This window comes from Nocardioides daejeonensis, assembly GCF_003194585.1.
GTDB classification, from domain to species: domain Bacteria; phylum Actinomycetota; class Actinomycetes; order Propionibacteriales; family Nocardioidaceae; genus Nocardioides; species Nocardioides daejeonensis.
This window is the reverse complement of the sequence record NZ_QHKZ01000003.1, coordinates 1-55,195: the sequence shown is the minus strand read 5'-3', so window position 1 is coordinate 55,195 and position 55,195 is coordinate 1. Positions and strand designations below refer to the sequence as shown.

The following is a 55,195-nucleotide window of genomic DNA, read 5'->3' as shown; positions in this document are numbered from 1 at the left end:
CCTCGACCTCGGAGCCCGTACGCCGGAGGAGACGGCGGTGAGCGTGGCTGCCGAGATCATCGCCGGACAGTGGGGCGGGAGCGGGGAGCCGCTGGCCACGCGCGCGGGTCGCATCCACGGGTAGTGTGAGGAGCGTCACCCGCTGGCGGAAGGAGGGTCATGGCCGACCCGTTGGACCTGAGGAGCCGTCGCGGTGATGCGGTGCGTGCCTGGAGCGCCTTCGTCGAGCACGGAGACGCCGTGCAGCAGGCCGTCCGCCCGGAGATCCTGCGCAGCTGGCAGCGCTCCCAGGCAGCGGGCACCGCGCACGCCACCGAGGCGCCGCTCTCCGACGAGGCCGAGACGCTTGCCTACTGGCAGGGCTCGGCGCTCCAGGTGGCGGTGGAGCGGGTGCAGGCGGAGCTGCGCCGCACTGCCGAGGACGGCGACCTGGTCCTGGCGGTGACCGATCCGGAGTCGCGGATCCTGTGGACCTACGGGGGCCGGGTGATGCGCCGCAAGGCCGAGTCGGTCAACTTCGTGGCAGGTGGTCGCTGGGACGACGAGTCGATCGGTACCAACGCGCTCGACCTCGCCAACCGTCATGCCGCACCCAGCATGGTCTTCTCTGCGGAGCACTACTCGGCGGCGGTGCACAACTGGGTCTGCTGGGCGGCGCCGCTGCACGATCCCACGACCGGCGAGCACCTCGGAGTGGTCGACCTCTCCACGACCTGGGACCGCACCCACCCCATCGGCCTCGCCACCGCGCGCGTGCTGGCGAGACTCATCGAGACCGCGCTTCCGCTCCGCGGTCACGCGGCGCCGTACGACCCGTTCGAGACGGCGACCCCCGGACTCGAGCTGAAGCTCCTCGGCAAGGTCGACGCCCGGCTCGACGGCGCCCGCCTGCTGCTCAGCCGGCGCCAGACCGAGATCCTCGCGCTCCTCGCACTCCACCCCGAGGGCCTCAGCGTCGACCAGCTCCACGCGATGCTGTACGGCGACGCGCAGGTCACTCTCTCCACCCTCAAGGCCGAGGTCTCCCACCTGCGCAGTGCGCTCGCGGGCCAGCTCGCCTCGCGGCCCTACCGGTTGACGATGCCGGTGCGCACCGACGTCGAAGCGGTGCTCGAGCTACTGCGTCGCGGCCAGGTCGGCCAGGCCGTCGAGGAGTACGGCGGCGACCTGCTGCCCGGCACCGACTCGCCGGCGCTGATCGAGCTCGCCGACTACGTGGCGGTCGCCGTCCGCGAGGCGTTGTTGGCCAACCCGCTGCCGTCGGCGGTGGCTCGCTACAGCGAGCTGGCGCCGTACGACGTGGAGGTGATGGAGGTGTGCCTGGCCAGTCTTGCCGGGGAACCGCACCCCGTCGCGCCGTTGCTCAAGGGCAGGTTGGCCGCCGCCGGACGGGCCTGAGGGTGCCCTTGCCTGGGCGACCAACCTGATCCCAACCTGCGGATCACTAGCGTGACCAACGTCACGTTCCCGTCCCAGGAGTCGTCCATGACCAGGATCAAGCTGACCGTCGACGGGGCCTCCGTCGCCGATGACGTCGAACCCCGCATGCTGCTTGTGCAGTACCTCCGAGAGAAGCTCGGCAAGACCGGCACCGTCATCGGGTGCGACACCAGCAACTGTGGCGCCTGCACCGTTCATGTGAACGGCCGGAGCGTGAAGAGCTGCAACATGCTCGCCGTCCAGGCCGACGGCGCCGAGGTCACCACGATCGAGGGCCTCGCGAAGGACGGTGAGCTGCACCCGGTCCAAGAGGCGTTCCGGGAGTGCCACGGTCTGCAGTGCGGCTTCTGCACACCGGGGATGATCATGCGGTCGGTCGACCTGCTGCAGGAGAACCCCAAGCCGACCGAGGAAGAGATCCGGATCGGCTTGGAGGGCAACCTCTGCCGGTGCACCGGCTACCACAACATCGTGCGTGCCGTGCAGCACGCGGCTGGTGGGGAGGTGACGGCATGACCGCGACGCAGGACGAGGTCTCGACAGGCTCGACCACCGAAGCGACAGGCTCGACCACCGAAGCGACAGGCTCGACCACCGGGCGGGAGATCGGTCGCGAGCGGCGCCGCAAGGAGGACGCTCGGCTGATCACCGGCCGGACCCGGTGGACCGACAACATCGTGCTTCCGGGGATGCTGCACATGGCGATGGTGCGCAGTCCCTTCGCGCACGCCAAGATCACCCGCATCGACACCAGCGAGGCCAAGGCGGCGACCAACGTGGTCGCGGTGTTCACGGGGGCCGACCTGGCCGACGAGCAGGGTGCTCTGCCCAACGCGTGGCCGATCACCCCCGACCAGGTGGCGCCTGCGCATCCGCCGATGCCGGCCGACCGGGTCACCTTCGCCGGCGAGATCGTCGCGGTGATCGTCGCCCGGAGCGCTGCCGAGGCACGCGACGCGGCCGAGCTCGTCGACGTGGACTACGAAGAGCTGCCCGCCGCACTCGATCTGAAGGAGGCTGCTGAAGACAAGGTGCTCGCCCACCCGGAGCTCGGCACCAACAAGTCGGCGCTCTGGGTCTTCGACTCGGCCGAGGCCGGCACCGGCGGCAACGTGGAGGAGGCCATCGCCGCCGCGCGCACCGATGGCATCGTGATCGAGCGTGAGTTCCGCCAGCAGCGACTCATCCCGGCGTTCATGGAGCCGCGCTCCGTCGTGGTGGACCCGACCGGCGAGCAGATCACCATGTGGTCGGCCACCCAGATCCCGCACATCCTGCGGTTCCTGCTGGCCGCCGTGCTCGGCGTGCCGGAGTCGAAGGTCCGGGTCATCGCGCCCGATGTCGGAGGTGGCTTCGGTGGCAAGCTGCAGACCACCCCGGAGGAGTTCCTGGCGATGGTCATCGCCCGCAGGCTGGGCAAGCCGGTCAAGTACACCGAGACCCGCTCGGAGTCCCTGATGGCCGGGCACCACGGCCGTGACCAGTGGCAGCGGCTCACCCTGTCGGCGACCAAGGAGGGCGTCGTCACCGGGTTCAAGGTCGACCTGCTGGCCGACCTCGGCTCCTACGTCTCCCTGATCGGCGGCGGCGTGCCGGTGCTCGGCGCCTTCATGTTCAACGCGATCTACAAGTTCCCCGCCTACCACTTCCAGGTGCAGACGGTGCTCACCAACAAGACCTGGACCGACGCCTACCGCGGCGCCGGCAGGCCGGAGGCGACCTTCGGCATCGAGCGCATGATGGACGAGCTCGCCGCGGAGCTGGGCGAGGACCCGATCAAGGTGAGGGAGAGGAACTGGATCAAGCACGAGGAGTTCCCGTTCACCACCGTTGCCGGGCTGGAGTACGACTCCGGCAACTACGAGGCGGCGACGGCGCAGGCGATGGCCAGCTTCGGGTACGACGAGCTGCGGGCCGAGCAGGCCCGCCGCCGTGACTCCGGGGACCGGGTGCAGCTCGGCATCGGGGTCTCGACCTTCACGGAGATGTGCGGTCTCGCGCCGTCGCGGGTGCTCGGTTCGCTCGACTACGGGGCGGGCGGCTGGGAGCACGCGTCGGTGCGGATGCTCCCGACCGGCAAGGTGGAGGTGATCACCGGAGCCTCGGCCCACGGCCAGGGCCACGAGACGGCGTTCAGCCAGATCGTCGCCGACCGGCTGGGCATCGCCTTCGAGGACGTGGAGGTGCTGCACGGTGACACGGCGATCTCCCACAAGGGTCTGGACACCTACGGATCACGCTCGCTGGTCGTCGGGGGCGAGGCGCTGGTGCGCGCTGTCGACAAGGTGATCGAGAAGGCCAAGCCGATCGCGGCACACCTGATGGAGGCGTCGGTCGACGACCTCGAGTTCTCCGGCGGCCGCTTCACGGTGCGTGGCACCGACCAGGGCCTGGCGATCGGCGAGATCGCCTTGGCCACGTTCGCGGCCCACAACCTGCCCGACGGGGTGGAGCCGTCGCTGGACTCCGACGCCACCTACGACCCGGTGAACTTCAACTACCCCCACGGCACCCACTTGTGTGCCGTGGAGATCGACACGGAGACCGGCGCGATCAAGATGCGCAAGTACACCTGTGTCGATGACATCGGCAACGTGATCAACCCGCTGATCGCTGCCGGTCAGGTGCACGGTGGCCTGGTGCAGGGCATCGCCCAAGCGCTGTGGGAGGAGGCGGTGTACGACGACGCCGGCACCCTGGTCTCGGCGTCCTTCGTCGACTACCTGGTGCCGACCTCGGCCGACACGATCTCCTTCGACGTCGGCCACACCACGACCCCGGCACTCACCAACACCCTGGGCACGAAGGGGGTCGGTGAGGCGGGCACCATCGCCTCGACTCCCGCGGTCGTCAACGCCGTGGTCGATGCGCTGCGTCCCTTCGGCGTCACCGACATCCAGATGCCCTGCACCCCCGAGCGGGTGTGGAAGGCGATCCAGGGCGCCGGAGCAGCGTCCACCGAAGGGGCTGCCGCCCCGCACTTCTCGGCGGAGACCGGCATGTCCGGCACTGCCGACCGCACGGAAGGAGCCGGCCAGTGATCCCCGCACAGTTCGACTACGTCGCCCCGACCAGCGTGGAGGAGGCGCTCGCACTGCTTGCCCAGCACGGCGACGACGCCAAGATCATCGCCGGTGGCCAGAGCCTGCTGCCGGTGCTGCGGATGCGTCTGAACGCGCCGGAGCTGGTCGTCGATCTCGGGCGCATCGACACGCTGCGCGGCGTACGCGATGACGGTGACGCCCTCGTGATCGGCGCCATGACCACGCACGACGACGTCAGCAAGGACCCGATGGTCGCCGAGCATGCGGCGTTGGTCAGCCGAGCCATGGAGCACCTCGCGGACGCGCAGGTGCGGCACCGTGGCACCTTCGGCGGTGCGTTGGCGCACGCTGACCCGGCCGGCGACCTCGGCGCTCCGGCCATGGCGCTGGGTGCGGAGTTCGTCATCAGCGGGGCTGGGGGCGAGCGGCGCGTGGGCGCCGACGACTTCTTCGAGGACCTCTTCACCACCGCGATCGGCGACGACGAGATCCTCACCGCGGTGCGCATCCCCAAGCACACCGGTTGGGGAGCGCACTACGAGAAGTTCGTGCGGGTCGCCCACCAGTGGCCGATCGTCGCGGTCGCGGCGACGGTCCGCACCGAGGGAGGAGCCATTGCGGAGGCGCGCATCGGCCTGACCAACATGGGCTCGACGCCGTTGCGCGCCCGGGCTGTCGAAGCCGCGCTCGTCGGGCAACCGGCGACCGAGGAGGCGGTGGCCGCGGCTGCTGCGGCAGCCGCGGAGGGCACCAACCCGCCGTCGGACCTCAACGGCGACGCCGACTATCGCCGTCACCTCGCGACGGTGCTGACTCGGCGAGCGGTGCTCGCCGCGGCTGGAGTGTGAGCCCGTGGACCTGACCCATGAGTTCACCGTCCCCGCCGGTGTCGCGGAGACGTGGGATGCCATCACCGACATCGCCTCCGTCGCCCAGTGTTTCCCGGGTGCGGTGGTGACCGGTGTCGAGGGCGACTCGTTCGAGGGATCGGTCAAGGTCAAGCTCGGCCCGATCGCGCTCGTCTACAACGGTGCGGGTCACTTCACCGAGAAGGACGAGGCGTCTCGGACGATGAAGATCGAGGCGAAGGGCAAAGACAAGCGCGGCAACGGGACCGCGGGGGCCAACGTCGACCTCACCATGACCGAGGTCGAGGGCGGCACCACGGTGCGTGTGGTCACCGACCTGGCGATCACCGGCAAGCCGGCGCAGTTCGGTCGCGGAGTGATCCAGGACGTCAGCGACAAGCTGCTGGGCCAGTTCGTCGACTGCCTGCGTCAGCGGATGACCGCGCCCGTCCAGGTGGAGACCGCCGACTCCACGACGGAGCCGGTGGCGGAGGCCGCCGGGGCGATCGCCCCGGTGGTGACCGGCTCTGCCGCCGGCGACGCGGGTCCGACCCCGGCGCCGCCGCGTGCGACCCCTGCGCCCGCGCCCGCGCCCGCGGACGACAGCCTCGATCTCGGCGCGACCGTCCTGCCGATCCTGCTGAAGACCTACGGCAAGCAGGTGGCTGCGGGCCTGGGCGTCCTCGCGCTCCTCCTCTGGATCCTCCGCCGCAGGCGTTCCTAGCGCGCGGGCCTGGATCCAGGTCACCGGCGAGCCGGCGGGGAGCCTTCTCCCCGCCGGGTCGTCGGAGTCTGGGCGTCGTCGTACGCCGGGGCTACCGTAGGAGCATGAGCATCCCGGTGGCCCCCGCCGACCTCCGCGCCGCCTGCGCCGACTTCGGCTCCGCCTACCTCCTCAGTACGTCGTCCCCGCGGGTCAAGGTCGTCACTGTCGATCCCGAGGTGGCTGAGGATGGCTCGGTTCGCGTTGTCGGCCCAGGCCGCGGCACGCTGGCGAACCTCGCCGTCAACGCAGCCGTGACGCTGGTCTTCCCGCCGCACGAGCACCACGGCTACAGCCTGCTCGTAGACGGCCAGGCCGACGTCGAAGGCGACGATGTGGTGATCACCGTCGAGCACGCCGTCCTGCACCGGCCGGCGGCCCATGCGGAAGGGCCGGTGGGCGGCGACGGCTGCGGTCAGGACTGCGCGCCGGTCGGCTAGGGCCCGCAGAGCGCCGTACGCCGAAGTCGGCAGGTGGCCGGCGCGTACGGTGCTGTCGGTGTGGGCCGGTCGCCGACCGGGTCAGAAGACGTGGAGCGGGCGGAACTGGACCGAGATCCGTTGTCCAGCACCGGCCGCCTTCGGGACGGCATGCTCCCAGGTGCGTTGGCAGGACCCGCCCATCACCAGCAGGTCGCCGTGACCCATCGTGAAGCCGATCGAAGCGCCGCCACCGCGGGGCCGGAGGGCGAGCCGGCGTGGATTGCCGAAGCTGACGATCGCCACCATCGTGTCGTGATGGCGACCTCGGCCGAGCGTGTCGCCGTGCCAGGCGACGGAGTCGTTGCCGTCGCGGTAGTTGCAGCATCCTGCGCTCACGAACGGCTCGCCGAGCTCGGGCAGGTAGTGGCGGCTGAGCGCGTCCCGGGCCTCGGCCAGTGCGGGGTGGGGGAGCGCGTCGCCCGGATGGTAGGTGTGCACGAGCCGCGGCACGTCGACCTCGCGCTCCCACATCGTGCGTCGCTCGGCCCGCCACGGCACGTCCCGGACCAGTGCCGAGAGCAGCTCGTCGGCGCCACCCAGCCAGTTGGGTCGGACATCGACCCAGGCTCCCGAGCCGAGCTCGGTCCGTCGCGTGGGCGTCAGGTCGCCCACCGTCGGGGCATCGGCCTGGTCGAAGAGGGACGCCTGGAGGTCGAGGGCCATACGGCCATGCTAGCGAACGAATCGAACAGGTGTTCGTATCCCGCGGCGCGGCGCGTCAGGCCGTCGGCGCGGCGGATCGCGGGCAGTGGGCACGAGTCAGGGGCGCGCCAGGGGGAACCCGGGTGTGGGTGTCGCAGGGCACGGCTAGCGTGAGCCCATGACGAGCGAAGCAGCCGCCCGGGTGGTCCACCTGACGAAGACCTACGGTGCCGGCAACGCCCAGGTCCGTGCCCTCGACGACGTCACCGTCGAGTTCGCGGCGGGCGAGTTCACGGCGGTGATGGGCCCGAGTGGTTCGGGGAAGTCGACGTTGATGCACTGCTGTGCGGCGCTCGACACTGCCGACAGCGGGGAGGTCCGGCTCGGCAGCACGGTGCTCAACGGTCTGTCCGACAACGAGCTGACCCGGCTCCGCCGTGACGAGATCGGTTTCATCTTCCAGTCGTTCAACCTGGTGCCGACCCTGACGGCACGGGAGAACATCCTGCTGCCGCTCAGCATCGCCGGCCGGAGCCCGGAGAAGGCGTGGTTCGACTCGGTGATCGAGACCGTGGGCCTCGGGGACCGACTGCATCACAAGCCCAAGGAGCTCTCCGGCGGCCAACAGCAGCGGGTAGCGGTGGCCCGGGCGCTGGTCAGCCGCCCCTCGATCGTCTTCGCCGACGAGCCCACGGGCAACCTCGACTCGCAGTCCGGGGCAGAGGTGCTCAACCTGCTGCGCCGGAGCGTCGACCAGCATGGGCAGACGATCGTCATGGTGACCCATGACCCCGTGGCGGCAGCCCATACCGACCGGGTGCTCTTCCTTGCTGACGGCACGGTGGTCGACGAGCTGCGACATCCCGACCGCGAGCAGGTGCTCGAGGTGATGACGGCGATGACCGCCGCCCAGGTGGCGCGTGCCGCGGAGTCCGACTGATGTTGAGGGCCGCTCTCAAGTCGCTGCTGGGACGCAAGCTGCGTCTGTTGATGAGCACGTTCGCGATCGTTCTCGGCGTCGGTTTCGTCAGCGGCTCACTCATCTTCGGCGACACGCTGAACCGTTCGTTCACGGCTCTCTTCGCCAGCACCGTCGGCGATGTCGTGGTGCGTCCGGCCGGCTCCGGTGATGCCATGGCACCGTCCACGGTCACGATCCCGGCCAGCCTGCAGGAGGAGCTGGCGGCCGTCGACGGTGCGGCCCGGGCCGACGGCAACATCACCACGGTCGGCGTCTACGTCATCGGTGAGAACGGGCAGCCGGTCGGCGGCAGCGGGCCACCCGCGCTCGGTGGCAACTACTCGGATGCCCCGGCCGGTCATGGCCTCGAAGGGCTCGAGCTCCTCGAGGGAAGGATGCCGGAGAAGGCGGGCGAGGTCGCGCTGGACGATCTCACCGCAGAGAAGGCGGGCTACTCCATCGGCGACACCGTCCCGCTGGTCACCACCACGAAGACCCCCGAGCTCGAGGTCACGGTGGTCGGAATCCTGGGCTTCGGGCATGGCGGCTCGCTCAACGGGGCCACCTTCACCGCCTTCGACACCCGCACCGCCCAGGAGCTCTTCCTCGACGGCAAGGACGCCTACAACGACTATTGGGTGACCGCGGAGCCGGGGGTCACCCAGGAGGAGCTGCGCGAGCGGGTCGCGGAGGTGCTCCCGCCAGGTCTGGAGGCGGTGACCGGTGACGTCGCGGCCGACGAGGCCGCCTCCGCGCTCCTCGACCAACTCAGCTTCATCACGACCTTCCTGCTGATCTTCGCGGTGATCGCGCTCGTGGTGGGCTCCTTCCTCATCGTCAACACCTTCTCGATCCTCGTCGCCCAGCGCAGCCGCGAGCTGGCGCTGTTGCGCGCGCTCGGTGCCTCACGCCGCCAGGTGAAGTGGATGGTGCTCGTGGAGGCCGCGGTCCTCGGCCTCGTCGGAGCCGGACTCGGCCTGGGGCTCGGTGTGCTGCTCTTCCTGGGGATCCGGCTCGTCTTCGCGCAGTTCGGGCTCGATCTCTCCACCACCCCGATGGTCTTCGACCTGACCACGGTCCTCGCTGCCCTCGCCATCGGGGTGGGCGTCACGATGGTCGCGGCGTGGCTTCCGGCGCGTCGTACCGGCAAGATCCCGCCGGTCGCGGCCCTGCGCGACGACATCGCCCTGCCTGAGACGACCCTGCGGCGACGCTTCCTGATCGGCACGCTCGCGGTGGTGCTGGGTGGGGTCGGGATCGGCCTCGCGCTCTTCGGGAGCCCGCCGTTCGCCGGCTACCTGCTCGGGGTCGGCGCACTGGCCGTCCTGCTTGGCGTGGCTGCGGCGAGTCCCGTGCTGGCGCGACCGGTGCTGGGTGGAGCCCACGCGCTCTTCCGGCGCACCCACGGGATGGTCGGCCAGTTGGCTGGTCAGAACCTGCAGCGGAACCCCCGGCGTACGGCGGCCACCGCGTCCGCGCTGATGATCGGCTTGGCGCTGTGCACGACGATGGCGATCGTCGGGTCGTCGGCGAAGGCAAGTGTCGATCGCGCGGTATCGGAGAACTTCGTCGGCGACTACGTGATCTCCAATGTCTTCGCGCTGGGGTTCTCGCCGAGCATCGCCGACCGCGCTGCGGAGCTCGACGGCGTCGACTCGGTCACGCGGATCCGGTTCCAGTACGCCGAGCGAGGCGGCGACCTGCTGCTGGTGCAGGGAGTCGACCCGGCGACCCTGACCGACACTCTCGACGTCCAGTTGAAGCAGGGCGAGCTGTCTTCGCTGACGACCAAGCGCAACCTCCTGATCTCCGAGAGCGTCGCCGACGACGAGGGTCTCGCGCTCGGCGACCGGGTGCGGATCGACGTGCCGGCCGGCACGGTCGCCTTCACGGTGTCGGGGATCTATGCAGACAACCCGCTGCTCGACGGCGGGTACCTCATGGGGATGGAGACGTTCGCGAAGGCCGGCTACCAGCCGGTCGACAACTTCGTCTTCGTCGGCCTCGCCGACGGCGCGGATCGGCAGGCGGTGCGCTCCGGCCTCGACCGGCTGGTGGAGAAGCAGAAGATGCTCTCGGTCAAGGACCAGGAGGGGCTGGCCGAGGAGGCCCGTGGGCCCATCGACCAACTGCTCACGCTCATCTACGGCCTGCTCGCCCTCGCACTGGTGATCGCCGTGCTCGGGATCGTCAACACCCTGGCGCTCTCGGTGATCGAGCGGACCCGGGAGATCGGGCTGCTCCGGGCGATCGGGCTCTCGCGCCGGCAGCTGCGTCGGATGATCCGTCTGGAGTCGATGGTCATCTCCTTCCTCGGGGCGCTCCTGGGAGTGGTGCTCGGCCTGGTCTTCGGCTGGGTCCTGCTCACCGATCTCGCCGACGAGGGGCTCGAGGTCATCTCGATCCCGGTCGTGCAGCTCGGCGGCTTCTTGGTGGTCTCCCTGCTGGTCGGGGTCTTGGCCGCGGTGCTTCCGGCGCGTCGCGCTGCGAAGCTCGACGTGCTGCAGGCCATCGCTGACGAGTAGCGGCCGACGCACGGGGCGGCCATATGGGTCGGGACGTCCCTAGGCCGTGTTGCTCAACGCCGTGGCCTGCTGCGCGCGGCCCCACGGGCGCCTGGACTGCGTTGTCGTCACTCAACGATGCTGGCGCATCGCCTCCCTCCTCCGCCTTGCCAGCCACGCCGTGGATGCCGCGCTCGCGACGGCCGAGCGTTGACTAGCGGCATAGCCTCCCCGTGCGCAAGGACCCGATGGTCCGGACCGGTCTAGTCAGGTTGGGCCATATCTGGAACTGCGGCATGTGTGTCCCTCTTGTCCTCCCTACACTCGGCGAGGTGGACGATGCGGGGGTGTTGACACACGTGGGCGGTCTCAAACACGTGGCCGTGCGCGAGTATGTGCGCGAGCTGATCATGGATGCCGAGCCGGGCGCTCCGGCTCCGTCCGAGCGGGAGCTCGTGCAGCGCTTCGGCGTTGCTCGGATGACGGTGCGTCAGGCGATCGACGCGCTGGTCGCCGAGGGACTGTTGCAGCGCATCCCTGGCAAGGGGACCTTCGTCACCCAGCCGCGCAGCCGCGTCGGGGCGCTCGTCGGCTTCTCCGAGGAGATGCGGGCTCGCGGGTGGCTGCCCGAGTCGCAGACGCTGCTGGCCCGTATCGAACGCGCGGGTCCCGGCATCGCCCGGGTGCTCAACTTGACCGAGGGTGACCCGGTCATCCACTGGAAGCGCCTGCGGCGCGCGGATGGCACTCCCATCTGCGTCGAAGACGCCTACCTGGCCGAGGTGCTGCTTCCCGGGTTCCTCCAGGGGGGTACGCCGACCAGCCTGTACGAGGCGCTCCGCTCCCGGGGTCTGCGTCCGACCTGGGCCGAGGACTCGATCCAGGCCGATCTGGCTTCACGCGAGGAGGCGGACCTGCTCGACGTCTCGGCCGGCTCGGCCGTGCTCCGGGTCGCCCGGAGGGCGACCTGCGGAGACAAGATCGTCGAGGTCTCGCGCTCCACCTACCGTGCCGACCGCTACACGCTCTGGGTCCAGTTCGCAACGGAACAGCGCGACCGGTAGGCGCGACGCAGCACGACCTGCAGTCCGGCGCATCGCGATCGGCGGGCCGAAAGCCTCTAGGGTGTCGGCATGCTCCTGGAGATCGAGGTGCTGCAACCGCGCGACGTCGCCGGCGCGCTCGAGGGCGGAGCCGATCGGCTCTACCTGACCACCGCCAGCGGCCTCTCGCCCGACCTGCGCGAGGCTTCCGCCGTGCTTCGTGAGGCCGAGGTGGCGGTCCGGGTGCAGCTACGGCTCAACGACGGCCGCACGACCACGGGCGGCGAGTTCGCCCGGTTGGTCGGACTCGCCGAGGAGTACGTCGCCCTGGGAGCGGAGGGCGTGGTCTTCGGCTTCCTCGACGCCGACACCCGGGTCGACGTGGAGCTCTCGCGCGCCTTGGCCGACGGTCTTCGCGGCGTGCCCTGGACCTTCAGCGACGCCATCGACGAGTGCCTCGAGCCGGCTCGGGCGTGGCGTGCGGTCGAGAGCCTGCCCGGGTGTGACGCCGTCCTCGCCGCCGGCTCGCCCCGGGGGATGGCTTCGGGCTACGAGGAGCTGCTGGCTCAGGCCGAGACGCGTTCCGAGTCAGCGGAGCTGATGCTGCCCGGGCCCGGGCTCCTCGCCGAGCATGTTCCGTGGCTCAAGCGTGCCGGGGTCCGCCAGTTCCATGTCGGGCGCCAGGTCCGGCCAGGCGGCTCGTTGAAGGCGTACGTCGATGCCGGGCTCGTCCGGTCGTGGCGCTTGCTGCTCGACTCCTGAGCCGCCGGCTCCGGCCGGTGCGCCGATCAGCCCATGCAGCCGGTCATCATCTTGATCATGCGCGCCTGGAGATCGGCCGCTGCATCCGCCTCCACCGAGGTCAGCTCCTCCAGAGTGAACTCCTCGATGGCAGCCGAACCGACGCACTGAGCTGCCTCGACGGGCATGCCTGGCTGGGTCGCCAGCATCGCGCCGAGCGCGGCACGGGTCGCGACCAGGGTCAGCGCCTCCTCGGAGGAGTCCGAGCCGGCGTCGGCCTTCGCACCGGGGTCGCAGGCACGAAGGTGCACGCCGTCCTTCTCGATCCGCACCTGGGCCGACGCTGGACTGCTCTTCGCCCAAGTGGTGAGCGCCTCGCCGAGCTCGACGGTGTCGCTCGCGGTGTCACCCACGAAGGTTGCCTTCATGCAGCTGGTGCCGCCGCTCTCGTAGGCGACGTACTGGTCTCCACCCCAGCCGTCCGCGGCGGCCAGCGCCGCCTTCGGGCCGAGTCGCTCGGCAAGCACGAGGAAGAGCGTGAGCGCGCCGAACTCCCCGGAGTCGAACTCCTTCTCGCCCTTCTCCAGCTCCGGCTGCTCGACGTCCCGGACCTCCCCTGCGGACGTACCCCAGACGAAGGGGTCCAGCAGCACCTCCTCGCTCCGTGGCGCGGAGCGGAGAAGTCGGTCGACGGCGTCGTTCCCTCCCGCAGCGACCAAGCTGACCAGCGGCTCCCCCAAGGCGTAGGGCGCGCTCATCTGGGTGACCAGGATCGAGGGAATGCCGGTCAGGTCCTTGCGACCCTGCTCGGCTTCCTCGAGCTGGGCGCGCTGGAGCTCCTGCTGCTCAGCAGCCGGGAGCTCCTGGGCCCAGGAGGTGGCGATGCGCGAGGCGTCGCCCTCGACGACCGCGCGGAAGACCATCGCTGCGGTGCCTTCATCGTCATCGAACGCGTCCAGCTTCTGCTCCAGGCCGAAGTGCTGGTCCTGAAGGGCGTGGGTCAGCTCGTGCACGAGGGTGGACGTGATGGCCGGGGTGAGTTCCTTGCCCCGGATCCGAATGCGTTCCTTCTCGGGCGTGTAGTAGGCCAGGGTGCCGCCGGAGGAGAGGTCCTGGAGGGTCGCGAAGAGATCGAGGTCGCCCGTGATCAGGCCGAGGGCCCGGAGCAGCTCGACGCCCTGTTCCAGCTCCTCCCGGTCCTCGTCGGTGAGGTCGTCCTGCTCGACGCGAACGTCCTTCTTGAACTCCTTGACGGAGAGGAAGTCGACGTAGACGGGCTCCTTGAACGTGAGGCCGCGGAGCTTCTCGACGCTCTTCACCAACGGGAGGACGCGCTCGTCCCACGCGTCAGGGTGCGGAGGCCCGTCGTCGGCTGGGTCGACCAGGACCTTGACACCGACAGCGGTGCCGAGAAGCGCAAGGAGGGTAAGTACGGCGACGCGCGCCAGCCACCGGCCGGCTGTAGGGCTGCTCACCGCAGTGAGCGTAGCGACTGTGCCCAGCCCTCCCTTCCCCGGCCGTTCTCGGCTAGCCTGCTCCAAACTAGAACGTGTTCTCACTTGAGGAGTGAAGATGGCGAAGTCGGTGGCGGAGCGTCACGAGATCGTGGAGCGCTACCTGGGCCTGGTGGCGAGCGGCACCGCGGCACAGATCATGGAGCTCTATGCGGCCGAGCCCACGTTGGAGGACCCGGTGGGCAGCGCCCCGCGGGTCGGCCGGGCGGCTGTCGAGGAGTTCTACGAGAGCATCCAGGACCTCGAGACCGAGACGACCCTGCGCGAGTTCCACGGCTCCGGCGACAACGCCGCTGCCTTCGCCTTCGACGTGGTCACCAAGACCGGCGACCTGTCCGTCGCCGTCTCGGCCATCGAGGTCATGGAGTTCGACGACGCCGGCAAGATCACCCACATGCGCGCCTACTGGCACGCCGACACCGACATGACCATGAGCTGACCCTCGCCGAAGCGCCAGCTTCAGCACGTCGAGACGCCAGCTTCGACACGTCGAGACGCCAGCTTCAGCACGTTGAGGCGCCAGCTTCAGCACGTTGGCGGCTCGCACCTGGCCATCTCGTGAGGACGAGGCCGGCACCTCGACGGCCTAGGCGTCGTCGGCGTCGATGATCCGGTAGGCGTAGCCTTGCTCGGCGAGGAAACGCTGCCGATTCTGGGCGAAGTCGGCGTCCACGGTGTCGCGGGAGACGATCGTGTAGAAGTGGGCGATCTTGCGCTCGCCGTCCGGGCCCGGGTCGCCCGGGCGGAGCAGCCGGCCGAGGCGCTGTGCCTCCTCCTGCCGGGACCCGAAGGAGCCGGAGACCTGGATCGCCACCTCGGCCGAGGGCAGGTCGATGGAGAAGTTGGCGACCTTGGAGACGACCAGCAGGTTGATCTCGCCGGAGCGGAAGGCATCGAACAGCTTCTGTCGCTGGGCCACGGTCGTCTCGCCCTTGATCACCGGAGCGTCGAGCTCGGCACCCAGCTCGTCGAGCTGGTCGATGTACTGACCGATCACCAACGTGGGCTGCCCGGCGTGTTTGCGCACGAGGCGGCGTACGACGTCGGTCTTGTGCGGGGTGCACGCCGCCAGCCGGTAGCGCTCCTCGGGTTCGGCGGTTGCGTAGAGCATCCGTTCCGACTGCGGCAGTGTCACGCGGACCTCGACGCAGTCCGCTGGAGCGATCCAGCCCTGCGCCTCGATGTCCTTCCACGGCGCGTCGTACCGCTTGGGACCGATCAGGGAGAAGACGTCACCCTCCCGGCCGTCCTCGCGCACCAAGGTGGCGGTCAGGCCCAGCCGACGTCGCGCCTGGAGATCGGCGGTCATCCGGAAGATCGGCGCCGGAAGCAGGTGCACCTCGTCGTAGACGATGAGGCCCCAGTCGCGGGCGTCCAGCAGCTCGAGGTGGGGATAGGTGCCCTTACGCCGCAGTGTCAGCACCTGGTAGGTGGCGATCGTGACCGGCCGGATCTCTTTGACCGCTCCCGAGTACTCGCCGATCTCGTCCGCGGTCAGCGAGGTACGCCGGATCAGCTCGTCCTTCCACTGCCGGGCGGAGACGGTGTTGGTCACCAGGATCAGGGTTGTCGCCCGAGCATGGCCCATGGCGGCCGCGCCGACGATCGTCTTGCCGGCGCCGCAGGGCAGCACCACCACGCCGGAGCCACCGTGCCAGAACGCCTCGGCCGCCTCCTTCTGGTAGCCACGCAGGGACCAGCCGTCCTGGGCGAGGTCGATCGGATGCGCCTCGCCGTCGACGTAGCCGGCGAAGTCCTCGGCGGGCCAGCCGAGCTTCAGCAGCGCCTGCTTGAGGTTCCCCCGTTCGGAGGCGTGCACGACGACGGTGTCGTCGTCGAGCTTCTCGCCCAGCATGCCCTGCACCTTCTTGGCTCGCCGCACCTCGGCCAGGACGGCCCGGTCGGTGGAGGAGAGCACCAGTCCGTGGGTCGGATGCTTCTCCAGGCGGAGCCGGCCGTAGCGCGCCATCGTCTCGGCGACATCGACGAGGAGCGCATGCGGCACGGGGTAGCGCGAGTAGCGAAGCAGCGTGTCCACCACCTGCTCGGCATCGTGGCCGGCGGCGCGGGCGTTCCACAGCCCGAGCGGGGTGAGCCGGTAGGTGTGCACGTGTTCGGGGGAGCGCTCCAGCTCGGCGAACGGCGCGATCTCGAGGCGACACTCGGCGGCCTGTGGGTGGTCCACCTCCAGCAGCAGGGTCTTGTCGCTCTGGACGATCAACGGGCCATCAGTCACCGAGCCAGCCTACTCAGCACCTCCCTAGGGAGAGACCGGTGTCACCGAAGTGATCCGGTGCACGGCGAAGCCGCGCAGGTCCTCCGCTCGATGGTCGTAGGCCGAGAGCTGACCGCCCTCGAGCCTGCGCGGATCCACCACCCGCTGCGAGGAGGTGCCGTGGTTGTCGACATAGCCGATGAGGACGGCGCTCCCCGTCTCGATCGCCTGGCGCAGCGCGGCGAGTGCTTCGGCCGGGGAAGTGCTGCTGGGCCGCGCGGGCCGCTGCTCCTGCACCCGGTCGCCGGCTCGGATCGCGGCCACCGCGGCGCTGGTGGTGGCCGCCTCCCGTGAGGCGTCCCGCCCCGCAGACGTACGCCGCGGGGTGCGGGCGCGCCGTACTCGTGGCGTGGCGAGATGGACGGTGCCGTCGTCGGCCTCGACGACCGGGGAGACGCCCATCGCTCGCAGACCGGCAAGGAGCTCCTCGACCGGGGCCGTGCTGATCACGACCGTCGGTGCGATCCGGCGCAGTCCCAGCCGTCCGGCGTCGCGGTGCGCCATCAGCGTGGTGAGCGCGGCCTCGTCCTCACTGCGTAGGAACGCCTCGGCCCAGCCGATCCGGAGAGTGCCGTGGGTTCGAGCGGTGTCGTCCACCAGGTAGCTCAGGGGCTGTGGGACCGGCGTGCGCGAGACGTCGTCGAGGAACAGGTGCAGGTCGGCGCGGGTCCAGCCGATATCGAGGGCGCGGCGGATCGATGCGCCGGTGAACCGGAAGACCGTGGCGCCGCCTCGCGACTCGACGTCGGCCACCTGCTGTAGCCGGCCGGCGACCTCGGGCACCAGCGGCCCCGGCGCGATCGCCGTCAGGTCCCCCTGCACCAGGACGTGGTCGACCGGTTCGGGAAGACGGGCAGCCAGATCGCTGGCGGCCGCCTCGGACCGCCCTTCCAGCAGGGCGCGGCCGAAGCCGGTGAGTGCGCCGAGACCGAGGATGCCGAGGTCGCCGGCCTCCTGGAGTGCCCACCCGACGAGTCGGACCTGGTTGCCGCCGCGACGCGGGCGCAGCCAGCGCACCCTGGCGACCACCGACGGAACACCAGTGCCGCTCGCCAGCGCGGCGTCGGCGGGCAGCGCAGCCACCTGCTGCAGGGCCACGTGGCGGGTATCGACGAGATGGGGGTCGACGAGCCCCGGGGCGAGGGCGTTGATCGCCTTGCCCTGTGCGTCCCGGCTGCCGACGAGCGCCGGGAGCCGGGAGGACTCCAGCCACGCTGCGGCCAGGTGTACCCAGCGTTCGGCGAGCGGACGGCGTACCCAGGCGTCGAATCCGTCGGTAGGCAACCACCAGTCCACGCCTTCGGGGGCGCCGGTGGCCAGGAGCCCTGCCTCCGCGGCGAGCTCGGCGATCCAGGCCGCCTGGGGCTCGGACACATGCAGCAGATGTGCGGCCGCCTTCAGATCGCGCACCCCGAGTCCACCGGAGCGCAGCACCGTGGGTGGCACCCGGCCCCACTCCTCGAGCAGCACCTCCACGCGGCGTACGACGTCGAAGGCGGCTCCGGTCGCGATCGCCGCGCATCGCTCGGGGTCGACCGCGCTGGTGGCGAGCTCCGGGGGAGTGGTCTCCGGCTCGCCCGGTTGCCTCCCCAGCAGCTCGCTCACGACGCTGAGCGGGCGAGGCCCGGTCGGCGAGCTCCACACCAGAGCCAGGTCGGCCAGTCGCTGCAGCGAGACGGGGTCCGCCTCGCGTGTTTGACTCTCGTCGCCGAGGGCATGAAGGCACCAGAGATCGGCCTGGGTGAGCAGGTCGAGGGCACGCAGGACCGAGGCGCGGGTGGCCGCGCGCGAGGCGAGGGACGACGAGTCGGAGGGGGCTGGGGTGGCGAGATCGGGCCGGGCACGCAGCAACTGCGCCAGCCGTTGGTCCGGCCAGGCGCGCAGCTCGTCGGCGAGCGACCTGAAGGTCGCGGTCGTGTCGTCACCCATCGGGCCCAAACTACAAGCGTCGGTGCCGCCGATGACACTCGTGGGGTGTCGCTAGCAATGGTTCACCTCAATGCGGGAGCCGCCACGGATATGGGTCTGGTGCGCGCCGCCAACCAGGATGCCTACCTCGCCTCGCCTCCTGTCTTCGTCGTCGCCGACGGCATGGGCGGCCACGACGGCGGTGAGGTGGCCAGCGGCATCGTGGTCGAGGAGTTCGCCCGCCTCGCGGGAGTCGGCTTCGACCCGCTCGCCGCGGTACCCGCGGTCGAGGAGGTGCTGGCCAAGGCGCGGGAGCGGATCGTCGCGCACGTGCAGCACCGCCGGGAGGAGGGCTCGATCGGCTACTGGTCCGGGACGACGGTGGTCGCAGCGCTGCTCGCCGCGGACGCGGAGGGGCCGAAGTGGTTGCTCGTCAACCTCGGCGACTCGCGCATCTACAAGCTGCACGAGGACCGGCTGGAGCAGGTCTCGGTCGACCACTCCGTGGTGCAGCAGCTGATCGACCGTGGCGAGATCACGCCGGATGCTGCTGCCCACCACCCGGAACGCCATGTGATCACCCGGGCGCTCGGCCCGGGTGGGGACGCCGAGCCGGACCTCTTCGTGGTGCCGCTCGGGTCGGCGGGACGCCTGCTGCTCTGCTCGGACGGCGTCAGCGGCATGGTGCCGGACGCCGAGGTCGAACGGATCCTGCGCGAGGTCGCCGACCCTCGCGATGCGGCGGAGAGGTTGATCGCGCAGGCACTGGCCGCCGGTGGCGAGGACAACGCCACGGCTGTCGTGATCGATGTGGTGGGATGGTCCGGGTCGAGCCACGCCGCGCAGGTGCGGTCCGAGCCCGTCAGCCTGGAGGAGAAGTTGGGAGCATTGCCATGAACGACACTCACGGCGCGGCGCAGGCCGTGGCCTCCGCGTTCCGGCCGGGCACCTGGTTCGGCATTGTCGGGCCCCACGCCTCGGTCTTCCTGCCGCCCAGTGAGAAGGGGCGGGTCGGTGCGCTGTGGGCATTGGTCGACGACGGCGCGGAGTTCGACGAGGTGCTCGATGCGCTCATCGCCTCGGGGCTGCGCTCCCTCCCGGCGTTCCTGCTGCTCAGCGGCGAGGGCCTGCGGACCCGGGTCGTGGTGCGAGGTGCGGTGCGCGCGACCTTCGACGTCGGTGACGAGCAGGTCGCCGTCGACGGAGTCGACGCCTCCACCTGGCTGGAGCGCACGCTGGACGACGTCACTCGCGTGCACGTGGTGATGGACGAGGAGGGCGACCTCGGCACCGAGCACACGCTGGAGGGCGGCCTGGTTCGCCTCGGGAGCCTGACCCGGCCCGCCCCCGCTCCTGCGCCGTTGCCCGCCGTGGAGCCGATGGTCGTGACGGCCCCCGAGCCGGCGGCTGTGCCTTTCGCGAACGTCGACGCAGCCCCACCGCAACCGGACGCACGCAGCGGCCCCCTGCCTGGACTCGACGTGCAGGCGGATGCTGTCGTCGTGGAGCCCGAGCCGCTCCTTGAGGCTGAGCCGGTCGTTCCGTCCTGGCCCGCTCCTGCCGTGGAGCCCGAGCCGGTCGTGGAGCCTGAGCCGGTCGTGGAGCCTGAGCCGGTCGTGGAGCCTGAGCCGGTCCTTGAGCCTGAGGCGGTCGCCGAGCCCGAGCCGGTCGCTGAGCCCGAGCCGACTCCCGCCGTACCCTCCTGGCCGGCCCCGGCAGCGCCCGCACCGCCGACGCCGCTGGTCGCGGACCTTCCCTCGCTCTCGGAGCCGTCGGGCCCCGACACGCTGGAGCCACCCCTGTCGATCGGATCGTGGGTACGCGACGAGGAGGAGCCCGGGGCTGAGACCGCCGGCGGTGCGGAGACCGAGGTCTTCGACGTGGCCGCCATCGCCGCGGCCGGTGAGGTGACGGAGGAGCCGCAGTCCTGGCCCGCGCCTTCCGCCGACCCTGCTGCGGAGGCGCCCACGGGCGCCTGGGAGGCGCCGAGCTGGGGCCCTCCGGCCCCGGTTGAGACGCCGGCCCCCGTCGAGACGCCCGAGCACGATGGCCAGACGGTCTCCGGAGGGTGGGACGCGGGGGAGTTCGCCCGCTCGCAGCCGGGCATCCCCGGTCAACCGCCCGCGCCCAGTGTCACGGCGCAGCCGGTGGCGACGTTGACCTTCGCGCACGGCGAGATCGTGGCAGTCGACCGCGCGATCCTCGTCGGGCGTGCGCCCGAGGCGCGGCGCTTCACCTCGACCGACCAGCCGCGACTGGTCACGGTTCCCAGCCCCAACCAGGAGATCTCTTCGACGCACCTCGAGGTGCGTCCGGGGTCCGGCGCCGACCATGGGTCCGCCGTCGTCACCGACATGGGGTCCACCAACGGCACCGTGCTGGTCCAGCCCGGCCTCGGGCCCGAGACCCTGAAGCCCGGCATGCCGGTGCAGTTGCTGCCCGGCGCGCTCATCGACCTTGGTGACGGCATGACCATCCAGGTCACCGGGCCCTGAGCCACGTGGTCGGCTCCGAGCATCTCCTGGAACCTCCGGTCGCTTCCGTCGACCGGAGGTTCCATGCGCTGCTCGTCGACCGCCTGCTGACGTGGGGGATCTTCGCCGGCAGTGCCTTCGCCGCGTGGTGGCTCTTCTGGCGCGAGGACGAGGTGTGGCCCGGAGTGGCGTTGCTGGCCGCTGTCGTCCTCGTCGTCTCGCTCGTCTCCGCCGTGGCGCTCGGGGTCACCGGGGGCAGCCCCGGCAAGGCCCTCCTGGGGCTGCGGGTCGTCGATGCCGACACGGGGGCGCCGATCGGCTTCTCCAGGGCCCTTCTCCGCATCGCGATCGTCGGTCTGGCCAGCCTGCCCACCTGCGGACTCGGGCTCGCCGTGATGGCATGGACCGCTATCGAGGACCCGGAGGGCCGCCGCCGCGGGTGGCATGACCGGCTCGTCGGCTCGTTGGTGATCGACCGACGTACGGCGCCCGCTCCCGCCCCCGAAGCGGCAGACGGCCCCCGCCCGCTGGTGAACCTCACCGCGATGCGGCTCGCCCCCGTCCCGACGCCGGCCGCACCGGCGCCCACGCCACCACCACCCGCCCCGCCTGCCGTCCCCGCGCCGCCGCCTCCGCCGCGACCTGGACGGCCCCCGGCTCCGGAGGCCACTCCTCGCCCGCCAGCAGGCAGCCCGGCAGTCGACAGCCCGGCAGCAGGCAGCCCGGCTCCCGCCGCTCCGGCGCCGCCGCCGGCGGCACGCCCGACCCACGCGCCGGCCGCCCGTCCGGAGCATCCGGCCACGGTCGGTCGGCACCTCGGCCCGCCCAGCCGGTGGCGTCTCACCGCCGACACCGGGGAGTCGATCGTGCTGGACGGCCTGGTCCTGCTCGGTCGCAACCCCGAGGGAAGGCCGGGCGAGCCGGTACGGCACCTCCTCCCTCTGCAATCGAGTGACATGTCGGTCTCCAAGACCCACCTGCAGGTGCACCTCGCCCCCGACGGCACCCTCGTCGTCGTCGACCGGGGCTCGACCAACGGCTCCTTCCTGCTGCGCCAGGGCGTGTCTCGCGACCTGACCTCGGGGCGAGCCGTCACGCTGTTGCCCGGCGACCGGATCCGGCTCGGAGACCGCGAGCTCACCGTCACCAAGGAGGACTGAAGATGCACCAATGGGGAAGGAGCCCGCGATGGCAGTGATCGAGGCGCGAGGCCTCAACAAGACCTACAAGGGCAAGACAGCCGTCGCCAACCTGTCGTTCGACGTGCACCCGGGCACCGTGACGGGCTTCCTCGGACCCAACGGGTCGGGCAAGTCCACCACGATGCGGCTGATGCTCGCACTCGACAACGGTGGCGGCACCTGCACCTTCGACGGACGGCCGTTCGCCTCCTACACGCAGCCGATGCGTGAAGTGGGCGCGCTGCTCGAGGCGAAGCCCTTCCACCCGACCCGGACGGCGCGAAACCACCTGCGCATGCTCGCGGCCGCCAACGGGATCCCGGACGGACGGGTGGACGAGGTGCTCGGCATCGTCGGACTCGCCGACGTCGCCCAGAAGCACCCCAGCACCTTCTCCCTGGGCATGGGGCAACGGCTCGGTCTCGCGGCGGCGCTGCTCGGCAACCCGCACACGCTCATCCTCGACGAGCCGGCCAACGGCCTCGACCCGCAGGGCATCCGCTGGATGCGCGACCTGCTCAAGGCGCTGGCTGCCGAGGGGCGTTCGATCTTCGTCTCCAGCCACCTGCTCTCGGAGATGGCGCTCATGGCCGACGAGCTGGTCGTCATCGGACGCGGCCGGATGATCGCCAACGGCCCAGTCGCCGAGTTCACCAACCGGTCCCGCGGCAACCACGTGACGGTGCGTACGCCGCAGGGCCACGACCTCGCCGCCCTGATCGGCCACCGCCTCGCGGGTCAGGGCTCGGTCCAGGCCGTCGAGCCGGGCGTCCTCCAGGTCGTCGGCCTCGACGCCCAGGCGATCGGTGACCTGGCCTTCGACAACCAGATCCGCATCCATGAGCTCGCCACTCAGCAGGCCAGCCTGGAGGATGCCTTCTTGGAGATGACCGGCGGCGCCGAGGAGTACCAGGCCCAGACTCCGGTCGCCCCCTGGCGCCAGGGCCCGCCGCCCGGCGGACCGCAGCAGGGACCCCCACCTGGCTGGATGCCGCCCGGGGGAGCGCCACCGCCTGCCCCGCCGTACGCCGGACCCCCGCAGGGGCCGCCCGCCACCGGAGGGTGGCCCGACAGCAGAGGAGGCCAGCCGTGACGTCGGCGCTCAAGTACGAATGGACCCGGCTGACCACCCTCCGCTCCACCTGGTGGATCAGCGGTGGCTCGATCCTGGTCGGCGTCGGCTTCACCTTCTTCGTGGCGATGGTCATCCAGCTCAACACGCCTACGGAGCTGGTCGACGACGTCAACGCCGACTACTCGCGCTTCATCCTCGACGGCGCGATGACCCAGTTCTCCAACATCGACCCGAGCTTCTATCTGCTGGCCTACGTGGTGGCGATCCTCGGTGTGCTCACCTGGGGACACGAGTATCGCCACGGCATGATCCGAGCGACGCTCACCGCCGTCCCGAACCGCACCGCGGTCTGGTCAGCCAAGATGGTCGTCGTCGGAGCCTGGGTCGGCGTCGTGGTCGTGGTCAGCTGCGTGCTCTCGCTGCTGGTGACCCTGGTCTGGTTCAGCGGGCTCTCGTTCGAGTTCGACCTGGGCTATCTCCTGCTGGCCGTCCTCAAGCGGGTCGCCTTCACGGTGCTGCTGACGTGGCTGGCGATGGCGACCACGGTGTTGATCCGGCACCAGACCTTCTCGCTGGTGATGCTCTACCTCTGGCCGCTCGGCGTCGAGACGATGATCCGGCTGCTGATGCTCGCGATGAGCGGTGTCACCGGCAACAAGGACCTCTACGACACGACCAGGTTCCTGCCGTTCAACGCGGGTGGGCGGATCATGCAGAACTGGCAGGGCGACTTCCAGGAGAACCTGAGCACCTTCGGCGAGCCGTTGAACGCTCTGGGCGGCCTGGTCGTCTTCGGCGGCTTCACCCTGGCTGTGATGGGCGTCAGCCTGGCCGCCTTCCTCAAGCGCGACGCCTGACGCATCGACACGCGACCGCCAGCCGAGCGCGGCTGGCGGTCGCGTGTCGTCAGCGCACCTGCAGCGGCATCCGCAACAACCGACCGGCGTCGTCGCGCCAGACGACGAACCCCTGCTCGGCCGGACCTCGGCCGCTGATCCGGATCCTGACGCGATGGGACTCGCCGGGGGCGAGGCGCACGGCGCGGGGGAAGACCTCGACGGTGTGGTGCCGGAAGCCGTGCGCCTGCACCGACCAGTAGCCCGCGCGCGAGCCGGCGTTGGTGAGCGAACGACGCAGCACGGAGACGCCACCGCCGGAGGCCGCTCCGGAGGTCGTGTTGAGCTGGCTGCGCTCGCCGTCGAGAAACGCGCGGTAGTGAGTGGCCGGCAGGTCCTGCACCAGTGTCGTCCGGGCCGCCGCCCGCGCGTCCAGCAGTCCGGAGCCCGCGCGTGTGAGATCGCCGCCGATCGGCCGGGTGGAGGTCGTGAGAGCCGACCGGATCCGCGCCGCCGGCCACCCCTGGTGTCGCTGACGGAGCGCCGCGGCGACTCCGCTGGTCAGGGCGGCGGAGGCGGAGGTGCCGCTCAGCAGATCCCACGAGCCACGCTCGGCAGAGGGGGAGGAGGCCGCGATCAGGCCGAGTCCGGGAGCCACCAGGTCGGGCTTGATCGCCTCGGCGGTACGCCGTCCCCGGTCTGACCAGGGCAGTACCCGCGGCCGGTCCTCCTGTCCGTTCGCGTCGATCAGCCGGGCACGTACGGGACCCTCGGCCAGCGCTCGCCGAAGCTGGCGCCCGGTCTTCGCCGACACGTTGACCGTCGGGATGGCATGCAGGTCGACCGTCAGCGCGTCGCGAGGACCGTTGACCAGCACCATGCCGTTGCCCCCGGCAAGCCGGACGGTGGTCGACTTCTCCAGCCGGGCGCCCTCGCCGCGTTGGCACACCACGATCCGGCCGTCGGTGCGCGCGGCGTCGAGCGTGCCCTGCCGGCATTGCGCGGCCGCGTCACGCGAGGCACCCGGCGCCGCAAGGTCGCGGGCGAGGGTCACCGGCGCCGCCTCGGCCAGCGGGCGGGGGCTGAGCGTGCCGGGAAGTCGTGCGCCTCCGGACAGGTGCACGGAGCCGGCGCTGTTACCGATCCGGGCCGCGCCGACCGTCGTGACCCAGGGCACGTCGTGGCCGGTGGGCCGGCCGTCGTTGCCTGCAGCGGCGATGACGACGACGTCGCTCTCGGCGGCGCCGAGGGTGGCCAGATCGACGGTGTCCAGGCCGGGCGAGCCGGCGACGGAGAGGTTCAGCACATCGACCCCGTCGGCGACGGCGGCATCGATCGCACTCACGACATCGGCCGTGGCGCAGCCGTCGTCCTCCGGGTCGGGCGCCTCCCAGCACGCCTTGTAGACCGCGACCCGGGCATCAGGCGCGGCACCGGCGAAGCGACGGGAGACATGACGAGCCGGCCCGGTCGGCGTCGCGCGGTTGCCTGCGGCGAGCGAGGCGACCATCGTCCCGTGGCCCTGGTCGTCCTGCGGCCCGAGCGAGGAGCCGGAGCGCAGCCGATCGGCGCCGAATGCCTCAACGAAGGCACGCGCAGCGACGACCTTCCGGTTGCACATCGCCTCGGCTTCCGGGCACGAGCCGGTGAAGCGGCGGGGCATCCGGCCCAGCGTGGGGGAGTCGGCGAACACCGGACCACGGGTGTGGAGGCCGCTGTCGACGAAGCCGATCACCACGCCCCGGCCACCGTCACCGCCCGTGCCGCGGCCCAACGTGGGGGCGGTGGGCGCGGCAGCCGCGAGGCGGCGTACGACGTCACGCTCGACCAGCTGCACCCCCGGCAGGCTGCGGAGCCGGTCGGCGGCGAGCGGATCGAGGTGCACGGCGAAGCCGCTGAGGGCGGTGGTCCAGCGCTGCACCGGCTCGGCGCCCACGACCGCGAGGGCGGCGTCCTGGCGCTGCAGCAGGCCGGTGCGGTAGTCGGCCGCGCTGTAGTCACCCTGGTAGCCAGCGGTGCCGGGACCGACCATCGTCACCAGATAGAGTTGCTCGCCGAACGTCGCGTCGGAGCTGGGAGCAGCCACGGCAGAGACCGCCGGGAGGGCAGCGGCGAGCGCCGCCCCCATCAGGGCAAGCTTGCGCAACACACCACGCATCGTCTTGAACCTTCGTCCACCCGTTCTGATTCTCGTGAAGGTGCCATCGTCCCAGGGAACCGGCGACGCATCAATTCGTTGTTCCACATAGGCTGCTTCTTCGCAGCGTGTGGTGAGGCCACATGCCGGTCCGAGCAAGGAAGGTCAGTCAAGTGCCCGCTGGCAAGGTGAAGTGGTACGACGCCGAGAAGGGTTTCGGCTTCCTCTCTCAGGAGGGCGGGGAGGACGTCTACGTGCGCTCCGACGCCCTGCCCGAGGGCGTGACGACGCTGAAGCCGGGCACCCGCGTCGAGTTCGGGATCGCCCAGGGGCGCCGCGGCGAGCAGGCGCTGCAGGTGCGGATCCTCGAGGGCCGCGCTTCCGTTGCTCGCAACCAGTCCCGGGCCCAGCGCAAGGCGCCGGAGACGATGGTCGGCATCGTCGAGGACCTGATCCGGCTGCTCGACGACGTGGGCGAGACCTACCGGCGCGGGCGCCATCCCGACGCGCGCACCGCCAAGCCCACCGCGAAGCTGCTCCGCGCCCTCGCCGACGAACTGGAGCTCTGACCTCGTCCTCTTCTCCGCTGTAGCGCGGGGTCGTGGTCGCACCACCCGTGCGGTGAAGCGGAGAGCCGGCCACACGAACGCAGAGGTCGAGACCGGTCCCTCACGCCTCCGGCGGCACCGTCCGCGTGGCGGCAGGCGGCCCGGCGAGGCGCTTGCGCACCCGGTCGCCGAGGAGGAACACGGTCCACGCGGCCAGCACGACGAAGGCGACGCCGAGGCCGAGGCGGGGATTCAGCGGCATCGCCACGCCGGCGAAGCCGCCGACCACCCAGGCCAGCTGGAGCATGGTGTCGGAGCGCCCGAACGCGCTGGTCTGCACGCGTTCGTGGACGTGGGTCTGGATCGTGGAGTCCAAGGAGAGCTTGCCGAGCGACTGACACATGCCCGCGCACAGGCCGAGGGCGATCAGCGGGAGGAAGCCGTAGAACAGGGCCGCCACCAGCACCATGCCGGCGTCGATCAGCAGCACCAGGACGACCGTCACCGCCGGGTTGATCTTCTTGAGGATCGAGGCGAGGGCCACGCCGATCGTGTTGCCGGCTCCGGCAGCGCCGATCACTGCGCCGAGGAGCAGCTCCGGCTTGTCCTCCCAGCCGGAGATGGGATGCTCGCGCAGCAGGAAGGCCATGAACATCGTCAGGAAGCCGACCAGGAACTTCGGGCCGCAGTTGGCGCGCAGCGCGAACGCGACCTGACGGGGGATGCCGGTGGAGATCCGCTGGGGGTGCCCCTGAGCGGAGGGGCCGGGCATCAGCTCGAGCCGTACCTCTCCGGCCGAGGAGTCGACGCGGGCGGGGAGCAGGATGGCGAGGATCGTGGCGCCGATGAAGACCGCGAACCCGTAGCGCAGCACCCATTCCGGGCCGAGCAGGGAGAAGAGCCCGGCGATCGGGGCTGAGACTGTCGCGCCGACCACACCGGAGAGCGAGATCCGTGCGTTCGCCTTCACCAGGGTGAAGCCCTCCGGCACCAGGCGCGGAGCCGCGGCGGCCTTCGTGATGCCGTACGCCTTGGAGGAGACGAGGACCCCGAGTGCGGCCGGGAAGAGCCAGGTCGACTCGGTGACGACCGCCGAGGCGAGGATCCAGCAGAGGAACCCGCGGATCGCCATGGTCGCGCCGATCGCCCAGCGCCGACCGTGGCTGAACCGGTCGAGGAACGGACCGATCAACGGTGCGACGATCGCGAAGGGGAGCATGGTGAGACCGAGGAAGAGCGCGACCTGTCCCCGTGCGTCGCTCGTGGCGCCGGCGAAGAAGAGGGTGTTGGCGAGCGCGATGGCCACCGCAGTGTCGCCCGCGGTGTTGACCGCGTGAAGCTCGATCAGCCGGAACATGCCCGAGTCGCCGGCGCCCTGGGCGTGGGAGGCACGTCGGGCGATGCGCACCGTCGCCCGGGAGAATCGGGCGCTCCCGCGTGCGACTGCCTTGGCGCCGGTGCCGGTCGCCTTGGCGAACCGGAGGGCGTTCTCGCCGGCGGATCTGTGGTTCTCCGGGTCGTCCTCCCACAGCGACTGAGTGGGCTGCTCCCGGGTCGGGTCGTCGGGCGGCTGCGTGCTCATGCCCGCACTCGCAGCGCCTCGTACGTGCAGGAGACACGAACGAGCTGCGTTGCATGATTCGCTCGATGACGCTCGCTCATGACCCCATCCTCCCCTGGTCCCTCCCAGATGCCCACGGGCGTCCCGTGTCCACCGGCCCCCCGAGAGAGGGCCCGGCAAGACAATACGTGGGCCGATGGGACACAATCACGCTGTGATCGCTACCCGCAGCAAGTCGGACCCAACCCTCGCCGCTGCCCACGACCTTGCGCACGCCGCGCTCGTCGAGGAGGCCGGTGCGGCGGACGTAGGCGACCACTTGGGCTTCGAGGTGGAGGGCGAGCGTGTCGGGTCGCACCTCTTCGCCTGCACTCGCGCGGGCTACCGAGGCTGGCGCTGGTCGGTGACCGTCGTACGCGCGGCACGCCAACGTGCGGCGACGGTAGCCGAGGTGGTGCTCATCCCGGGCCCGGACTCGATCGTCGCCCCGGAGTGGGTCCCCTATCGGGAGCGGATCCGCCCCGGTGACCTGTCCCCGGGTGACTTGCTGCCGGTCGACGACGACGACCCGCGACTGGTGCCGACTTGGTCTTTCGGCGACGACCCGCTCGACGACGAGGCCCAGGCGCAGGTACGCCGCGTCGCCGGTGATCTCGGCCTCGGCCGGGTCCGCACCCTCTCGCCCGAGGGGCTCGACCTCGCTGCCGAGCGTTGGTACGAAGGCGCCGGGGGACCGGCGACACCGCTCGCCCAGTCCGCCCCCGGCCGGTGCTGGTCGTGCGGCTTCCTCGTGCGCATCTCCGGTCATCTTGCGGAGTCCTTCGGCGTCTGTGCCAACGGCGACGCCAACGACGACGGCCGGGTGGTCTCGGTCAACCACGGTTGCGGGGCGCACTCCGAGGTGAAGCTGACCAAGAAGCAGCAGCCGCTGCCGCTGCCCGAGCCGGTGCTCGACACGATCACGCACGACGTCGAGCAGATCTGACTCTGACCCCGCCCCTCCCGCCGACAACGCGCAAATGCCGCGTTGAGTGCGCGCAAAGCGCGGGTTGAGTTCGCGCAAATGTCAGGCTGATTGGCCGCGAACGGCGTCACGCAACGCGCCTTTCCGCGAACTCAACGCGTCACTTGCGCGCACTCAACGCGTCACTTGCGCGAACTCGGCGGGAGGGGAGCGTCAGCGGCGGGTGCGTGCGGCGCGGCGGCGCCGGCAGTACTCGAGCCCGATGAGGCCGAGCCCGAAGCCGGCCAGGCAGGTCCACAGCCACCAGAGCCTGCCGTCGTCCTCGAGGCTCCGGTAGAAGGGCAGCAGGGCGACGAAGGCGACCAGCCAGAGGACGGTGCCGACCTCGAGGGTGCGTACGCCGTCGACGTCGAGTGGCGGCACATCGGCGACCAAGAAGGTGCGCTTGCCGATCTCGTGCTCGGTGGGAGGTTCCTCGGGCGGCTGCACCCGGCAACCGTATCGCGCGGCGCCGCGCTGCTCCGAGCCCCTCGACACGCCCCTCGACGCGCCCCTCCCCGGAGTTCGGGCGGGCGCGCAGGGCGGGACCGCCTTGCCCGAGATGACCACTTGGTGGAGGGGGAGTGCCGCGCCGGGGAAGGATCTGGGAAAGTACATGTTTCGTGAGTACAAAGACCTCGGCGGCGCCGTCCCGGCTTGACGCCTTCTTCAAGATCTCCGAGCGCGGCTCGACCGTGGCCCGTGAGTTGCGCGGTGGTCTCGTCACCTTCCTGACGATGGCCTACATCCTCGTGCTGAACCCGCTCATCCTCATCGGTGCGCCCGACAAGGAGGGCAACTTCCTGGCTGGCGGCGACACCGCGGTCATCGCGGCGTGCACCGCGCTGGTCGCGGGTGTGCTGTGCATCGTGATGGGCCTGGTCGCCAACTTCCCGCTGGCGCTCGCCGCCGGGTTGGGCCTGAACGCCTTCGTCACCTACTCGGTCGCCAACCAGATGACCTGGGCTGACGCGATGGGCCTGGTGGTGATCGAAGGCCTGGTGATCCTCGCCCTGGTGCTGACGGGCTTCCGGGAGGCGGTCTTCAACGCCGTACCGGCCCAGCTCAAGATCGCCATCTCGGTCGGGATCGGCCTGTTCATCACGCTCATCGGCCTGGTCGACGCCGGCTTCATCCGCCGTGGCGGCGGTACGCCGGTGGAGATGGGCATCGGCGGTCAGCTGCAGGGCTGGCCGGTGCTGGTCTTCGCGCTGGGCCTGGTGCTGCTGATCACCCTCTACACGCGCGGCGTCCGCGGCGCGATCCTGATCTCCATCATCGCCGCCACCGTGCTGGCCATCATCGTCGAGAAGATCGCCGAGGTCGGCCCGACGGTGACCGGCTTCGACCAGGACGGTGCTCCGATCGTCAACCCGACCGGATGGAACCTCAACGTTCCCGCCTGGCCGGACAAGATCGTCGACAAGCCGGACTTCGGCCTCCTCGGCGAGTTCAGCCTGCTCGGCTCGTGGGAGAACGTCGGCGTCGTCACCGTCTTCCTTCTCATCTTCACGCTGCTGCTGACCGACTTCTTCGACACGATGGGCACCATGACCGCAGTGGGCGCCGAGGCGGGCCTGCTGGACGAGGACGGCAACCCGCCGCGTACCAAGCAGATCCTGATCGTTGACTCCATTGCCGCCGCCGCCGGTGGCGCGGCATCGGTCTCCAGCAACACCTCCTACATCGAGTCGACCTCGGGTGTCGCCGACGGCGCCCGGACGGGCCTTGCAGCCATCTCGACCGGCGTCCTCTTCTTGCTGGCGACCTTCCTCGCGCCGATCGTCAAGATCGTCCCGAACGAGGCCGCCGTTCCGGCGCTGGTGCTGGTCGGCTTCCTGATGATGCAGCAGGTGAAGGGGATCGACTGGGACGACCTCGAGATCGCGATCCCGGCGTTCCTCACGATCGTGCTGATGCCGTTCGCCTACTCGATCTCCGCTGGCATCGGCGCGGGCTTCCTGGCCTACGTCCTCATCAAGGTGGTGCGTGGCAAGGCGAGCGAGATCCACGCGCTCATGTGGATCATCGCGGTCCTCTTCGTGGTCTACTTCGCCATCCACCCGCTCACCGCCTGGCTCACCTGACCCGCGCCAAGGCAACCTGGCTGTTCTCCGGAGCGTCGGCTCCCTCCGCAGGAGGGGCCGGCGCTCCGTCGTCTCCGTGGTGCGTCCCCACCCGCTGCGACGGGAATGATTACTCCAGGTAATGAGTTAAGGTAACGAAATGCCCACGATGGAGACAGTTGCCAGCACGGACGCCGGCCTGGCCGCGGAGTTGCGCGTGGCCGTGATGCGCCTACGTCGCAGGCTGGTCACGGAGCGGCATCCCGACAACGAGCTCAGCATCAGTGCGATGGCGGTCCTGGCCTGCCTCTACCGCAACGGTGAGCAGTCCGCGGCCGATCTCGCCCGGCACGAGCGGGTGCAGCCGCCCACCATGACCCGCACGGTCAAGTGGATGGCGGAGGCGGGATACGTGACCAAGCGTCCCCATGAGAGCGACGGACGCCAGCTCCTCGTGTCGTTGACCGAGCGTGGCCGCGAGGTCGTCCGGGAGGACCGGCTTCGTCGCGATGCCTGGCTCGCTCGCAGGCTGACTGCGCTCGCTCCCGAGGAGCGCGCCGTGCTCCGGCAGGCCGCCCCCGTCCTCGCCCGCCTCGCCCAAGGAGACTGACCCGACCACTTGAGCCCTACCTTCCGATCGCTCTACAACCCGAACTACCGGCGCTACGCGCTCGGGAGTCTCATCTCCAACGTCGGCACCTGGATGCAGCGCATGGCCCAGGACTGGCTGGTCCTGGTGCTCACCGGCAGTGGCACCGCGCTCGGCATCACGACCGGCCTTCAGTTCCTGCCGGTGCTCCTCCTGTCGCCGTACGCCGGGGTGCTCGCCGACCGCATGTCCAAGCGACGCCTGCTCCAGATCACCCAGGGGGCGATGGGACTGGCCTCCTTGGTCCTGGGGCTGCTGGCGGTCACCGGGACGGTCCAGGTCTGGCACGTCTATGCGATCGCCTTCCTCTTCGGCATCGGTGCGGCGTTCGATGCTCCGGCGCGGCAGTCGTTCGTCTCCGAGCTGGTCGATGCCGACGACATCAGCAACGCGGTCGGTCTCAACTCCGCAACGTTCAACGTGGCGAGGATCCTGGGGCCCGGCCTGGCGGGGCTCCTGGTAGGAGCACTCGGCGGAGGAGCGCAGGCGACCGGTTGGGCGATCCTGATCAACGCCGTCTCCTACGTGGCAGTCATCTGGCAGCTCGAGCGGATGGACACCGCGCTCCTGCACTCGCCCAAGCCGGCGGCTCGGGAGCGCGGCATGCTGCGTGCGGGCCTGAGCTACCTCCGCGGCCAGCCGCGGATGGTGATGATCCTGGTGATCGTCTTCTTCGCCGGCACGTTCGGCATGAACTTCCAGATCACGTCGGCGCTCATGGCGACTGAGGTGTACGGCAAGGGGGCGGGCGAGTTCGGTCTTCTGGGGTCGGTGGTCGCCATCGGCTCGCTGGCCGGCGCGCTGCTCGCGGCGCGCCGGGTCCGGGTCCGGATGCGGCTGCTCGTCGGCGCCGGTATGGGTTTCGGCCTGGCCAACATGGTCTCCGCCCTGCTGCCGACGTACGCCGCGTTCGTGCTCTTCGCGCCCGTCGTCGGCTTCTGCATGATCACGCTGCTGAACTCGGCCAACGCGGTGCTGCAGCTCGAGTCGGCGCCGCTCCTTCGAGGTCGGGTGATGGCCATCTACATGACGATCGTGATGGGCGGAACGCCCCTCGGGTCCCCGCTCATCGGCTGGGTCGGCGAGACGTTCGGAGCGCGGTGGACACTGCTTGCCGGTGGCGCGCTGACGCTTCTCGGAGTGGCATTCGCGGTCGTCCTCCACGCACGGATGACACGGACCCAGGAACAGGGTGCGCGGGCGATTTTGACCGCCCCATTTCGAGCGAGTACCGTTGGTCCCCGTGTCTGGGCCAGCCAGGTCGTTGCGCGTGCGCGGAAATAGCCGTCCGGCTAGAGCCCGTCCGTTCCCCATCCGGGGTGAACGCAACGCCGAGTCTGAAACGCACCACCCAGTCACGCAGGTTCGTCGTGCTCGGCAGGTCGCCGAGTTCTGAGAGTAGAGAAGAAGGGGAACCACCAGGTGCCCACCATTCAGCAGTTGGTCCGCAAGGGCCGTCAGGACAAGGTGTCGAAGAACAAGACGCCTGCCCTCAAGGGATCGCCCCAGCGACGCGGTGTCTGCACCCGCGTCTACACCACCACCCCCAAGAAGCCGAACTCCGCGCTGCGGAAGGTCGCCCGTGTGCGCCTCTCCAGCCAGGTCGAGGTCACGGCCTACATCCCGGGTGTGGGGCACAACCTGCAGGAGCACTCGATCGTGCTCGTCCGTGGTGGGCGTGTGAAGGACCTCCCCGGTGTTCGCTACAAGATCATCCGCGGCTCCCTCGACACCCAGGGTGTGAAGAACCGCAAGCAGGCTCGTAGCCGCTACGGCGCGAAGAAGGAGAAGAGCTGATGCCACGCAAGGGTCCCGCTCCTAAGCGCCCGATCGACGTCGACCCGGTCTTCGGGTCCCCGCTCGTCTCCCAGCTGGTCAGCAAGGTGCTGGTCGACGGGAAGAAGCAGGTTGCTCAGCGCATCGTCTACACCGCCCTGGAGGGCTGCCGCGAGAAGACCGGCACCGACCCGGTCGTCACGCTGAAGCGCGCTCTCGACAACGTGCGTCCCGCCATCGAGGTCAAGTCCCGCCGTGTCGGTGGTGCGACCTACCAGGTGCCGATCGAGGTCAAGCCGGGCCGCAGCACCACGCTGGCGCTCCGCTGGCTCGTGGGCTACGCCAAGGACCGTCGCGAGAAGACGATGTCCGAGCGGCTGATGAACGAGATCCTCGACGCGAGCAACGGCCTCGGCGCCGCTGTGAAGAAGCGCGAGGACACGCACAAGATGGCCGAGTCCAACAAGGCCTTCGCCCACTACCGCTGGTGATCCTGGCAGCTCTGCCTGGAATCACTTCCGCAACTTCTGGAAGGGACGACACCTAAGTGGCTGTCGACATCACCACTGACCTCAACGTGGTCCGCAACATCGGCATCATGGCGCACATCGACGCCGGCAAGACCACCACGACCGAGCGCATCCTGTTCTACACCGGCATCAACTACAAGATCGGCGACACCCACGAGGGTTCGGCGACGATGGACTGGATGGAGCAGGAGCAGGAGCGTGGCATCACGATCACCTCCGCCGCCACCACCTGCTGGTGGAAGAAGCACCAGATCAACATCATCGACACCCCCGGCCACGTCGACTTCACCGCCGAGGTGGAGCGCTCGTTGCGCGTCCTCGACGGCGCTGTCGCTGTCTTCGACGGTGTCGCCGGCGTCGAGCCGCAGTCGATGACGGTGTGGCGTCAGGCCAACAAGTACTCCGTCCCGCGGATGTGCTTCGTCAACAAGATGGACCGCACCGGTGCGGACTTCTTCCGTTGCGTCGACATGATCGTCAGCAAGCTCAACAGCACGCCCGCCGTGCTGCAGATCCCGATCGGTGCCGAGCAGGACTTCCTCGGGGTCATCGACCTCGTCGGCATGCGTGCCCTGACCTGGCGTGGCGAGACCACGATGGGTGAGGACTACGAGGTCGAGGAGATCCCGGCCGAGCTCGCCGACCAGGCCGCGGAGTGGCGCGAGAAGCTGATCGAGACCGTCGCCGAGACCGACGACGCGATCATGGAGCGCTACCTCGAGGACGGTGACGTCTTCACCGTCGAGGAGCTCGAGGCCGCGATCCGTCGCGCGACCCTCGCCGACAAGATCAACCCGGTGCTCACCGGCACGGCGTTCAAGAACAAGGGTGTGCAGCCCCTGCTCGACGCGGTCGTCAAGTACCTGCCTTCGCCGCTGGACATCGACGGCATCGTCGGTCACGACCCGCGCGACGAGGAGAAGGAGATCACCCGGCAGCCGTCCGACGACGAGCCGTTCTCCGGTCTCGCCTACAAGATCGCTGCGGACCCGCACCTGGGCAAGCTGATCTACGTTCGCGTCTACTCGGGCAAGCTCGAGTCGGGCTCCAGCGTGCTCAACTCGGTGAGCGGCCGCAAGGAGCGGATCGGCAAGATCTACCAGATGCACGCCAACAAGCGTGAGGAGATCGCCTCCGTCGGCGCCGGCCAGATCGTCGCCGTGATGGGTCTGAAGGACACCAAGACGGGTCACACCCTGTGCGACCAGCAGGCGCCCGTCGTCCTGGAGTCGATGACCTTCCCGGCCCCGGTGATCGAGGTCGCCATCGAGCCGAAGACGAAGAGCGACCAGGAGAAGCTGGGTGTCGCCATCCAGCGTCTCTCCGACGAGGACCCGACCTTCACCGTCAAGACGGACGAAGAGACCGGACAGACCATCATCGCGGGCATGGGCGAGCTCCACCTGGAGATCCTCGTCGACCGGATGAAGCGCGAGTTCAACGTCGAGGCCACCGTCGGCAAGCCGCAGGTCGCCTACCGCGAGACCATTCGCCAGAAGGTCGCGAACCACTCCTACACCCACAAGAAGCAGACGGGTGGTTCGGGTCAGTTCGCCAAGGTCGTCATCTCCCTCGAGCCGAGCATCGACCCGGAGACCGGCCAGGGTGCTGGCTACGAGTTCGCCAACAACGTCACCGGTGGTCGCGTTCCGCGCGAATACATCCCGTCGGTCGACCAGGGTGCTCAGGCTGCCATGGAGTTCGGCGTGCTCGCCGGCTACCCGATGGTGGACGTCAAGGTCAGCCTCGAGGACGGCGCCTACCACGACGTCGACTCCTCGGAGCTGGCGTTCAAGATCGCCGGTCAGCAGGCCTTCAAGGAGGCCGCGCGGATGGCGAAGCCCGTGCTGCTGGAGCCGATGTTCGCCGTCGAGGTGACCACGCCCGAGGACTTCCTCGGCACGGTCATCGGTGACATCAACAGCCGCCGCGGTCAGATCCAGGCGCAGGAGGAGCGGCACGGCGACCTGGTCGTCAACGCCCTCGTGCCGCTGTCCGAGATGTTCGGGTACGTTGGCGACCTGAGGTCCAAGACCTCCGGTCAGGCGTCGTACTCGATGGAGTTCGACTCGTACGCCGAGGTTCCCACGAACGTCGCCGACGAGATCATCAAGAAGGTTCGCGGCGAGTAGTCGACCGACTGCTCGTCGAGGACCCTCGGCGTAACACCCAGCACCACCCATACGAGTCAAGTAACAACAACCCAGGAGGAGCCCCAGTGGCTAAGGCGAAGTTCGAGCGGACCAAGCCGCACGTCAACATCGGCACGATCGGTCACATCGACCACGGCAAGACGACGCTGACCGCGGCGATCACCAAGGTGCTGCACGACAAGTACCCGGACCTCAACGAGGCGTCGGCGTTCGAGGACGTCGACAAGGCGCCCGAGGAGCGTCAGCGCGGTATCACGATCTCGATCTCGCACGTCGAGTACCAGACCGAGAGCCGCCACTACGCGCACGTCGACTGCCCGGGTCACGCTGACTACATCAAGAACATGATCACCGGCGCGGCTCAGATGGACGGCGCGATCCTCGTGGTCGCCGCCACCGACGGCCCGATGCCGCAGACCCGCGAGCACGTGCTGCTCGCGCGCCAGGTCGGCGTGCCGGCCCTGGTGGTCGCGCTCAACAAGTGCGACATGGTCGACGACGAGGAGCTCATCGAGCTCGTCGAGATGGAGGTGCGCGAGCTCCTCTCCGAGTACGAGTTCCCGGGCGACGACATCCCCGTCGTGCGCGTGGCGGCCTTCCCGGCCCTCTCCGGCGACGCCAAGTGGGGCGAGTCGATCCTCGAGCTCATGCAGGCCGTGGACGACTACATCCCGACCCCGGAGCGCGACACCGACAAGCCGTTCCTGATGCCGGTCGAGGACGTCTTCACCATCACCGGTCGTGGCACCGTGATCACGGGCCGCATCGAGCGGGGCATCGTGAAGGTCAACGAGGAGGTCGAGATCGTCGGCATCCGCGAGACCTCGCAGAAGACCACCGTCACCGGTGTCGAGATGTTCCGCAAGCTGCTCGACGAGGGCCAGGCCGGCGAGAACGTCGGTCTGCTGCTTCGCGGTACCAAGCGCGAGGACGTTGAGCGCGGCATGGTCGTGATCAAGCCGGGCACCACCACCCCGCACACCAACTTCGAGGCCTCGGTCTACATCCTCTCGAAGGAGGAGGGCGGCCGTCACACCCCGTTCTTCAACAACTACCGTCCGCAGTTCTACTTCCGGACCACGGACGTGACGGGCGTCGTGACCCTGCCCGAGGGCACCGAGATGGTCATGCCCGGTGACAACACCGAGATGTCCGTCGAGCTGATCCAGCCGATCGCGATGGACGAGGGCCTGAAGTTCGCCATCCGCGAGGGTGGCCGGACCGTCGGCGCCGGTCGCGTCACCAAGATCACCAAGTGACCCGTCACCGGTGATCGACTGATCGACTGATCCACACAGCTTGGCCCCGGACCTCGGTCCGGGGCCTTGCTGCATCTCCGGAGGGGCAGCACCGACGTGCCGCGTCCGGCGTTCGGTCCGGTGCTGGCGCGACCGATGGCACGCCGTACTCTGGCGTGGTGAACCTGCCCGCACTCGATGCCGAAGGAGTCGACCGGGCAGCGGCCCTTCTTGCGCCGGTCGTGCACCGCACCCCGCTCGAACACAGTCCGCGCCTCTCCGCCACGGTCGGGGCCCCAGTGCTCCTCAAGCGGGAGAACCGGCAGATCGCTCGGTCGTACAAGGTCCGGGGCGCCTACCACTTCGTGAGCGGACTGACCGAGGAGGAGCAGGCCCGCGGTGTGGTCTGCGCAAGCGCCGGGAACCACGGTCAGGGGGTGGCGTGGAGCTGTGCCCGCCTCGGGCTGCGGGGCCGGGTGCACGTGCCGGGCAACACGCCGCGCCAGAAGCGGCAGCGGATCCTCGCGCTGGGCGAAGGCGCCGTCGAGCTCGTGGTCTCCGGCAGCTCCTACGACGAGGCCGGAGCGGCGGCTCTTGCGGAGGCGAAGGAGACGGGCGCGGTCTTCGTGCATCCCTTCGACGACCCCAGGACGATCCTCGGCCAGGGCAGTGTCGCCGTCGAGCTGCTCGGCCAGGTCGGGATGCCCCTGCACACCGTCGTCGTCCCCATCGGGGGCGGTGGGCTCATCTCCGGAATGGCCCTCTGGCTGCGCGAGCGTCATCCCGAGGTACGCATCATCGGTGTCGAGCCGGCAGGGGCGGCCAGCATGCAGGCGGCCTTGGCGGCTGGCGAGCCGGTCGCGCTGCCCGCCGTCGACACCTTCGTCGACGGAGCCGCCGTGGCCCGGGCCGGAGCACGCACCTTCCCCATCGTCCGGGACCTCGTCGACGAGGTGATCGGAGTTGAGGAGGGCGCCGTGTGCACCGAGATGCTGGAGCTCTACCAGGTCGAGGGCATCATCACCGAGCCGGCCGGAGCACTGGCCAGCACGGCGCTCCGCGGGCTTGCCGGGACGGTGCCCTCGGATCAGGCAGTCGCCTGCATCGTCTCGGGCGGCAACAACGACGTCAGCCGCTACGCCGAGATCGTGGAGCGCTCGCTGCTCCACGAGGGGCTGCGGCACTACTTCCTGGTGACCTTCCCGCAGGAGCCGGGCGCGCTGCGGCACTTCCTCGACGACGTGCTGAGCGAGGGAGAGGACATCGTCGTCTTCGAGTACGTCAAGAAGAACAACCGGGAGACCGGACCGGCGCTGGTCGGTATCGAGTTGGAGGAGGCGACCCGGCTGGACGGACTGCTCGCCCGCATGGGCGCGAGCCCGCTCCAGATCGAGCAGGTGCCGCCGGGTTCTCCGCTCTTCGGCTTCCTCACGTAGCCTTTGCCCTCGTGTCCGAACACCTTCCGCCCGCGCGCCCGCACCTGAAGTTCACCGACGAGGGACGCCGGATGCGGGAGGTCTTGACCTACTCGCGTCGCGGCAGTCGGTTCACCCCGCGCCAGCAGGAGGCGTGGGATGCGTACGCCGCGACGTACGTCATCGCCGACGAGGCGGTGGACGGCCCCGACTTCAACCTGGCCGGTGCCTTCGAGGTCGAGCGGCCGCTGATCATCGAGATCGGTTGCGGCATCGGCGAGGCGACGGCCGCACTGGCCGCCGCCCGACCGGATCACAACGTGCTCGGCCTGGAGGTGTGGCTTCCCGGCGTCGCCGACTGCGTCAGCCGCTTCGGTGCGCTCGGTCTCGACAACGTCCGGATGTGCAGCGTCGACGCGGTGTGGATCATGGAGCACCTCGTGGCGCCCGGGCAGCTCGCCGAGCTGTGGACGTTCTTCCCGGACCCGTGGCCCAAGAAGCGCCACCACAAACGGCGTCTGGTCTCGCCGTCCTTCGCGGCGCTCGCTGCATCTCGCCTGCGTACGGGTGGTGTGTGGCGCCTCGCCACGGACTGGGCTGAGTACGCCGAGCAGATGCGCGAGGTGCTCGACGCCGAGCCCGCGCTCGACGGGGGAGCGGTACCGCGGTGGCGGGACCGGCCGGTCACGAAGTTCGAGCGCAAGGGCGTCGCCGCAGACCGGGACATCGTCGACCTCGCCTACACCCGGACCTGACTCGCCGCCTAGGGGACGGTGACGTCCGCAGCGGATCTCCCTAGCGACCCAGCCGGCCCACCCCCGGCGTGAGCGGCACCTGGAGTGCGTCGTAGAGGCCCGCGGGCTGGCTGAGCAGCCATGGGATCGCGTTGACGAGGCGCGTGGCCGCTGTGGCATTGCCGCCGGCTGCCCGGTTGCCGCCTTCGTCGCTCGCCTCGACCGTGACCTCCAGGCGCGGGCGGCCCTCGATGACCACGCGGTGCGCACCGTCGGCTCCGTCAGCGGGCTGCGGCCAGGTGGGGGCGACGGCCGCATCGATCCGGGTCACGTGCTCGACGATGATCCGTGGCTCTCCGTCCACGATGCCCTGGACCTCGAACCGCAAGCCGCCCTGACTGCCGGCCACGAACTCACCCATCCGGTTGCTGACCGTCTCGGTGAGCGGCGCGCGCTCGACTTGTTCGCGGATCTCGTCAAGCTCGACGCCCAGCGCGCGAGCGATCATCCGGACCTGCCCGCCCCAGACCATGGTCGGGACGGTTGCCATCACCATGGGAGGCTCGTAGTCCATCGGATGACCCATCCCCACCAGGTCGCGAACCGAGTCGGGCTGGTCGTAGCTCGTGTAGTCGAAGATCTCTTGGCAGCGCACGGCATCGATCGTGCCGGCCAGCCCGGTCAGCAGCACCGGAAGCAGGTCGTTGCCCCAGCCGGGGTCGATCCCGCTCACGAAGAGTCGAGCATCGCCTTCGAGTGCGGCCGAAGCGAGCGGGGCGCGCAGCTCTTCGGGGGCGGAGGCGACGTCGTACATGCCGTAGAGCGAGGGGGAGACCACCGTGACTCCGGCGCTCAGCGCCCGGGCGATGTCGGTCGCGGCATCGTCCGGGCGGATGTCGCCCGACGCCGTGTAGGCGAGTGCGCCGGAGCCGGCGACTCGTGCGAGGACGGCGGCGGCGTCGTCCTCGCAGCGGACGCCGAGCTCGGACTCCAGCCCGGCGAGCGGACCCGCGTCGAGACCGACCTTGCCGCGATCGTGCACGAGGACGCCGGCGAGGGCGAGGCCGGGGTGGGCGACGATCGCGCGGACGGCGGCGCGGCCCATGTTGCCGGTGCCCCAGACCGCGACAGGGACGCGGCCGGAGACGCCGGGGGAGGGTGAGGGATTGTTGGACATGGCAGCAATGTAGTGGTGCTCGTCACACCTGGACACCTGTAGCGCGGCCGGGCCGAAAGGATTTGGTCCCACGCCGGATCTCTGCCAAGATAGTCCGGTTGCTTCGGCTGGCCGCCGAGGTGCGCACACAACTTGACCACTGAATCGCGTCTCCTGCAGGTGCAGCGGTGGTTGCCGTGCGCGTGCCGCCCTGAGTCATCAGGATCGGAGGCCCGATCAGCTCGACAAGCCCGTCGAGCACCGTCAACACCAGAACCGCTGAGGCCCGGCGCTCCGCGTTGTCGAAATATCGGCGACACGCCCGACCGCGGGGGTCGGCCGCGAGGCCCGGTTCAGGTGAAGAAGGGAAGCACGGGCGGGCAGTTCCACCCGGGACTGGTCGAGACAAACAGAGCACGCGGTGCCAGGCAATCGGCCTGGCACGAGTAGAAGAGGACGAGAGAGACCTATGGCGGGACAGAAGATCCGCATCAGGCTCAAGGCCTATGACCACGAGGTGATCGACACCTCGGCGCGGAAGATCGTGGACACCGTCACCCGCACGGGTGCGAAGGTGGCCGGCCCGGTGCCGCTGCCCACCGAGAAGAACGTCTACTGCGTGATCCGCTCGCCCCACAAGTACAAGGACTCTCGCGAGCACTTCGAGATGCGCACCCACAAGCGCCTGATCGACATCATTGACCCCACGCCGAAGACGGTCGACTCGCTCATGCGTCTCGACCTGCCTGCCGGCGTCGACATCGAGATCAAGCTCTGAGGTAGATCGAGATGACTTACGAACACAACGTCAAGGGCCTGCTCGGCGCCAAGGTGGGGATGACCCAGACCTGGGACGCCGACAACCGCGTCGTCCCCGTGACCGTGATCGCCGCCGCCACCAACGTGGTGACGCAGGTGCGCCTCCCGGAGACCGACGGCTACAACGCCATCCAGATCGGCTTCGGCGAGATCGAGGCTCGCAAGGTCAACAAGCCGATGGGCGGCCACTTCGCGAAGGCCGGCGTTACGCCGCGCCGCCACGTGGTCGAGATCCGTACTGCGGACGCCGGCAGCTACTCGGTGGGCCAGGAGCTCAGCCCGGAGCTGTTCGCCGCCGGTGACCCGGTCGACGTGACCGGCACCAGCAAGGGCAAGGGTTTCGCGGGCACGATGAAGCGGCACGGCTTCGCCGGTGTCTCCGCTTCGCACGGTGCCCACCGCAACCACCGCAAGCCCGGTTCCATCGGCGCCTGCGCGACTCCCGGCCGGGTCTTCAAGGGCCTGCGGATGGCCGGTCAGATGGGTGGCGACACCGTCACCACGCAGAACGTCACGGTGCACGCCGTCGACGCCGAGAAGGGCCTGATCCTGCTCAAGGGCGCCGTCCCCGGCCCCAAGGGCAGCCTCGTGGTTCTCCGCTCGGCCGTGAAGAAGGAGGCCGCCAAGTGAGTGACGTGAAGAAGGCCGCCGTCGAGCTCCCCGCCGAGATCTTCGACGTCGAGGTCAACGTCCCGCTGATCCACCAGGTCGTCGTGGCGCAGCTCGCTGCCGCACGCCAGGGCACGCACGCCACGAAGACGCGGGCCGACGTCCGCGGCGGTGGCCGCAAGCCCTACAAGCAGAAGGGCACCGGCCGCGCCCGCCAGGGCTCGACCCGCGCGCCGCAGTTCGCCGGCGGTGGCGTGGTCCACGGGCCGCAGCCGCGCAGCTACGACCAGCGCACCCCCAAGAAGATGAAGGCCGCCGCTCTCAAGGGCGCCCTCTCCGACCGGGCCCGCAACGACCGCGTGCACGTGGTCGAGGCGTTGGTCGCGGGCGAGAAGCCCTCTACCCGCGCCGGCATCGCCGCACTCGCCTCGCTCAGCGAGCGCACCAACTTCCTGGTGGTGCTCGAGCGCGGTGACAACGTGACCTGGCTGTCGCTGCGCAACGCCCCGAGCGTGCACATCGTCGCCGTCGACCAGTTGAACACCTACGACGTCCTTCGTTCCGACGACGTGGTGTTCACCAAGGGTGCCTACGACGCATTCGTGTCGAAGGGTGCCGCGAAGACCGCAGAGGAGAGCGCCAAGTGAGCACCCTGCAGAAGGACCCCCGCGACATCCTGATCGCGCCGGTCGTCTCCGAGAAGAGCTACGGCCTTCTCGACGCCAACAAGTACACCTTCCTCGTGCGTCCCGACGCCAACAAGACCGAGATCAAGATCGCGGTCGAGCAGGTGTTCAACGTGAAGGTGACGGCGGTCAACACGATCAACCGTCAGGGCAAGACCCGTCGCACCCGGTTCGGCATGGGCAAGCGCGCCAACACCAAGCGCGCGATCGTCAGCCTCGCCGACGGCGACCGCATTGACATCTTCGGAGGCAACTGATGGCTATCCGCAAGTACAAGCCGACTACGCCGGGCCGTCGCGGCTCGTCCGTGGCCGACTTCGTCGAGATCACCCGGACCACCCCGGAGAAGTCGCTGACCCGCCCGCTGCCCAAGAAGGGCGGCCGTAACAACCAGGGCCGGATCACCACGCGGCACCACGGTGGCGGTCACAAGCGTGCCTACCGGATCATCGACTTCCGTCGCTACGACAAGGACGGCGTCCCGGCCAAGGTCGCGCACATCGAGTACGACCCGAACCGCACCGCGCGTATCGCCCTGCTGCACTACGCCGACGGCGAGAAGCGCTACATCATCGCGCCGAAGGGCCTGACCCAGGGCACCCCGGTCGAGGCTGGTCCCAGCGCCGACATCAAGCCCGGCAACAACCTGCCGCTGCGCAACATCCCGGTCGGTACCACCGTGCACTGCGTGGAGCTCCGTCCCGGCGGCGGCGCCAAGATCGCTCGCTCTGCGGGCATCAGTGCGCAGCTGGTCGCCAAGGAAGGCAGCCGCGCCACGCTGCGCATGCCGTCCGGCGAGATGCGGTTCGTCGACGTCCGCTGCCGCGCCACCGTCGGTGAGGTCGGCAACGCCGAGCAGTCCAACATCAACTGGGGCAAGGCCGGCCGGATGCGCTGGAAGGGCCGCCGTCCCACCGTCCGTGGTGTCGTGATGAACCCGGTCGACCACCCGCACGGTGGTGGTGAGGGCAAGACCTCCGGTGGTCGCCACCCGGTCTCCCCGTGGGGTAAGCCCGAGGGCCGTACGCGCAAGCGCAAGGCCAGCGACTCGCAGATCATCCGCCGCCGCAAGACCGGCAAGAAGCGCTGAGTAGGGAAGTAGACAGATGCCTCGCAGCCTGAAGAAGGGTCCCTTCGTCGACGACCACCTGATGAAGAAGGTGGACGCTGAGAACGAGAAGGGTTCGCACAACGTCATCAAGACCTGGTCGCGCCGCTCGATGATCGTCCCGGCCATGATCGGCCACACGATCGCCGTGCACGACGGTCGCAAGCATGTTCCCGTGTTCGTCTCCGACTCCATGGTCGGCCACAAGCTCGGCGAGTTTGCCCCCACCCGCACCTACCGCGGGCACGTGAAGGAAGACCGGAAGGGTCGCCGCCGCTGATCGCGGTGCGCGACTGACGAGATACTGGAGATAACGAGCAAATGAGCGTTACAGAGCGCCGGCGCACCAGCGCCCGCCGCGAGTCGCTGCTCGGCGACCAGCCGGGAGCCTTTGCGACCGCCCGCTTCGTGCGGATCACCCCGATGAAGGCCCGCCGCGTCGTCGACCTGGTGCGTGGCCTGCCCGTGGACGACGCGCGCGTCCTGCTGCAGTTCGCCCCGCAGGCGGCTGCCGAGACCGTGCTGAAGGTGCTGGAGAGCGCCGTCGCCAACGCGTCCACCACCGAGGGCCTTGCCGCAGGCGACCTGGTCGTCTCGGTCGCCCGCGTCGACGAGGGCCCGACCATGAAGCGCTGGCGCCCGCGGGCCCAGGGTCGGGCCACCCGGATCAACAAGCGCACCAGCCACATCACGCTGGTCGTCCAGCCGGCCGACGCCGTGGCCACCAAGAACGGAAAGGGTGCCTGATGGGCCAGAAGATCAACCCGACCGGTTTCCGGATGGGCATCTCGACGGACCACCGCAGCCGGTGGTACGCCGACAAGCTCTACAAGGCGTACGTCGGTGAGGACGTCGCGATCCGCAAGCTCCTGTCCAAGGGCATGGAGCGGGCCGGCATCGCCCGCGTCGAGATCGAGCGGACCCGGGACCGCGTGCGGGTGGACATCCACACCGCTCGTCCGGGCATCGTCATCGGTCGCCGTGGCGCCGAGGCCGACCGCATCCGCGGCGAGCTCGAGAAGCTCACCGGCAAGCAGGTCCAGCTGAACATCCTCGAGGTCAAGAACCCCGAGATCGACGCGCAGCTGGTCGCCCAGGGTGTTGCCGAGCAGCTGTCGGGTCGCGTGCAGTTCCGTCGCGCCATGCGCAAGGCGATCCAGACCTCGATGCGTTCCGGTGCCAAGGGCATCCGGATCCAGTGCTCCGGTCGCCTCAACGGCGCCGAGATGTCGCGCACCGAGTTCTACCGCGAGGGTCGCGTGCCGCTGCACACCCTGCGTGCCGACATCGACTACGGCTTCTACGAGGCCCGCACGACCTTCGGCCGGATCGGCGTGAAGGTCTGGATCTACAAGGGCGAGGTGGCTGGTACCCGCGCCGAGCGCGAGGCTCAGGCCGCCGCTCGCGCCGGTGCTCCGGGCCGTGGCCGTGGCCGCGCCGGTGACCGTCCCGCCCGTGGCTCCCGAGGCGACCGCCCGGCGCGCGGCAACCGCGACGCCGGCCGCACCGAGGCGCCTGCTGAAAACACCGAGGCCGCAGCCCCCGAGGCTGCCACTGCCGGTCAGGAGGGCTGAGCATCATGTTGATGCCCCGTCGTGTCAAGCACCGCAAGCAGCACCACCCCGGCCGCCGTGGCGCGGCCAAGGGCGGCACCAGCCTTGCTTTCGGTGACTTCGGGATCCAGGCGATCGAGGGTCACTACGTGACCAACCGCCAGATCGAGTCGGCGCGTATCGCGATGACCCGTCACATCAAGCGTGGCGGAAAGGTCTGGATCAACATCTACCCGGACCGCCCGCTGACCAAGAAGCCGGCCGAGACCCGCATGGGCTCCGGCAAGGGCTCGCCCGAGTGGTGGGTGGCCAACGTCAAGCCCGGCCGTGTCATGTTCGAACTTTCCGGTGTCGATGAGGACGTGGCCCGCGAGGCCATGCGTCGTGCGATGCACAAGCTCCCGATGAAGTGCCGCTTCGTCACCCGCGAGGCAGGTGAATTCTGATGAGCAGCAAGACCAACTCGGCGTACGAGCTCGACCAGTTGACCAACGGTGACCTGGAGGCCAAGCTCAGCGAGGCCAAGGCGGAGCTCTTCAACCTCCGCTTCCAGTCCGCCACCGGGCAGTTGGAGAACAACAGCCGCCTGCGCACGGTCAAGAAGGACATCGCGCGGATCTACACCGTGATCAACGAGCGCAAGCTGGGCATCCGCAGCAACGCGGAGGCGAGCGAGAAGGACGACGCATGAGCGAGAACAACGAGCGCAACGCCCGCAAGGTCCGTGAGGGCCTGGTCGTCAGCGACAAGATGGACAAGACCGTCGTGGTCACCGTCGAGGACCGTGTCAAGCACGCCCTCTACGGCAAGGTCATGCGCCGCAACAACAAGTTCAAGGCTCACGACGAGCAGAACCAGTGCGGTGTCGGTGACCGGGTCCTGATCATGGAGACCCGGCCGCTCTCGGCGACCAAGCGTTGGCGCGTCGTCGAGATCCTCGAAAAGGCCAAGTGACCAGGCCGTTCGGCCATCAGTCGTGCGGCCCGCGAGGGTCGACTCATCACAACAACTAGTTCGGCAAGGCTTCGCCCCCGGTGGGGACGAAGAACCGGCTCGACAACCAGGAGATAACCGATGATCCAGCAGGAGTCGCGACTCAAGGTCGCCGACAACACCGGTGCGAAGGAGATCCTTTGCATCCGGGTGCTCGGCGGCTCGGGTCGGCGCTACGCCGGTATCGGCGACGTCATCGTCGCCACCGTGAAGGACGCGATCCCCGGTGGCAACGTCAAGAAGGGTGACGTCGTCAAGGCCGTCGTCGTACGCACGGCCAAGGAGCGCCGTCGTCCGGACGGCTCGTACATCCGTTTCGACGAGAACGCCGCAGTCATCCTCAAGAACGATGGCGAGCCGCGTGGAACCCGCATCTTCGGCCCGGTGGGCCGCGAGCTGCGCGAGAAGAAGTTCATGAAGATCATTTCCTTGGCCCCGGAGGTGCTGTGATGGCCGCGGCGAAGAAGATGCACATCAAGAAGGGCGACACCGTCAAGGTGATCGCAGGCAAGGACAAGGGCGCCGAGGGCAAGGTCATCGCCGTGCTCCGCGAGGAGTCCCGCGTGATCGTCGAGGGCGTCAACCGGATCAAGAAGCACGAGAAGGTCGTCAACACCGGCAGTGGCAACACCGGCGGCATCGTGACCACCGAGGCTCCGATCCACGTCTCGAACGTGATGCTGGTCGAGGGTGACGGCGTCACCCGCGTCGGCTTCCGTCGCGACGAGGTGACCAAGACCCGTGCCGACGGCTCGACCTACACCGCCCAGCGGAGCGTTCGCGTCTCGCGCAAGTCGGGCAAGGAGATCTGAGATGAGCGACACCAAGACCGCGCCGCGGCTCAAGACGCGCTACCGCGAGGAGATCCTCCCCGCGCTGCGCACGGAGTTCGAGTTCGCCAACGTCATGCAGGTCCCCGGTCTGGTCAAGATCGTGGTCAACATGGGTGTCGGTGAAGCCGCTCGCGACTCCAAGCTGATCGAGGGCGCCATCCGCGACCTGACCGCGATCACCGGCCAGAAGCCGCAGGTGACCAAGGCGCGCAAGTCGATCGCCCAGTTCAAGCTCCGTGAGGGCATGCCGATCGGCGCGCACGTCACGCTGCGCGGCGACCGGATGTGGGAGTTCCTCGACCGTCTGCTGAGCCTCGCGCTGCCGCGTATCCGCGACTTCCGTGGCCTCAACGGCAACCAGTTCGATGGCCGTGGCAACTACACCTTCGGCCTGACCGAGCAGGTCATGTTCCACGAGATCGACCAGGACAAGATCGACCGGTCGCGAGGCATGGACATCACGGTCGTCACCACGGCCACCAACGACGCTGAGGGCCGGGCGCTGCTGAAGCAGCTCGGCTTCCCGTTCAAGGAAGGCAACTGACATGGCGAAGACCGCACTCAAGGTCAAGGCCGCTCGCAAGCCGAAGTTCGCAGTCCGGGGTTACACCCGGTGCCAGCGCTGCGGTCGCCCGAAGGCCGTCTACCGCAAGTTCGGCCTGTGCCGGATCTGCCTGCGGGAGATGGCCCACCGCGGCGAGCTCCCCGGTGTGACCAAGTCCTCCTGGTGAACCCAGACCTCACTCACAACGATCGCTGAAGGTCGCGCCTCACACGGAGGCGCGAAACCACGGTGGGAAAGGGCCACTCGGCCATGACGATGACTGACCCCATCGCAGACATGCTCACGCGTCTGCGTAACGCCAACCAGGCGTACCACGACTCGGTTGCCATGCCGTTCAGCAAGCTGAAGGCAGGTGTCGCTGAGATCCTCCAGCAGGAGGGCTACATCACCACGTACGACGTGAAGGACAACGTCGACGACGCCGGAGAGCCGGCCGTCGGCAAGACGCTGACCATCACCCTCAAGTACGGCCGCAACCGCGAGCGCTCCATCGCGGGTGTCCGCCGTATCAGCAAGCCCGGCCTCCGGGTCTACGCCAAGCACACGGGCCTCCCGAAGGTGCTCGGCGGCCTCGGTGTCGCGATCATCTCGACCAGCCAGGGCTTGCTCACCGACCGTCAGGCGAACCAGAAGGGCGTAGGTGGGGAAGTCCTCGCCTACGTCTGGTAAGCGCCCCGCCGAGACCAGAAAGGAAGAGAAGCATGTCGCGTATTGGCAAGCTCCCCATTGCGGTCCCGTCGGGCGTTGACGTCCAGATCGCCGACGGCCTCGTGACGGTCAAGGGGCCCAAGGGCACCCTGTCGCACCAGGTCGCCTCCCCGATCGTCGTGGACCGTGCCGAGGATGGCACGCTCGAGGTCAAGCGTCCCGACGACGAGCGGGAGAGCCGCTCGCTGCACGGACTGACCCGCACCCTGATCAACAACATGGTCGTGGGCGTCACCGCCGGCTACGAGAAGAAGCTCGAGATCGTCGGCGTCGGCTACCGCGTCCTGTCCAAGGGCCCGACCGAGCTGGAGTTCCAGCTCGGCTACTCCCACCCGATCCACTTCAAGGCTCCCGAGGGCATCACCTTCACGGTGGACGGCCAGACGAAGCTCGGTGTGGCGGGCATCGACAAGCAGCTGGTCGGCGAGGTCGCGGCCAACATCCGCAAGCTGCGCAAGCCCGAGCCTTACAAGGGCAAGGGCGTTCGCTACGCGGGTGAGCACATCCGCCGCAAGGTCGGAAAGGCTGGTAAGTGACCATGGCGATCTCGCTGTCGAACAACAAGCACACCGCTGCGCGCACCAAGTCGCGTCTGCGTCGCCAGGTCCGTGGCCGCAAGAGGATCCACGGCACCGCCGAGCGCCCGCGCCTGGTGGTCACCCGTTCCGCGCGTCACATCAGCGTCCAGGTCGTCGACGACCTGGTCGGCAAGACGCTCGCGTCTGCCTCGACCATGGAGGCCGACCTGCGTGCGGCCGCCGGCGACAAGAGCGAGAAGGCCAAGAAGGTCGGCGAGCTGGTCGCCGCCCGTGCCAAGGAGGCCGGTGTCTCCGCGGTGGTCTTCGACCGGGCCGGTAACAAGTATCACGGTCGCATCGCGGCCCTGGCAGATGGCGCCCGCGAGGGCGGCCTGACGTTCTGATCGCGTAGACGAGCAAGAGAGAGAAGAGGAAGTTCTCATGAGCGGAGCCCAGCGCGGACAGCGCGCCGGAGGCGAGCGCCAGGGAGGCGACCGTCGCGGACGCGGCGGTCGGGACCAGGGTGCGGACAAGACCGCGTACATCGAGCGCGTCGTCACGATCAACCGCGTTGCCAAGGTCGTGAAGGGTGGTCGTCGCTTCAGCTTCACCGCCCTGGTCGTGGTCGGTGACGGTGACGGCCTGGTCGGTGTCGGTTATGGCAAGGCCAAGGAGGTGCCCGCGGCGATCGCCAAGGGTGTCGAGGAAGCGAAGAAGCACTTCTTCAAGGTTCCTCGCATCCAGGGCACCATCCCGCACCCGGTCCAGGGCGAGAAGGCCGCTGGCGTGGTCATGCTGCGCCCGGCTGCTCCTGGTACCGGTGTCATCGCCGGTGGCCCGGTGCGTGCCGTCCTGGAGTGCGCCGGCATCCACGACATCCTGAGCAAGTCGCTCGGGTCGTCGAACCAGATCAACATCGTGCACGCCACGGTCGAGGCCCTCAAGATGCTTGAGGAGCCCGAGGCCGTCGCCGCGCGTCGTGGCCTGACGGTCGAGGCCGTCACCCCCGCCGCGCTGCTGAAGGCTCGGGCGGAGGTGGCTCAGTGATGGCCCGCCTCAAGGTCGAGCAGAAGAAGAGCACCATCGGCTGCAAGCAGAACCAGCGCGAGACCCTGCGTTCCCTGGGCCTCAAGCGGATCGGCGACGTGGTCGTCAAGGAGGACCGACCCGAGATCCGGGGGATGGTCCACACCGTCCGTCACCTGGTGGCGGTCGAGGTCATCGAGGGAGACAACTGACATGACTCTCAAGCTCCACCACCTGCGCCCCGCGCCCGGTGCCAAGACCGCCAAGACCCGTGTGGGTCGCGGTGAAGGCTCCAAGGGCAAGACGGCCGGCCGCGGTACCAAGGGCACCAAGGCCCGGTACCAGGTTCCGGCCGCCTTCGAGGGTGGCCAGATGCCGCTGCACATGCGGCTGCCGAAGCTCAAGGGCTTCAAGAACCCGTTCAAGGTCGAGTTCCAGGTCGTGAACCTGGACCGGATCGGTGCACTGTTCCCCGAGGGTGGCGAGGTCACCGTCGAGGGCCTGGTGGCGAAGGGCGCCGTGCGCGCCGGCCACCCGGTGAAGGTGCTCGGTCAGGGTGACATCTCCGTCGCCGTCCAGGTGAGCGTTGACGCGTTCTCCGGCTCGGCGAAGGAGAAGATCGAGGCAGCCGGCGGCACCGTCACGGTGCTCTGAGGACCGGGCCTCATCTTGATCCGGAGCCGCTGGGGCGTGGTGGGCGTGCAGACGCACGTCGCACCACGCCCCAGCGGCGTCTCCGGACCGTTGTCTATGCCTGCCTGTTAGGCTTCCCGAGCCCTCGCCCGGCCATGCGCCGAGCGAGCTGACCCGTGCTTGACGAAAGAGGATCACGTGCTAGGCGCGTTCGCCAACGCTTTCCGGACACCGGACCTGCGACGCAAGTTGCTGTTCGTGCTGGGAATCATCATCATCTTCCGGCTCGGCTCGCAGTTCCCTGCGCCCGGGGTCCACGTCGCCAACGTGCAGTCCTGCATCAAAGGCCTCGAGGACAGCAATAGCGTCTACAACCTGATCAACCTGTTCTCGGGTGGCGCCCTGCTCCAGTTGACCGTCTTCGCGCTGGGCATCATGCCCTACATCACGGCGTCGATCATCCTGCAGTTGCTGGTCGTGGTGATCCCACGCCTGGAGGCCCTCAAGAAGGAAGGGCAGTCCGGGCAGGCGAAGATCACGCAGTACACGCGGTACCTGACGCTCGGACTGGCGGTCCTGCAGGCGACGGGCATCATCGCGCTGGCGCGCTCCGGGCAGCTGTTGCAGGGCTGTGACAAGGACCTGCTGCACAACGACAGCATCGGGCTCTTCCTCGTCATGGTGCTCACCATGACGGCGGGCACCGTCGTCATCATGTGGCTCGGCGAGCTCATCACCGAGCGCGGCGTCGGCAACGGCATGTCCATCCTCATCTTCACCCAGGTCGTCGCGACCTTCCCGGCGTCGCTGTGGCAGGTCCAGTCCTCGAAGGGCTGGGTCACCTTCGGCATCGTGATGGTGATCGGCCTCATCCTGGTCGCCGCGGTCGTCTTCATCGAGCAGGCCCAGCGCCGCATCCCCGTGCAGTACGCGCGCCGGATGGTCGGTCGCAAGATGTTCGGCGGCAATTCGACCTACATCCCGCTCAAGGTCAACCAGGCCGGCATCATCCCGGTCATCTTCGCTTCGTCGCTGATGTACCTCCCGGCGATGGCGGTGCAGTTCAACCAGAACCGCGATCCTCAGCCGAAGTGGATCGGCTTCGTCAACGAGTACTTCGTCGACGGGGGCCACCCGGTCTACATGGCGGTCTACTTCGCGCTCATCATCTTCTTCACGTACTTCTACGTCTCCATCACGTTCGACACCAACGAGGTGGCGGACAACATGAAGAAGTACGGCGGCTTCATTCCCGGGATCCGGGCTGGCAAGCCGACCGAGGACTACCTCTCGTACGTGCTCTCCAGGATCACCGCTCCCGGTGCGCTCTACCTCGGTCTCATCTCCCTGGTGCCGTTGATCGCCTTCGCGCTCATCAACGCCAACCAGAACTTCCCCTTCGGCGGTACCTCCATCCTCATCATGGTGGGCGTGGCGCTGGACACGGTGAAGCAGATCGAAAGCCAGCTCCAGCAGCGCAACTATGAAGGGTTCCTCCGCTGATGCGACTCATCCTGATGGGCCCCCCCGGGGCCGGAAAAGGTACGCAGGCCAAGGTCATCGCGACCCACTTCAAGATCCCGGCGATCTCCACCGGCGACATCTTCCGGGCCAACGTGGCCGGAAAGACGCCCCTCGGGCTCGAGGCGCAGCGCTACATGGACGCGGGCGAGTACGTGCCAGACGAGGTCACCAACGCCATGGTCCGTGACCGGTTGAGCCTGCCTGATGCCGCCGGCGGGTTCCTGCTTGACGGCTACCCGCGGACGCTCGCCCAGGTCAAAGAGCTCGACGAGATGCTCGGTGACCTGGACTCCTCGCTCGACGCGGTCGTGGTGCTGACTGCCGAGATCAACGAGCTGGTGGCCCGGCTCCTGCAGCGCGCAGCGGTCGAGGGCCGCGCCGACGACACCGAAGACGTAATCAGGCGTCGCCAGGAGGTGTACGCCGAGCAGACCGAGCCGCTGATCGCGGTCTATCGCGAGCGTGGTCTGCTCATCGAGGTCGACGGCATGGGCGAGATCGATGCGGTGACCCACCGCATCTTCGACGCGCTCGAGCAGCCCGCCTGACGCGATGTTCTCGCGCGGCATCGAACTGAAGACGCCCGCTCAGATCGAGCGGATGCGTGCCGCCGGTCTGCTGGTCGGGGAGACCCTCGAGCTGCTGCGCGGTGCCTGCAGGCCCGGCATCAGCACCGGGGAGCTGGACGTGCTTGCCGAGGAGAACATCCGGGCCGGAGGTGGCGTCCCCTCCTTCAAGGGGTACGGCGAGCCGCCCTTCCCGGGGACGATCTGCGCCTCCGTCAACGACGAGGTCGTGCACGGGGTCCCGGGGGAGCGGGTGCTCGCTGAGGGCGACGTGATCTCGATCGACTGTGGCGCGATCATCGACGGCTGGCACGGTGACGCAGCGATCACGGTGCCGATCGGCCCGGTGCCCGGCGAGGTCACCGAGCTGCTCCGAGTCACTGAGGAGTCGATGTGGCGCGGCTTCGCGGCCGCGCGACTCGGCGGCAAGGTGGGCGATATCTCCCACGCCGTCGAGAGCTACGTTCGCAGTCAGGGCGAGTACGGGATCCTCGAGGACTACACGGGTCACGGGATCGGCTCCGAGATGCACCAGCCGCCGAACGTGCCCAACGTGGGTCGGGCGGGTCGGGGCCCGAAGCTGGTGCGGGGCCTGGCGCTGGCCGTGGAGCCGATGGTCACCCTCGGCACCAAGAAGACCGATGTGCTCGACGACGACTGGACCGTGGTGACCAGCGATGGCAGCTGGGCCGCCCACTTCGAGCACACCTTCACGCTGATGCCCGACGGAGCCTGGATCCTTACCGCACTGGATGGTGGGAAGGCGAAGCTGGCAGAGCTGGGCGTGCCGTACGGCGGGCCTGGCTGACGCAACCTCGGACGCCGGAGGGGCTGCATCTCGTCAGGAGATGCAGCCCCTCCGGCGTTCCGGGTCAGCGCCCGCGTCGGGTCACTTCTTCTTGATCTTCACGGCCTTGGTGGTGACGGTGGCCTGGGTGAAGCCGCTCTTGGTGGCGGTGACCTTGACCTTGAGCTTCTTGCCCTTGTCGGCCTTGGTGACCTTGTAGGTGGCCTTGGTCGCCTTCTTGATGGCCTTGCCGTTGCGCAGCCACTGGTACTTCAGGGTGACGTCGCTGGTGCTCCAGGTGCCCTTGGTGACCTTCAGCAACTTCTTGACCTTGGTCTTGCCCTTGATGACGGGCTTCTTCTTGTTCGTGATCTTCTGCGCTGCCGGCGGCTCGCTGGGCGCGCTCACCTCGAAGTCGTCACCGACGACGAGGTTCCGTGTGATGTCGCCGTTCACGCCGAGTTGGGCACCGCTCCACAACCGGACCCGGTAGGTCTGGCCGCCGAACGCCACGGTGGAGCCGTGCGGGCCCGAGGTGGTGCCGTCAGGCAATCGAACGTCGGTGCTGAACGTCCCCGGCTCGGAGAAGGCGCTGGCGGGTACGACGGCCCAGATGCGCGCGTTGGTATGTGGTTCGTTGCCCGCGGTGCGCTGGCTCGCAACGATGGCGGGGGTGCCTGCCTCCTCGATCACGACGCCGACCGTGGAGGAGGCCGTGCCTGCCCGGTCGAGCCACCCGGTGCCGGAGACCGTGATGGTGTCACCCGGCTCGGCAGCGTCGGGGGAATCCAGGGTGGAGGTGTAGGCGGGCGCGGTCTCGAAGAGAGCGCAGACGGTGGTGACGGGATCGTTGTCGAGCAGATTGATCGTGTGCTCGATCGCCTCTGTCGCCTTGCCGTCGGACTGGAAGCGCGGGACGGTGAGGGGCTCGGCGGTGAAGGTCCCGTCGGCCGTCACGAGGATGCGGCTGCGGGTCGCCTCGGGGATGTTCTCGGCCGGGTTGTCGGCGCCGAGCTGCCCGTAGGCGTCCCTGTCCATCTTGATCGCGAGACGTTGCCCGGGCGTGAAGCCGGTGCCGGAGAGGTGGATCTCCTCGCCAGGGAGCACCGGCGCGGTCTCGTCGATGGTGAGGACGGCGCCGCTCGGAGTCGGAGTGTTGCAGGTGGCGGCGTGGACAGCCGGCGTACCTGGGCCGAACGGGGTGAGCAGCGCGAGGAGGGTGGCGCTGGCCGCGATGCGTGCGCCGCCGCGAAGAAGCAGGTGTGCCATGGGGATCCTTCGGATTCTCTTGCGGAACGGGGCCAGGGGTGACCGCCGGATCTGGGCGGTCACCCCTGGTTGCTGTCATGCCTGGGGCACGAGAGTCACTTCTTCTTGATCTTCACGGCCTTGGTGGTGACGGTGGCCTGGGTGAAGCCGCTCTTGATGGCGGTGACCTTGACCTTGAGCTTCTTGCCCTTGTCGGCCTTGGTGACCTTGTAGGTGGCCTTGGTCGCCTTCTTGATGGCCTTGCCGTTGCGCAGCCACTGGTACTTCAGGGTGACGTCGCTGGTGCTCCAGGTGCCCTTGG

The 55,195-nt window shown here is 69.2% G+C and carries 61 protein-coding genes and 1 pseudogene (1 of these 62 cut by a window edge); 52 read left to right on the top strand and 10 right to left on the bottom strand.

Annotated features, from left to right (window positions below; all coding sequences use genetic code 11):
* The 7 genes from DNK54_RS08425 to DNK54_RS08395 form a co-directional block, all read left to right on the top strand.
* Window positions 1-124, top strand: the 3' portion of a protein-coding gene (locus DNK54_RS08425) for an XdhC family protein (RefSeq protein ID WP_110206541.1). 1,001 nt of this gene lie to the left of the window's left edge; 124 of the gene's 1,125 nt are visible here — the last part of the coding sequence; its start codon lies beyond the left edge, outside the window; the stop codon is at window positions 122-124.
* A 35-nt stretch (window positions 125-159) separates the two neighbouring features.
* Window positions 160-1,398, top strand: a complete 1,239-nt coding sequence (locus DNK54_RS08420; RefSeq protein WP_110206540.1) for a sigma-54-dependent transcriptional regulator family protein — start codon at window positions 160-162, stop codon at window positions 1,396-1,398.
* A gap of 87 nt (window positions 1,399-1,485) precedes the next feature.
* A complete protein-coding gene (locus tag DNK54_RS08415; protein WP_110206539.1) occupies window positions 1,486-1,956 on the top strand; it encodes a (2Fe-2S)-binding protein in 471 nt (156 codons plus the stop codon).
* A complete protein-coding gene (locus DNK54_RS08410; protein WP_110206538.1) occupies window positions 1,953-4,481 on the top strand; it encodes a xanthine dehydrogenase family protein molybdopterin-binding subunit in 2,529 nt (842 codons plus the stop codon). Before DNK54_RS08415 ends, DNK54_RS08410 begins: the two co-directional genes overlap by 4 nt.
* A complete protein-coding gene (locus DNK54_RS08405; RefSeq protein WP_110206537.1) occupies window positions 4,478-5,332 on the top strand; it encodes an FAD binding domain-containing protein in 855 nt (284 codons plus the stop codon). Before DNK54_RS08410 ends, DNK54_RS08405 begins: the two co-directional genes overlap by 4 nt.
* Window positions 5,333-5,336: 4 nt before the next feature.
* Complete coding sequence (locus DNK54_RS08400) at window positions 5,337-6,056, top strand: SRPBCC family protein (protein WP_110206536.1); 720 nt, start codon at window positions 5,337-5,339, stop codon at window positions 6,054-6,056.
* A 104-nt stretch (window positions 6,057-6,160) separates the two neighbouring features.
* Window positions 6,161-6,535, top strand: coding sequence for a pyridoxamine 5'-phosphate oxidase (locus tag DNK54_RS08395; protein ID WP_110206535.1), 375 nt, complete (start codon window positions 6,161-6,163; stop codon window positions 6,533-6,535).
* 81 nt (window positions 6,536-6,616) lie between these two features.
* Here DNK54_RS08395 and DNK54_RS08390 read toward each other — a convergent pair whose 3' ends face one another.
* Window positions 6,617-7,240 (bottom strand): alpha-ketoglutarate-dependent dioxygenase AlkB, encoded by a 624-nt coding sequence (locus tag DNK54_RS08390; protein WP_110206534.1) that lies wholly within the window; start codon window positions 7,238-7,240, stop codon window positions 6,617-6,619.
* A gap of 157 nt (window positions 7,241-7,397) precedes the next feature.
* Here DNK54_RS08390 and DNK54_RS08385 point away from each other — a divergent pair, with 157 nt between their 5' ends.
* From DNK54_RS08385 to DNK54_RS08370, 4 genes are all read left to right on the top strand, one after another.
* Entirely contained in the window at window positions 7,398-8,159 is a 762-nt protein-coding gene (locus DNK54_RS08385; protein WP_110206533.1) for an ABC transporter ATP-binding protein, read from the top strand.
* The gene (locus tag DNK54_RS08380; RefSeq protein ID WP_110206532.1) at window positions 8,159-10,705 is read left to right on the top strand and encodes an ABC transporter permease; all 2,547 of its coding nucleotides are present in this window, start codon (window positions 8,159-8,161) and stop codon (window positions 10,703-10,705) included. Before DNK54_RS08385 ends, DNK54_RS08380 begins: the two co-directional genes overlap by 1 nt.
* A gap of 326 nt (window positions 10,706-11,031) precedes the next feature.
* Window positions 11,032-11,748, top strand: coding sequence for a GntR family transcriptional regulator (locus DNK54_RS08375; protein WP_239460002.1), 717 nt, complete (start codon window positions 11,032-11,034; stop codon window positions 11,746-11,748).
* Between the two features lie 69 nt (window positions 11,749-11,817).
* Window positions 11,818-12,489, top strand: a complete 672-nt coding sequence (locus DNK54_RS08370; protein ID WP_110206531.1) for a copper homeostasis protein CutC — start codon at window positions 11,818-11,820, stop codon at window positions 12,487-12,489.
* Between the two features lie 26 nt (window positions 12,490-12,515).
* Here the strand turns inward: DNK54_RS08370 and DNK54_RS08365 are convergent, their stop codons facing one another.
* On the bottom strand, window positions 12,516-13,943 hold the full coding sequence (locus DNK54_RS08365; RefSeq protein ID WP_110206530.1) for a DUF6782 family putative metallopeptidase: 1,428 nt from the start codon (window positions 13,941-13,943) through the stop codon (window positions 12,516-12,518).
* Between the two features lie 97 nt (window positions 13,944-14,040).
* On the opposite strand from DNK54_RS08365, the gene DNK54_RS08360 reads away from it, so the two are divergent.
* Window positions 14,041-14,421 carry a nuclear transport factor 2 family protein gene (locus DNK54_RS08360; RefSeq protein WP_110206529.1) on the top strand — a complete coding sequence of 127 codons (381 nt, stop codon included), beginning with the start codon at window positions 14,041-14,043 and terminating at the stop codon, window positions 14,419-14,421.
* A gap of 147 nt (window positions 14,422-14,568) precedes the next feature.
* On the opposite strand, the gene DNK54_RS08355 is transcribed toward DNK54_RS08360, so the two are convergent.
* Window positions 14,569-16,218, bottom strand: a complete 1,650-nt coding sequence (locus tag DNK54_RS08355) for a DNA repair helicase XPB (RefSeq protein ID WP_110206528.1) — start codon at window positions 16,216-16,218, stop codon at window positions 14,569-14,571.
* 24 nt (window positions 16,219-16,242) lie between these two features.
* Complete coding sequence (locus DNK54_RS08350) at window positions 16,243-18,186, bottom strand: helicase C-terminal domain-containing protein (protein WP_110206527.1); 1,944 nt, start codon at window positions 18,184-18,186, stop codon at window positions 16,243-16,245.
* Between the two features lie 45 nt (window positions 18,187-18,231).
* Between DNK54_RS08350 and DNK54_RS08345 the strand changes: the two genes are divergently transcribed.
* From DNK54_RS08345 to DNK54_RS08325, 5 genes are read left to right on the top strand one after another with little or no spacing between them, the layout of a single operon-like run.
* Window positions 18,232-19,062, top strand: coding sequence for a PP2C family protein-serine/threonine phosphatase (locus DNK54_RS08345; protein WP_239460001.1), 831 nt, complete (start codon window positions 18,232-18,234; stop codon window positions 19,060-19,062).
* Window positions 19,059-20,660, top strand: coding sequence for an FHA domain-containing protein (locus DNK54_RS08340; RefSeq protein WP_110206525.1), 1,602 nt, complete (start codon window positions 19,059-19,061; stop codon window positions 20,658-20,660). Before DNK54_RS08345 ends, DNK54_RS08340 begins: the two co-directional genes overlap by 4 nt.
* Before the next feature lie 5 nt (window positions 20,661-20,665).
* On the top strand, window positions 20,666-21,799 hold the full coding sequence (locus DNK54_RS21685; protein ID WP_110206524.1) for an RDD family protein: 1,134 nt from the start codon (window positions 20,666-20,668) through the stop codon (window positions 21,797-21,799).
* Between the two features lie 28 nt (window positions 21,800-21,827).
* Window positions 21,828-22,913: an ATP-binding cassette domain-containing protein gene (locus tag DNK54_RS08330; RefSeq protein WP_110207009.1), complete on the top strand. Its 1,086-nt coding sequence runs from the start codon at window positions 21,828-21,830 to the stop codon at window positions 22,911-22,913.
* On the top strand, window positions 22,910-23,752 hold the full coding sequence (locus tag DNK54_RS08325; RefSeq protein ID WP_110206523.1) for an ABC transporter permease: 843 nt from the start codon (window positions 22,910-22,912) through the stop codon (window positions 23,750-23,752). Before DNK54_RS08330 ends, DNK54_RS08325 begins: the two co-directional genes overlap by 4 nt.
* Before the next feature lie 49 nt (window positions 23,753-23,801).
* Here DNK54_RS08325 and DNK54_RS08320 read toward each other — a convergent pair whose 3' ends face one another.
* Window positions 23,802-25,889, bottom strand: coding sequence for a S8 family serine peptidase (locus DNK54_RS08320; protein ID WP_110206522.1), 2,088 nt, complete (start codon window positions 25,887-25,889; stop codon window positions 23,802-23,804).
* A 152-nt stretch (window positions 25,890-26,041) separates the two neighbouring features.
* Here DNK54_RS08320 and DNK54_RS21680 point away from each other — a divergent pair, with 152 nt between their 5' ends.
* Window positions 26,042-26,437, top strand: a complete 396-nt coding sequence (locus tag DNK54_RS21680) for a cold-shock protein (RefSeq protein ID WP_110206521.1) — start codon at window positions 26,042-26,044, stop codon at window positions 26,435-26,437.
* 100 nt (window positions 26,438-26,537) lie between these two features.
* Here DNK54_RS21680 and DNK54_RS08310 read toward each other — a convergent pair whose 3' ends face one another.
* Window positions 26,538-27,998, bottom strand: a complete 1,461-nt coding sequence (locus tag DNK54_RS08310) for an MFS transporter (protein WP_110206520.1) — start codon at window positions 27,996-27,998, stop codon at window positions 26,538-26,540.
* A gap of 175 nt (window positions 27,999-28,173) precedes the next feature.
* Here DNK54_RS08310 and DNK54_RS08305 point away from each other — a divergent pair, with 175 nt between their 5' ends.
* Entirely contained in the window at window positions 28,174-28,962 is a 789-nt protein-coding gene (locus DNK54_RS08305; RefSeq protein WP_110206519.1) for a DUF3027 domain-containing protein, read from the top strand.
* A gap of 192 nt (window positions 28,963-29,154) precedes the next feature.
* Here DNK54_RS08305 and DNK54_RS08300 read toward each other — a convergent pair whose 3' ends face one another.
* A complete protein-coding gene (locus DNK54_RS08300) occupies window positions 29,155-29,430 on the bottom strand; it encodes a DUF2530 domain-containing protein (RefSeq protein WP_239459999.1) in 276 nt (91 codons plus the stop codon).
* Window positions 29,431-29,603: 173 nt separating this feature from the next.
* Here DNK54_RS08300 and DNK54_RS08295 point away from each other — a divergent pair, with 173 nt between their 5' ends.
* The 9 genes from DNK54_RS08295 (at window position 29,604) to trmB (ending at window position 39,562) form a co-directional block, all read left to right on the top strand.
* A complete protein-coding gene (locus DNK54_RS08295; RefSeq protein WP_110206518.1) occupies window positions 29,604-31,067 on the top strand; it encodes an NCS2 family permease in 1,464 nt (487 codons plus the stop codon).
* A gap of 139 nt (window positions 31,068-31,206) precedes the next feature.
* A complete protein-coding gene (locus DNK54_RS08290; protein ID WP_110206517.1) occupies window positions 31,207-31,656 on the top strand; it encodes a MarR family winged helix-turn-helix transcriptional regulator in 450 nt (149 codons plus the stop codon).
* A gap of 9 nt (window positions 31,657-31,665) precedes the next feature.
* On the top strand, window positions 31,666-32,979 hold the full coding sequence (locus tag DNK54_RS08285; RefSeq protein WP_110206516.1) for an MFS transporter: 1,314 nt from the start codon (window positions 31,666-31,668) through the stop codon (window positions 32,977-32,979).
* Window positions 32,980-33,117: 138 nt separating this feature from the next.
* The gene (gene rpsL / locus DNK54_RS08280) at window positions 33,118-33,492 is read left to right on the top strand and encodes a 30S ribosomal protein S12 (RefSeq protein WP_110206515.1); all 375 of its coding nucleotides are present in this window, start codon (window positions 33,118-33,120) and stop codon (window positions 33,490-33,492) included.
* Window positions 33,492-33,962, top strand: coding sequence for a 30S ribosomal protein S7 (gene rpsG / locus DNK54_RS08275; protein ID WP_110206514.1), 471 nt, complete (start codon window positions 33,492-33,494; stop codon window positions 33,960-33,962). Before rpsL ends, rpsG begins: the two co-directional genes overlap by 1 nt.
* A 56-nt stretch (window positions 33,963-34,018) precedes the next feature.
* A complete protein-coding gene (gene fusA / locus DNK54_RS08270) occupies window positions 34,019-36,133 on the top strand; it encodes an elongation factor G (protein WP_110206513.1) in 2,115 nt (704 codons plus the stop codon).
* An 86-nt stretch (window positions 36,134-36,219) separates the two neighbouring features.
* Window positions 36,220-37,413, top strand: a complete 1,194-nt coding sequence (gene tuf / locus DNK54_RS08265; protein WP_110206512.1) for an elongation factor Tu — start codon at window positions 36,220-36,222, stop codon at window positions 37,411-37,413.
* A 158-nt stretch (window positions 37,414-37,571) separates the two neighbouring features.
* Window positions 37,572-38,828, top strand: coding sequence for a threonine ammonia-lyase IlvA (gene ilvA / locus DNK54_RS08260; protein WP_239459998.1), 1,257 nt, complete (start codon window positions 37,572-37,574; stop codon window positions 38,826-38,828).
* A gap of 11 nt (window positions 38,829-38,839) precedes the next feature.
* Entirely contained in the window at window positions 38,840-39,562 is a 723-nt protein-coding gene (trmB, locus tag DNK54_RS08255; RefSeq protein WP_239459997.1) for a tRNA (guanosine(46)-N7)-methyltransferase TrmB, read from the top strand.
* A gap of 40 nt (window positions 39,563-39,602) precedes the next feature.
* Here the strand turns inward: trmB and DNK54_RS08250 are convergent, their stop codons facing one another.
* Entirely contained in the window at window positions 39,603-40,718 is a 1,116-nt protein-coding gene (locus tag DNK54_RS08250) for an NAD(P)H-dependent amine dehydrogenase family protein (RefSeq protein WP_110206510.1), read from the bottom strand.
* 448 nt (window positions 40,719-41,166) lie between these two features.
* Here DNK54_RS08250 and rpsJ point away from each other — a divergent pair, with 448 nt between their 5' ends.
* The 24 genes and pseudogenes from rpsJ (at window position 41,167) to map (ending at window position 53,646) form a co-directional block, all read left to right on the top strand.
* Complete coding sequence (gene rpsJ, locus DNK54_RS08245) at window positions 41,167-41,475, top strand: 30S ribosomal protein S10 (protein WP_008360994.1); 309 nt, start codon at window positions 41,167-41,169, stop codon at window positions 41,473-41,475.
* Between the two features lie 11 nt (window positions 41,476-41,486).
* Window positions 41,487-42,146 (top strand): 50S ribosomal protein L3, encoded by a 660-nt coding sequence (rplC, locus tag DNK54_RS08240; protein ID WP_110206509.1) that lies wholly within the window; start codon window positions 41,487-41,489, stop codon window positions 42,144-42,146.
* Window positions 42,143-42,769, top strand: a pseudogene (gene rplD, locus DNK54_RS08235) (50S ribosomal protein L4); the annotation flags it as partial. The gene rplC and the pseudogene rplD, both read left to right, overlap by 4 nt.
* On the top strand, window positions 42,769-43,068 hold the full coding sequence (gene rplW, locus DNK54_RS08230; protein ID WP_110206508.1) for a 50S ribosomal protein L23: 300 nt from the start codon (window positions 42,769-42,771) through the stop codon (window positions 43,066-43,068). The pseudogene rplD and the gene rplW, both read left to right, overlap by 1 nt.
* Complete coding sequence (gene rplB, locus DNK54_RS08225) at window positions 43,068-43,901, top strand: 50S ribosomal protein L2 (protein WP_110206507.1); 834 nt, start codon at window positions 43,068-43,070, stop codon at window positions 43,899-43,901. The genes rplW and rplB overlap by 1 nt, the downstream gene beginning before the upstream one ends.
* Before the next feature lie 16 nt (window positions 43,902-43,917).
* The gene (gene rpsS, locus DNK54_RS08220) at window positions 43,918-44,199 is read left to right on the top strand and encodes a 30S ribosomal protein S19 (RefSeq protein ID WP_109694766.1); all 282 of its coding nucleotides are present in this window, start codon (window positions 43,918-43,920) and stop codon (window positions 44,197-44,199) included.
* Between the two features lie 41 nt (window positions 44,200-44,240).
* Entirely contained in the window at window positions 44,241-44,666 is a 426-nt protein-coding gene (rplV, locus tag DNK54_RS08215; protein ID WP_110206506.1) for a 50S ribosomal protein L22, read from the top strand.
* On the top strand, window positions 44,666-45,493 hold the full coding sequence (rpsC, locus tag DNK54_RS08210; protein ID WP_110206505.1) for a 30S ribosomal protein S3: 828 nt from the start codon (window positions 44,666-44,668) through the stop codon (window positions 45,491-45,493). The genes rplV and rpsC overlap by 1 nt, the downstream gene beginning before the upstream one ends.
* Window positions 45,494-45,498: 5 nt before the next feature.
* Window positions 45,499-45,918 carry a 50S ribosomal protein L16 gene (gene rplP, locus DNK54_RS08205; RefSeq protein ID WP_110206504.1) on the top strand — a complete coding sequence of 140 codons (420 nt, stop codon included), beginning with the start codon at window positions 45,499-45,501 and terminating at the stop codon, window positions 45,916-45,918.
* Window positions 45,918-46,163 carry a 50S ribosomal protein L29 gene (gene rpmC, locus DNK54_RS08200; protein ID WP_110206503.1) on the top strand — a complete coding sequence of 82 codons (246 nt, stop codon included), beginning with the start codon at window positions 45,918-45,920 and terminating at the stop codon, window positions 46,161-46,163. Before rplP ends, rpmC begins: the two co-directional genes overlap by 1 nt.
* Complete coding sequence (rpsQ, locus tag DNK54_RS08195; protein ID WP_110206502.1) at window positions 46,160-46,426, top strand: 30S ribosomal protein S17; 267 nt, start codon at window positions 46,160-46,162, stop codon at window positions 46,424-46,426. Before rpmC ends, rpsQ begins: the two co-directional genes overlap by 4 nt.
* Before the next feature lie 120 nt (window positions 46,427-46,546).
* Window positions 46,547-46,915, top strand: a complete 369-nt coding sequence (rplN, locus tag DNK54_RS08190) for a 50S ribosomal protein L14 (RefSeq protein WP_110206501.1) — start codon at window positions 46,547-46,549, stop codon at window positions 46,913-46,915.
* The gene (gene rplX / locus DNK54_RS08185; RefSeq protein WP_110206500.1) at window positions 46,915-47,277 is read left to right on the top strand and encodes a 50S ribosomal protein L24; all 363 of its coding nucleotides are present in this window, start codon (window positions 46,915-46,917) and stop codon (window positions 47,275-47,277) included. The genes rplN and rplX overlap by 1 nt, the downstream gene beginning before the upstream one ends.
* A gap of 1 nt (window position 47,278) precedes the next feature.
* Window positions 47,279-47,842: a 50S ribosomal protein L5 gene (gene rplE, locus DNK54_RS08180; protein ID WP_110206499.1), complete on the top strand. Its 564-nt coding sequence runs from the start codon at window positions 47,279-47,281 to the stop codon at window positions 47,840-47,842.
* Between the two features lies 1 nt (window position 47,843).
* Window positions 47,844-48,029, top strand: coding sequence for a type Z 30S ribosomal protein S14 (locus DNK54_RS08175; RefSeq protein ID WP_011757321.1), 186 nt, complete (start codon window positions 47,844-47,846; stop codon window positions 48,027-48,029).
* An 83-nt stretch (window positions 48,030-48,112) separates the two neighbouring features.
* Complete coding sequence (rpsH, locus tag DNK54_RS08170; protein ID WP_110206498.1) at window positions 48,113-48,532, top strand: 30S ribosomal protein S8; 420 nt, start codon at window positions 48,113-48,115, stop codon at window positions 48,530-48,532.
* 32 nt (window positions 48,533-48,564) lie between these two features.
* On the top strand, window positions 48,565-49,107 hold the full coding sequence (gene rplF, locus DNK54_RS08165; protein ID WP_110206497.1) for a 50S ribosomal protein L6: 543 nt from the start codon (window positions 48,565-48,567) through the stop codon (window positions 49,105-49,107).
* Between the two features lie 2 nt (window positions 49,108-49,109).
* A complete protein-coding gene (gene rplR, locus DNK54_RS08160; RefSeq protein WP_110206496.1) occupies window positions 49,110-49,493 on the top strand; it encodes a 50S ribosomal protein L18 in 384 nt (127 codons plus the stop codon).
* A gap of 37 nt (window positions 49,494-49,530) precedes the next feature.
* Window positions 49,531-50,136 (top strand): 30S ribosomal protein S5, encoded by a 606-nt coding sequence (rpsE, locus tag DNK54_RS08155; protein WP_110206495.1) that lies wholly within the window; start codon window positions 49,531-49,533, stop codon window positions 50,134-50,136.
* Window positions 50,136-50,327, top strand: coding sequence for a 50S ribosomal protein L30 (gene rpmD / locus DNK54_RS08150; RefSeq protein WP_110206494.1), 192 nt, complete (start codon window positions 50,136-50,138; stop codon window positions 50,325-50,327). The genes rpsE and rpmD overlap by 1 nt, the downstream gene beginning before the upstream one ends.
* Window position 50,328: 1 nt before the next feature.
* Window positions 50,329-50,769 (top strand): 50S ribosomal protein L15, encoded by a 441-nt coding sequence (rplO, locus tag DNK54_RS08145; RefSeq protein WP_110206493.1) that lies wholly within the window; start codon window positions 50,329-50,331, stop codon window positions 50,767-50,769.
* Window positions 50,770-50,946: 177 nt separating this feature from the next.
* Entirely contained in the window at window positions 50,947-52,251 is a 1,305-nt protein-coding gene (gene secY, locus DNK54_RS08140) for a preprotein translocase subunit SecY (RefSeq protein WP_110206492.1), read from the top strand.
* Window positions 52,251-52,820, top strand: a complete 570-nt coding sequence (locus DNK54_RS08135; protein ID WP_110206491.1) for an adenylate kinase — start codon at window positions 52,251-52,253, stop codon at window positions 52,818-52,820. Before secY ends, DNK54_RS08135 begins: the two co-directional genes overlap by 1 nt.
* A 4-nt stretch (window positions 52,821-52,824) precedes the next feature.
* Complete coding sequence (gene map / locus DNK54_RS08130; protein ID WP_110206490.1) at window positions 52,825-53,646, top strand: type I methionyl aminopeptidase; 822 nt, start codon at window positions 52,825-52,827, stop codon at window positions 53,644-53,646.
* A gap of 81 nt (window positions 53,647-53,727) precedes the next feature.
* On the opposite strand, the gene DNK54_RS08125 is transcribed toward map, so the two are convergent.
* Together DNK54_RS08125 and DNK54_RS08120 are read right to left on the bottom strand one after the other, a co-directional pair.
* Window positions 53,728-54,894 (bottom strand): hypothetical protein, encoded by a 1,167-nt coding sequence (locus DNK54_RS08125; protein ID WP_110206489.1) that lies wholly within the window; start codon window positions 54,892-54,894, stop codon window positions 53,728-53,730.
* A 95-nt stretch (window positions 54,895-54,989) separates the two neighbouring features.
* Window positions 54,990-55,195: hypothetical protein (locus DNK54_RS08120; protein ID WP_204164478.1), on the bottom strand; the 206-nt coding region annotated here is incomplete at its 5' end.

Excerpts from the sequence above, each read along its gene's own strand:
- DNK54_RS08420 (WP_110206540.1), top strand. The coding sequence starts at position 160 with ATGGCCGACCCGTTGGACCTGAGGAGCCGTCGCGGTGATGCGGTGCGT.
- DNK54_RS08415 (WP_110206539.1), top strand. The coding sequence starts at position 1,486 with ATGACCAGGATCAAGCTGACCGTCGACGGGGCCTCCGTCGCCGATGAC.
- DNK54_RS08410 (WP_110206538.1), top strand. The coding sequence starts at position 1,953 with ATGACCGCGACGCAGGACGAGGTCTCGACAGGCTCGACCACCGAAGCG.
- DNK54_RS08395 (WP_110206535.1), top strand. The coding sequence starts at position 6,161 with ATGAGCATCCCGGTGGCCCCCGCCGACCTCCGCGCCGCCTGCGCCGAC.
- DNK54_RS08390 (WP_110206534.1), bottom strand. The coding sequence starts at position 7,240 with ATGGCCCTCGACCTCCAGGCGTCCCTCTTCGACCAGGCCGATGCCCCG.
- DNK54_RS08385 (WP_110206533.1), top strand. The coding sequence starts at position 7,398 with ATGACGAGCGAAGCAGCCGCCCGGGTGGTCCACCTGACGAAGACCTAC.
- DNK54_RS08380 (WP_110206532.1), top strand. The coding sequence starts at position 8,159 with ATGTTGAGGGCCGCTCTCAAGTCGCTGCTGGGACGCAAGCTGCGTCTG.
- DNK54_RS08370 (WP_110206531.1), top strand. The coding sequence starts at position 11,818 with ATGCTCCTGGAGATCGAGGTGCTGCAACCGCGCGACGTCGCCGGCGCG.
- DNK54_RS08360 (WP_110206529.1), top strand. The coding sequence starts at position 14,041 with ATGGCGAAGTCGGTGGCGGAGCGTCACGAGATCGTGGAGCGCTACCTG.
- DNK54_RS08350 (WP_110206527.1), bottom strand. The coding sequence starts at position 18,186 with ATGGGTGACGACACGACCGCGACCTTCAGGTCGCTCGCCGACGAGCTG.
- DNK54_RS08340 (WP_110206525.1), top strand. The coding sequence starts at position 19,059 with ATGAACGACACTCACGGCGCGGCGCAGGCCGTGGCCTCCGCGTTCCGG.
- DNK54_RS08330 (WP_110207009.1), top strand. The coding sequence starts at position 21,828 with ATGGCAGTGATCGAGGCGCGAGGCCTCAACAAGACCTACAAGGGCAAG.
- DNK54_RS08320 (WP_110206522.1), bottom strand. The coding sequence starts at position 25,889 with ATGCGTGGTGTGTTGCGCAAGCTTGCCCTGATGGGGGCGGCGCTCGCC.
- DNK54_RS08310 (WP_110206520.1), bottom strand. The coding sequence starts at position 27,998 with ATGAGCACGCAGCCGCCCGACGACCCGACCCGGGAGCAGCCCACTCAG.
- DNK54_RS08305 (WP_110206519.1), top strand. The coding sequence starts at position 28,174 with ATGGGACACAATCACGCTGTGATCGCTACCCGCAGCAAGTCGGACCCA.
- DNK54_RS08290 (WP_110206517.1), top strand. The coding sequence starts at position 31,207 with ATGCCCACGATGGAGACAGTTGCCAGCACGGACGCCGGCCTGGCCGCG.
- rpsG (WP_110206514.1), top strand. The coding sequence starts at position 33,492 with ATGCCACGCAAGGGTCCCGCTCCTAAGCGCCCGATCGACGTCGACCCG.
- DNK54_RS08250 (WP_110206510.1), bottom strand. The coding sequence starts at position 40,718 with ATGTCCAACAATCCCTCACCCTCCCCCGGCGTCTCCGGCCGCGTCCCT.
- rpsJ (WP_008360994.1), top strand. The coding sequence starts at position 41,167 with ATGGCGGGACAGAAGATCCGCATCAGGCTCAAGGCCTATGACCACGAG.
- rplC (WP_110206509.1), top strand. The coding sequence starts at position 41,487 with ATGACTTACGAACACAACGTCAAGGGCCTGCTCGGCGCCAAGGTGGGG.
- rplB (WP_110206507.1), top strand. The coding sequence starts at position 43,068 with ATGGCTATCCGCAAGTACAAGCCGACTACGCCGGGCCGTCGCGGCTCG.
- rpsS (WP_109694766.1), top strand. The coding sequence starts at position 43,918 with ATGCCTCGCAGCCTGAAGAAGGGTCCCTTCGTCGACGACCACCTGATG.
- rplV (WP_110206506.1), top strand. The coding sequence starts at position 44,241 with ATGAGCGTTACAGAGCGCCGGCGCACCAGCGCCCGCCGCGAGTCGCTG.
- rpsC (WP_110206505.1), top strand. The coding sequence starts at position 44,666 with ATGGGCCAGAAGATCAACCCGACCGGTTTCCGGATGGGCATCTCGACG.
- rplP (WP_110206504.1), top strand. The coding sequence starts at position 45,499 with ATGTTGATGCCCCGTCGTGTCAAGCACCGCAAGCAGCACCACCCCGGC.
- rpmC (WP_110206503.1), top strand. The coding sequence starts at position 45,918 with ATGAGCAGCAAGACCAACTCGGCGTACGAGCTCGACCAGTTGACCAAC.
- rpsQ (WP_110206502.1), top strand. The coding sequence starts at position 46,160 with ATGAGCGAGAACAACGAGCGCAACGCCCGCAAGGTCCGTGAGGGCCTG.
- rplN (WP_110206501.1), top strand. The coding sequence starts at position 46,547 with ATGATCCAGCAGGAGTCGCGACTCAAGGTCGCCGACAACACCGGTGCG.
- rplX (WP_110206500.1), top strand. The coding sequence starts at position 46,915 with ATGGCCGCGGCGAAGAAGATGCACATCAAGAAGGGCGACACCGTCAAG.
- rplE (WP_110206499.1), top strand. The coding sequence starts at position 47,279 with ATGAGCGACACCAAGACCGCGCCGCGGCTCAAGACGCGCTACCGCGAG.
- DNK54_RS08175 (WP_011757321.1), top strand. The coding sequence starts at position 47,844 with ATGGCGAAGACCGCACTCAAGGTCAAGGCCGCTCGCAAGCCGAAGTTC.
- rpsH (WP_110206498.1), top strand. The coding sequence starts at position 48,113 with ATGACGATGACTGACCCCATCGCAGACATGCTCACGCGTCTGCGTAAC.
- rplF (WP_110206497.1), top strand. The coding sequence starts at position 48,565 with ATGTCGCGTATTGGCAAGCTCCCCATTGCGGTCCCGTCGGGCGTTGAC.
- rplR (WP_110206496.1), top strand. The coding sequence starts at position 49,110 with ATGGCGATCTCGCTGTCGAACAACAAGCACACCGCTGCGCGCACCAAG.
- rpsE (WP_110206495.1), top strand. The coding sequence starts at position 49,531 with ATGAGCGGAGCCCAGCGCGGACAGCGCGCCGGAGGCGAGCGCCAGGGA.
- rpmD (WP_110206494.1), top strand. The coding sequence starts at position 50,136 with ATGGCCCGCCTCAAGGTCGAGCAGAAGAAGAGCACCATCGGCTGCAAG.
- rplO (WP_110206493.1), top strand. The coding sequence starts at position 50,329 with ATGACTCTCAAGCTCCACCACCTGCGCCCCGCGCCCGGTGCCAAGACC.
- DNK54_RS08135 (WP_110206491.1), top strand. The coding sequence starts at position 52,251 with ATGCGACTCATCCTGATGGGCCCCCCCGGGGCCGGAAAAGGTACGCAG.
- map (WP_110206490.1), top strand. The coding sequence starts at position 52,825 with ATGTTCTCGCGCGGCATCGAACTGAAGACGCCCGCTCAGATCGAGCGG.
- DNK54_RS08125 (WP_110206489.1), bottom strand. The coding sequence starts at position 54,894 with ATGGCACACCTGCTTCTTCGCGGCGGCGCACGCATCGCGGCCAGCGCC.